Raw genomic sequence first — 57,671 nt, 5'->3', positions numbered from 1 at the left:
GCGCTGGTCTTGAAACGGTTCTGTGCGCGCGGCTTCTCGACCTTTTTACCGGGCTGGATGTCCAATTGCCTTCGCTACCCGACAGGCTTGAAGATCTGCCGCAACTCGTTCAACACTTCACCGTCGAAGCCAAAGGAGATTCCAGCGCCCAGACGCTCACGATAGAAAACTCTGCATTCCTTGCGCTCGCCGGGCACGATTGGCCAGGCAATTTGCGCGAGTTGCGGCAGGTCGTGAACCAGCTCGTGACCTTGCCATCAAGTCACATCACCGGTGAGGTGCTAAAGCCGTTGTTGGAGCCACCTTTTGGCGCACGGCCCGCGGCCTCGCTGTCCGAGCGAGACTGGATCATCGAGGGCTTGAAGAGAAACCGGCTTCACCGCGGCAAGACTGCTCGCTCTCTCGGGCTTTCGCGCAAAACCCTCTACAATAAAATCAAGAAACTGCGGATCCTCGAATAAGGCCTCATGCCCGTCGTAGCGGCTGCTTGGCCGTGGCGGCCTGCTCCAGGGAGAACCTCGGTACCGACGACGATCCATGAGAGCCAAGGCTTACGAGCCCGATATCCGATCCAATCGGCAGCGCAAGCGCCTCGGGTCGCAGATAGACGGCCCCATCCAGCTGCGAACCAAGCCGTTGCTCCGCTGCTGTCATCTTTGCCTCGTCCGCCGCGATAAACAGGACTTTGAACCCGCGCCTTGCAAACCACTCCATACGGCGAAGCTCGAGCTCCTGACCGCGATCGAGCGGCACTCCTGCCGATGTCCGTTCAATCATGCAGGCTGGCGGAAAATTCGTCACTCCGGTCATCTTTGCATCCTGTAACAGATCTCCGAGATCTTCCCAGCAGGCAAAGGGATCGATCATGACGACGGCCGCATAGCAGCAAGGGGGCGCCTTGGGGCTCGCGTGCAAGTCCCGCACGAGGCAGTCGTTCCAGTCGATGACAGGAAGTGTAGCCATGACGAGCATGGCATTCTGCGGAAGAGTCCGCAGTGACGGCGCATAGATCGTTATCTGATCACCGCGAGGCGAGGGGAGACTTGCGGCAAGGCGACCAAAGACATTGGCTCTCACGGTTCTACCCAATCCTACCCATTTGAACCTTTCGCCGATCTTACACGCCATTCCATCGAGGTCTAGACCACCACTCGTCGATCTTTGGGGGAGCAATGTCATGTCTTTCTTCGGCGGGGGAGCCGGGCTCGGCTGGATGCGATGAACGCTAACGCCGTCATAGCCGTTCTTGCTTGAGTAGCCTCTCCGCGCCTTGCTGTGAGCCGGATACGATTTGCCGATGCTGCCCGAGTTCGGCTCGTTCTGAAAAAGGGCCCGTGAAGCGTCTCGGGTAGAAAATTCCGGGCGAGCTATCGCTGCGTCCTACGGATCCGCTAGCAGACCGGCTCGTCTGCTTCCTCCCTGACTCGCGCCGCTGCTGGAAGATTCCGGCAGCGGCATCTTTTTGTCTCGGAGCGCGCCGACGATGCGGGCGGCCCAAACCACAAAGCTCCGCCAGCTGACGCTCGCCTCCTTGCAAAGGGGAGAGGCGGCTTCCCTCGTCACGGTGGCGCTCAGGATGAAGCGGCTGCTGCTATGGCCGCTTGGCAGCTACCCAACTTTACCCAATCGCGCTCGTATCCGGGCTTATGGGCCATTTCACTCCGATCTAGACCTCCAGGTGTCCAGAAGCGTCCAGGAGGAAGATCGTGTCTCACCATTACGCGGACGACGAAAGGTCGATCCGGGATGGTCAGCGGTGCGATCCTGCGGGCATGGCCGCGATCGTCGCAACCCTGGACACAAAGGGCCGCGAAACCGCTTATCTCGCGCGCGTCATCGAACAGTGGGGCCGCAAGACTCTTACGATTGATGTAGGCACATCAAACCGGAGGAACAGCAGCGATGCACGCGTGGTTTCACCCGCCGAGGTCTTGCGGGAAATAGCTGCAAGCGCGCGTGAAGAGGTCAAGGAGCTCCTCCGATCAGGTGCGATCGACGCCATCGTCGGCGTGGCGGGCGGCAAAGGCAGCGCGGTCTTCGGTGAAGTTGTATCGGATTTGCCGTATGGATTCCCGAAGCTACTGGTGAGCAGCGCGAGGCCAGCCCTCCTGGCCGAATTGGCCCTCCACAACGACATCATCCTCTATCCGACCCTGGTCGATCTTTTCGGGATCAACGCGTTCACCGAACGCGTTCTGGACAATGCGGGGCGGGCCATTGCGGCGATGCGCTATGTGCCCGCTCAGGATCGGCGGAAGAAGAAGACGGTTGCGATCACGGCCTTTGGGGTCACGACGCCGGCGGCAAATCGCTGTGTCGCGCGGCTGGCAGAGGCAGGCATCGACGCGATTGTCTTTCCGGCCAATGGCGCCGGGGGCCGCAAGATGGAGCAGCTCGTGTCCGCCGGCGAGTTCGATGCGGTGCTCGATCTGACCACAACCGAGCTCGCTGACGAGCTTGTCGGCGGCACCGCTAGTGCGGGTCCGGGTCGGCTCAAAGCAGCATCTCGCCGCATGATTCCGCAGCTCATCGCCCCGGGGGCCGTCGATATGGTAAATTTTGGCCCTCCCTCGAGCGTGCCTGCCGAGTTCAAGGAGCGCCAATTCTATTCGCATACCCCCTTCACGACGCTCATGCGTACGACCGTCTCGGAGAATGAGCGCATAGGCAGGCTCACAGCCGAGCGCCTTTCGCAAGCAAAGGCGCCCGCCCTCGTTCTGTGGCCGGTCAAGGGGGTCTCTGACTATGACCGGGACGGCGGCATCTTTCGAAACCCTGAAGCCGATAGGGCCTGGTTCGACGCGGTCAGGCGACATCTGCCGCGATCGATCATCGCCCGCGAGCTGGATTGTCACATCAATGATCCGGAATTTGCGGAGGCGGCCGCATCGTGGATCGTCGAACAATTGACACCAGGAGGTTCATCAGTTGCGGATGTTTGATCGGGCCGAAATACTCGCAAAGATCACAGCTCAAGTTGAGGCTGGAAAGGCAGTGCTTGCCGCGGCGAGCAGTTGCGGCCTCGTCGCAAAATGCGCAGCTCTCGGCGGCGCCGACATGCTCGTGGTCTACAGCACCGGGCTGTCGCGGTTGATGGGGCTGCCGACGAGCCGGATCGGCGATTCCAATGCGCGCACGCTCGAGCTCGCGGCGGAGATCCGCAACGTCGTCTCCTCGGTTCCTGTTATAGGCGGTGTCGAGGCCTGGGATCCCCTCCGGCTCGAGCTCGATGATCTCTTGGACAAGTTCTGGGCTGCCGGATTCTCCGGCGTGATCAATTACCCGACCATTTCAACGATGGGTGAGAAATGGCGCGAGCGTCGTGGCCGCGTCGGGCTCGGCTTCGAGCGTGAGGTCGAGCTGATCGCGGCGGCCCGCAAGAAGAACATCTTCTCCCTCGCCTATGTCGCAAGCCCGCACGATGCCAAGGCGATGGCAGCCGCGGGAGCCGACTGCATTGTCCCACATGTCGGCGCAACGCGCGGCGGGCTTGTGGGTCATGAGGCGGGACAGTCGATCGAAGAGGCCATCAGGCGCATCAACGAGATCAATGCTGCCGCTCAAGCCGTTCGGCCGGAAGTCATCCTTCTCTGCCATGGCGGGGCAATCGCCGAGCCCCAGGATACCTCGGAAGTCTACCGGTCTACCGGATGTGTCGGTTTCGTTGGCGCCTCCTCCATCGAACGGATTCCGATCGAGCGGGCGGTGAAAGCTGCAGCCGAAGAATTCAAAGCCGTTCCGCTCCCGCGAAAGCGTCAGCAATCAATGCAGAAATCTGCACCGAGGCACGAATGAACAACCCGATCACCAAATTGAAACCTAGTACCGCTTCCTCCTCCAAAGCGAACAAGCCGACGCACGATTGGGAGACGGACGTGCTCGTGATCGGCAGCGGCGCTGCCGGGCTGTCCGCGGCGCTCTATGCGGCAAAAGCCGGACTTCGCGTGACGGTATGCGAGAAGTCTGGCCGGCTCGGTGGCACGACCGCCCTCTCGAACGGCATGATCTGGGTTCCATGCTCAATGCAGGCTCGAGCGGCGAAAATCGATGATTCGATTGCGAATGCGAAGATCTATCTGCAACACGAACTTGGCGATTACTATCGTCCCGACTTCGTGGATGCCTATCTTGAAGACGGCCCAACGGCGCTCGCCAGCTTGGAGAATGGGGGTGAAGTCAAGTTCACACTGGCCTCCGCTCCGGATTATCATTCGAGCCAGATCGGCGGGATCGACATGGGCCGGACGCTGAGCCCCGCACCTTACGACGGACGGCTTCTCGGCAAGGATTTCGACCTGATAGGTGATCCGATTCGCGTCGTGCTCGGCGGCATGATGATTTCGTCCGGCGAGGTCAGAAGCTTTCTCAATCCCTTCCAGTCGGCTGCCTCGCTCAAGCACGTCCTTCGCCGGGTCAGCCGCTACGCAGGCGACCGGCTGCGCTACAGGAGGGGCACTGAACTCAGTGGCGGCAATGCTCTGATCGCGCGGTTATTGGCAAGCCTTCGCAGATACGACACTGAAATCTGGCCAAGCTGCCCAGCGGTTGATCTGATGAGGGAGGGAGGGAGAGTTACTGGCGCACTCCTCAAGCGGGATCGCACGGATCTCCGCGTCCGAGCCTCGCACGGAGTAATCCTGGCAACCGGTGGCTTTGCGCGGAACGGTAAATTGCGAGCCCAGCTCAGCCGAGCCCACCAGCACAATGATACGCTGGCCCACAGCGATGTCACAGGAGACGGCATTGCGCTCGCAGGCAGGCTCGGAGCTGCGATCGATAATGACGTTGCATCGAGTGGATTCTGGACGCCCGTGTCGATCCTCAGGAACGGCCGCTCCTCGCAAGTGGTCCCGTACGGCTGGCTCGATCGTGGCCGTCCAGGTGTCATCGCGGTGGGGCCAAATGCTAAGCGCTTCGTCAATGAATCCAATTCGTACCATGACATCTGTCTTGCCATGTTCAATAGCGGCTATCCGGCGGACAAGCGGTTCTATTTCATCTGCGACAAGGAATTCGTCCGCCTCAGAGGCATGGGACACCTGCTCCCCTGGCCCTGGACTTTGAGTATCAAGAAGTATGCCCGCTTGGGTTACATCGAGATTGGCCGGACGATTGCGGAGCTTGCGGCGGAATTGGGCCTCGACCCGCAAGAGCTCCAAAAGACCGTTGAAAAACATAATGCCCACGCAGCTGAAGGGCGCGATCCGCTTTTCAAACGCGGTGAATCGGCTTTCAACCGAACCCTGGGAGATCCCGCGGTCGGAAAGAAAAACCCGAACCTTGGAGCTATCAAGAACGGGCCATTCATTGCGCTCCCGATTGTCCCGGCGACCCTTGGAACTGCGACCGGCCTGTCAACGGATCCTGGCGGAAGGGTCCTAAATGGAAACGGCGTGCCGATCGCAGGTCTTTATGCCTGCGGCAACGACATGACTTCACCGATGCGTGGGATCTACCCTGGGGCCGGCATTACGATCGGACCAGCCATCGTGTTCGCCTACCGCGCGGTGAACAGCATCGTACAATCCACCCATCAGGGACAGACGGCGGCGGCATCCGGTGCATAAGTGCAGTGTTTTCACCTCTTGGTCCAGCAACGACGGACGGTGGAGAGAGCGAAAGTGCGCAACGTCGGCCAGCTCGCTTTGAATACCTTGTGAGCGGCCCTATCTCGTTTGATGCTGAACTTATCTTCTGAACTAGAGGGGCACGATGCGCCGCTCACGCCATGCCAAGATTGTCGCAACCGTTGGGCCGGCAACCGCATCACCTGAAAAGCTTTGTGCGCTCTATCTTTCGGGGGCTGATACTTTCACGCTGAACTTCAGCCGCGGGGACCCATGACGATCACGCCCGTGTGCTCGTCTCGATCCGTGCGCTGGAGCTGGAATTCAATCGGCCGATCGGCGTGCTGCAGGATCCGCAAGGCCCGAAGATCCGCAATGGCCGGCTCGATGAAGGCAAGCTCGCGCTGGATGCCGGGGAGACGGTCTGCTTCGCGCTAAGAGACAGGCGGGAAGCAGTCAATCCCGCGGCCTCATCCAGAAATATTCGCAGCCGCTTATCCCGGTCAGGCCCTGCTCATTGACGATGGGCGTTCGTCTAGCTAGTCGTCGAAAAGCTCGGTTCTGAACGGAGAATGGCGTGCGTTGTGATCGGCGGCGTCATCCGTGATCACAAGGGCGCCAGCCTTCCAGGCGCGCTGCTCAAGATCTCGCCTCTAACCAAGAAGGATCGAGTCTTGCGTTCGGCCTCGAGCTTGGCGTCGACTGGGTTGCTGTCCTTTGTTCAGAAACCATCTGACCTGGTCGAGGCACGAGCTTTGATCGGTGAGGCCGCCGGTGGCGTTGCCAAGATCGAGACCCCGATGGCGCTTGATCGTATTGGGATATGATCCACTTGTCAGACGCCATCATGGTCGCGCGAGGCGACCTCGGGGTTGAAATCCCCCTGAGGAGGTGCCGGGCCGGCAAAAGGAGTTCGTCAGGGCCTGCCGGCTTGTTGCCAAGCCCGTCATCGTCGCAACCCAGATGCTGGACTCGATGGTCACTGCGCCGACAGCGACCTTATCGTTGCCATCGATGCACGCTGTACCGCTCGGCAACAACTATGGCGGTGTAAGGGAGTGGCTCGGCGTGTGGATCGACGCGCATTACGATATACTCGCAAGGGAGCGGAGAGCCGCACGGGGATGCTGAACTGGTCGGTGAAGCAGTTGGCCGAGCGAAGCGGGTTATCGTGCGCCGTCATCAGGCGGCTCGAAGAGTACAATGACACGCCTCCCGCATCCGACGATCTGCTGCAGACTCTGTGGATCACGTTTGCGGGTGCGGGAATTGAATTCACATTTCCGCTGGTCGGCAAGCCAGGTGTTCGGCCACAATGACTTGATGCCTTCTCGGTGCTGAACTCACGGCCTGCGGCCATCGCAAATGGTGCGTCAGCTCTTCTGGTTTCCTCCGATAGTTCGATAAGCGCTAACGACGCGCGCGTTTGCGAGAGCCTGCGGTGAGGGCATGCGGATAGCTCTCTATCGCTTTTGGCTGCATCGAAATTGGGCTGGCGAGAACGGCCGGCGACCCGCCGTAGGACCTCTTTAACGTGTCCGCAATGTCGGTAGCCTGGCCAACATTACCCAACATTACTCAAAACTTCCTACGTTGATCTAGGCAATCTCGCGCCGCATGTCGTGAATGAAGCGCCGAGAGGCGGGCCGCCCAAGAAGCCCACCATCGCCTGCAACTCCCATTGCCGGGATGACCTTCCAGGAGCGCTCTCGTGCCAGCAGCCCTTCGCATTCCAACGTGCAGCTCAGGCCTTCGCGCGGTCGGCGTGAAGATGATTTACCCGCAAGCCCAAGGAATGTGACGCAGCAGCATGGATACGCTACTTATCGCGACCTTCGAGATTTTGAGCTTCGGTGCCATTGTTGTGCTGGTCGTGCTCGGTCTCGGGATCATTGCCAGCATGATGGGCATCTTCAACTTCGCCCAAGGCGAGTTCGTCCTGCTCGGCGCTTACGTCACTTATCTCATGCACAGCGTCGGTTTGCCGGTCCCGCTCGGCATGCTTGCCGCGCCCGTCGCGGTCGGCACGCTTGGTTTCGTCCTGGAAAAACTCGTGGTGCGCCGATTCTATGCCGCTCCAATCGTCGCCATGCTTGGCACCTATGCGCTGGGGCTGATCATTCGCGAAGCCGTGCGCGGCCTGACCGGGGGACTGTATCTCTCGGTGCCGGAGCCAATCAGTGGCTCTATCACGATCGGCAGTCTGCATTTCGCGGCCTGGCGCGGCGTCATCGTCATCATCACTTTGCTGGTCATGGCCGCGAGCCATGCACTGCTCGCCTACACCTCGTTCGGCCTGCGAGTCCGCGCCTCGCTGGAGAACCCACAGCTGGCGCGTGCCTCGGGCATCTCCACGGGCATGATCTACAGCGTCACCTTTGCATTTGGTGCGGCACTCGCGGGTCTCGCCGGCGCGCTGATCGTGCCGGTCTTTTCATTGTTCGCCGATCTCGGCATCCGCTTTCTTATCCAGGGTTTCGTTGCCGTGATGGTCGGTGGCGTCGGGTCCTTCGCCGGCCCAGTCGCTGGCGCCAGCGTCATCGGCACGTTCAGTGCCTGGCTGCCTTGGCTGATGTCACCGGTTATCGCCGACGTTCTGGTGTTCGTGCTTGCCATCATTTTCATCAAGTTCCGGCCGCAAGGCCTTGTTTCGGGAAGAGGGGTCAACCGATGATCAACGCCAGCCGTCAACTGAGCCGCCGCCGCTTTCTCGGCAATTTCGCCTTCGCCTCCGCCGCCATCGCGGCGGGTCCGGGCAGCTGGATAATTCGCCCGGATTGGGCAAATGCTGCGGAAGGCCCGATCAGGCTTGGCATTGCGACCGATCTTACCGGGTCACTTGGCTTTGCCGGCAACACCGACGCCAATGTCGCTCGCATGCTGGTCAAGGAGATCAACGACTCCGGCGGCTTGTTGGGACGCCCGATCGAACTCCTGATTGAGGATACTGCCTCCGACGAATCCGTCGCCGTGGGGAATGTGCGAAAGCTGATCCAGCGAGACAAGGTCGACTTGGTGATTGGCGGTATCTCGAGCTCGATGCGCAATGCGATCAAGGACGTCATTATCTCTCGCGGCAAGACGCTCTATATCTATCCGGAAGGTTACGAAGGTAAAGAGTGCACGCCCTATCTGTTCTGCACGGGACCGGTACCGGCACAGAATTGTGACCAGTTCATTCCCTGGTTGATCAAAAATGGTGGTAAGCGTTTTGCCCTGCCTGGCTCCAATTATGTTTGGCCGCAAACAATCAACGCCTATGCACGCAAGGTGATCGAGAGCAGCGGTGGCGAAGTCGTCTTTGAAGAATACTACCCGCTCGACCAGATTGACTTTTCCTCCACAGTTAGCCGGATCATATCCAACAAAGTCGACGTGGTTTTCAACGCCATTGTCCCGCCCGGCGTCAGCCCGTTCTTTAAACAGCTCTATCAAGCCGGCTTCTCCAAAAACGGCGGGCGGCTGGGGTGCGTCTATTACGACGAAAATTTCCTGGAAATGAACCAGGCCCAAGAGATTGAAGGGCTCGCGAGCAGCCTCGACTACTACAAGGTGCTTGCGGCGGAGGATCCGGTAAGCGCCAGGATTCAATCGGCCTACGACAAACAATTTCCAGCCAAGTTCCGGTTCTCGGCAGGCAGCGCCGCGACCGGCACCTATCGAGGATTAAAGCTGTGGGAGGCTGCAGTGAAGGAGGCCGGCACAATTGACCGCGACGCGGTAGCCGCCGCCCTCGACCACGCGAAGATTGCGGAAGGGCCGGGCGGGCCTGCCGAAATGGCGCCCGGCAAGCGCCACTGCAGGATGAACATGTACATTGGAGTGGCGAAGGGCGGCCAGTACGAGATTGTCGCGCGTAGCGCCGGCCTGGTCGATCCGAAGGAGTGCTGATGTCATCGACCGGCACTGGCACACAGCCCCCGCCACACGTGATTGAAGCTGCTCGTTCGCCCGTCATGGCATCTGCCATCGCAGGGCGAACGAAGGTGCTTCCAATTCTCGAACTGGCATTGCTGATTGCCGCTTCGATCGCACCGCTCGTCCTGCGGGATTACATCACTGTCTATGCAACGCGAGTGCTCATCCTGTGCCTCTTCGCGTTGTCGTTCGACCTGGTGTGGGGCTATGCCGGGATCTTGAGCTTGGGTCAGTCGTTGTTCTTCGGCACGGCCGGCTACGGTGTGGCGCTGCTTTCACGCGATTTCGGGGTCGCATCGATTTTTGCCGTTCTTCCGGCCGGAACCTTGATCGGTTTTGTAGCGGCATTGTTGCTGGCAGGTTTCCTGCTGCTTGGCCGTCACCCCTCCAGTGTGGTCTTCGTTTCGCTTGGTACTATGACCGGAGCTTATGCAGCCGATCGGCTCGCTCGGGGTTCTCATTATCTTGGCGGCCAGAACGGTATCCCTTCGATCCCGCCGATGACAATCGGCTCGCACGAATTGAGCGAGGGACCAGGATTTTACTATCTGGTTCTCGCCATTCTGGTTCTGATCTACCTTCTGTCGCGCTTTTTGCTGCGGTCGCAGTTCGGTCTGGCACTGGCGGGATTGCGAGAGAATGAACAGCGCATCGCCTTCTTCGGCTACAATGTGCAGCATTTGAAGGCCATCATATTCGCAATCAGCGGCGCGATCGCAGGTGCTTCCGGCAGCCTCTATGCGTTTCACGAGGGCTTCGTCTGGACGAACATGCTGGGCGTGGTCATGTCTACTCAGGTCGTGCTCTACGTCTTGTTCGGCGGCTCCGGGACATTGATCGGTGCGGTCATCGGCACCGCGATTGTTGAGGGCCTCAGCTTCTGGCTCTCCGACAATTATCGCGATATCTGGCCGATCATTCTCGGCGTTTTGCTGTTGCTCGTCATTCTGTTCCGCCCCCTCGGCTTGATCAGCCTCGTGCTGGGCGAGCGGGAACGTGTAGGTCATTTCGGCCCGAGCCTGAAGGAGAAGCGCAATGCCGCTCCTTGAAGCCGCCGGCATCTCCAAGGTCTTTGGCAAACTCACCGCGCTGGACGGAGCGGCGCTCAGCGTCGGCGAGAGAGAGTTTCATGGCCTGATCGGGCCGAACGGCTCGGGCAAGAGCACGCTGATGAAGTGTCTTGCAGGTGCGCTAGTGCCGACGCGAGGCAAGGTGACATTCATCAATACTGACGTCACCTCGTTGACGCCGCCAGAGCGTGCGCGAGCGGGCATGAGCCTGAAATTCCAGATCACCGCCGTGCTACCGACCCTCACGCTATACGACAACATCCTGCTCGCGCTGCAGGCCCGGTCCTCACTGCTGGATCTGGCGTTCTCGCGCAGTCGGGGACGACTGCACGAGGAGGTCATGACGTTGCTCCTCCAGTTCCGGCTCGCCGATCGCGCGTTTGATGCTGCGGCGACCCTTTCTCACGGTCAGCAGCAATGGCTGGAGATCGCGATGGCGCTCGCATGCCGGCCGCGCCTTCTGCTCTTGGACGAGCCGACCGGTGGCATGAGCCTTGAGGAGCGCCGCGTCACGGGCGAGTTGCTGCAGCCGATCAAGCAGCATTGCTCGCTTGTCATCGTGGAGCACGACCTGGATTTCATCCGAGACATCTGCGACCGGCTAACCGTGCTCGATCAGGGCAAGGTTCTGGCGTCGGGGACGGTTGCCGAGATCCAGGCCAACAGAAGCGTCCAGGAGATCTATTTGCGCCGTGCCTGAATTCCTCAATCTCAAGCATCTCGACGCCGGCTACGGACGCAGCCAGGTGCTGTTCGGTGTCAATATGACCGTCCCACCGCGGGGCGGTGTGGCCGTCCTCGGCCGTAACGGCGCCGGAAAGAGCACGCTCATGAAGGCGATCGTGGGCGAACTGCCGGCATGGAGGGGCGGCGTGCAATTCAACGGCCAAGATATCGATCGCCGCCGAACCGAAGAGCGGGTGCGGGCCGGCATTGGATATGTGCCGCAAGAGCATTCAGTGTTCGGGCGCCTGTCGGTGCGCGACAATCTCGCCGTCGGATCGCTTTTGCACCGCGATAGATCGGCAGTGGACCGGGTCATGATGATGTTTCCAAAACTCGGCCAGCGTCTGGATCAGCCGGCCGGAACGTTGTCCGGTGGCGAGCGCAAGATGCTCGCAATCGCCCGCGCGATGCTCGGAAACCCCAAACTCCTCCTGCTGGATGAGCCGACCGAGGGTGTCTGGATCGGCGTCATCGAGGAGATCACCGAGCGCTTGATCGAACTAGCCAGAGAGATCGCGATCATCATCGTCGAGCAACATCTCGATCTCGCAATGCGCGTCGCGGAGCAGGCCTATGTGGTCGATCGCGGCCGTGTCGCGCTGTCGGGCCCGTCGCAACAGCTGCGCGACGACCCGCGGCTCTTGACGTATCTGGCGCCGTAGAGGCGTCCCGGCTGCCATCCCACGCCCGAAAGATGGCGCGTTGAAGTTCCTTGCGATGACTGAACAGAGAGGGACGATGTCCAAAACCATGAGCGATTTTGTGAATGCGTGCCAGGTCGTCGATGTCCATGAACATCACATGTCCGAGGTCGCACATAGCCGGGACGTGAATCTTTTGAAACTGTTCCAGCAGAGCTATGCGGCTTGGACAAGCCACGTCCTGCCATCCGAGCCCAAGGCGACTGGCGATATGTTATCTACCGCTACCGAGCCAACCACCTGGGAGGCCCTTGCTCCGTTCCTGGAGAGGAGCGGCTCAAATGCATTCGTTCGTAACCTCGCCGGCGGTGTCGCCGAGCTTTACGGCGTCGCCGAAACCGGAATCACGCGCGACAACTGGGAGGCAGTAGACGCTTTGGTGCGCTTGCGCCACAGGGAGGCGACATGGCCAAGTGAAGTCATTGGGCGCGCCGCCATCGGAAGGATCGTAACGGACCCTTTTCTCGATCCGTTGATGGATCCGCGGCCGGTCCTAGGGCAAAGTTACGATGCGGTCCTGCGGATCAATGCATTCGCCCTCGGCTGGCACCCGGAATCTCGCGATCACAATGGAAATTGCGGCCATACGTTGCTGCGGCGCCTCGGCATGGAGGTGAAAACCTTCGACGATTATTGCGACGCAATCCGGGAGCTCGTAGCCGGCTGCGCCCGGCGCAATCACGTTGCGCTCAAAAACGCGCTCGCCTATGACCGGGATCTAAGCTTTGACGAACCGAACGAGGACCTCGCTCGGCAGGCCTGGGGACAAAGGTCTCCATCCCCTGCGGCGCGCAAGGCTTTCTGTGACTTTGTCGTCGATTTGTTTTGTCAGCTCGCAGGCGAAGCCGGCCTGCCAGTCCAAACTCACCTTGGAACGGCAATCATAAGCGGCTCCCACCCGCTACGCATGACCGGGTTGATTGAGCGTCATCCTCGGACCCGTTTTCTGCTGATGCATTTGGCCTATCCCTGGAGCCGGGACTTGTTGGGAATGGCTTTTGTGTACCGCAATGTTTGGCTCGATTTGTGCTGGTCCTTCCTGTTGAGCCCGTCCCATTTCAAGCTGGCCCTGCACGAGGCTATTGAAGTCTTGCCGGATGAATCGCGAATGATGATCGGAGGAGATTGTCTTCACGTTGAGGAGACATTTGCCGCGATACAGGGCGCACGCCGGCTCATCGGCGAGGTTCTGAAAGAAAAAGTTGCGAGCGGCTACTTTCGCCCCCGAGACGCAGAGCGCTTGGCGGTCAGGATCCTTGGCGAGAACGCGAGGGAGCTTTTCAGACTGTCCTGATTGCTGCACTTCGTTCGCGATTTTAAAAAGTTGATCCGAAGAGCCGACTTGAAACCGAAAAATGACGGATAGCGTTCCGGTTACCGCGCCCCCCAGGAAAGAGCAGGGCGCGTGGATTAAGGCCATGAGCCAAGGGGAGGTCAGTTCCATGTTGAATGATCACCGGCAACTCAGCCGCCGCCGCTTTCTCGGCAATTTCGCCTTTGTGTCTGCGGCCATTGCGGCCGGCCCGGGCAGCTGGGTGATCCGTCCTGACTGGGCCAACGCCGCTGAAGGCCCGATCAGGATTGGCATTGCCACCGACCTTACGGGGGCACTCGGCTTTGCCGGGAATACCGACGCCAATGTCGCGCGCATGGTCGCGAGCGAGATCAACGAGAACGGTGGTCTCTTGGGGCGCCCGATCGACCTCCTGATCGAAGACACCGCGTCCAACGAGTCCGTCGCTGTTGGCAATGTCCGCAAGCTGATTCAACGAGACAAGGTCGACCTGGTACTCGGCGGCATTGCGAGCTCGATGCGCAACGCCATCAAGGACATCATCATCTCTCGTGGCAAGACGCTCTACATCTATCCACAGGCCTACGAAGGCAGGGAGTGCACGCCCTATCTGTTTTGCACCGGGCCGGTACCGGCGCAGAATTGCGGAGTTGAAGACGACACCGGCTGCCTTCGATGCGTCCAATCATATCGTGGAGCAGCTCGAAGCCACTTCGCGTGATGGCACGTCAATTCCCTATTTTCTGGTGCGGCCGAAGAACGCAAGGTTTGACGGGACGATCCCGACACTTCTTTATGGCTATGGCGGTTTCCAGGCTTCGCTTCTGCCCTCTTATCTGGGACCGGTGGGACGGCTCTGGCTCGAACAGGGCAATGCCTATGTCGTGGCGAACCTGCGTGGGGGCGGCGAGTTTGGCCCACAATGGCATCAAGCGGCCCAGACGGCAACGAAGCAGACGACATGGGATGATTTCATTGCCGTTGCCGAGGACCTGATCCGCCGGAAGATCACAAGTCCGAGCCGGCTCGGAATCATTGGCGGCAGCCAGGGCGGCCTGCTCGTTGGCGCCGCAATCACCCAACGTCCCGAACTCTTCAACGCGGCCATCATCAAGGTGCCGCTGTTTGACATGCTTCGATACACCAAACTGGGCGCAGGCGCCTCCTGGATCGGCGAGTACGGTGACCCTGCCATTGCCGAGCAGCGTGCGTGGATCGAAGGCTACTCGCCCTACCAGAAGCTGATGGCGGGCAAGACTTATCCCGCTCCCCTAATTCTTACCTCCACCAAGGACGACCGCGTGCATCCAGCGCACGGCCGCAAAGCTGCCGCGAAGCTCGCCGCGCTGGGCCAGCCTTACTTCTATTACGAGAACATCGACGGGGGGCACAGCGCCGCCGCCAACCTCAGGGAATATGCGCGTCAACTGGCCCTTGAATACACCTATGCATCGAGGCGGCTTTGTTCTGAGTAAAAACTCGGTCAGCGGGCTGAGACCATTGGTTATCTCAACGTCTTCACGGTGCTCAGCTGAATTCATCCAACCCAAGGCGAGAGAGCTGATGAGCCGCCGGCAGACGCGATGAAGGTCGTCAGATGCGCAAGTTACCGGTTTGAACAGCCTCCACCGCTGGCGAGCGGGTTTTCTGGCGTCCAACCACAACATGACGAGCGGGCGGTAAGTTGCCAGATGCGCTTCCTTGAGGATTGTCTCGCAGACCCCTGTTCGTCCGACATGGCCGGCGTGCGGCTAATATCTAAACGCGAACAGCTAAAGCGCAGCTCTGGGACTGTCTTCGTGCTTGAGAAAGCATGTCACGTAGCTCAATGCAGGCATGGCGCGGATTGATTATCCTGATCCAGGCTGCGCGAAGGAGTTCACGGCCGCCCTGTTGTTCAACGACGATCAATCCCATTCGCTTTAGCTCGGCTCCGGATGAGCGCGGCGTGTTCGAGGCTCTGCAACTCTTCTGTAAGCCGCTAGCGCGCGACGAGTGAAGCGAAGGTCAAAACGTCATCCGGATGCTGAAGCCTTGAAGCGAAGTGTGGTCGACGTCACGGCGCTTTCTGTCGTTTGCACAATGCGGCCGCAGATAGACCATGCGATAAAAAAGCGGGCACGTGACCAGCGCAGCGACGCTGGCGTCTTGCCGACCATCTTGATGGCCGGCAGACTCTTCGCTAGATCACAACGGTTCACTATGGAGATGCCGCCGTGGCAATGGGTATTGTGAAGTGGTTCAACTCGACCAAAGGTTATGGGTTCATCAGGCCTGAGGACGGAGGTCCCGATGTCTTCGTGCACATCGGTGCCGTCGAAAGGGCCGGTTACACCACTCTCGAAGAGGGGGCTCGGGTAAGTTATCAGCTCAAGGCCGGGCGTTCGGGCAAGATGTCAGCTGAGGATCTTCGGGTTGGCTGATCCGACTCGCCTCCGGAAACTGCTCTCTGCAAAGCGTGTTCTCGCACCTGTCCGGCGATGCCTTGTCAGGGCGCGCCGTGCGTTTGGCTTTTCGACGGTCTCTTCCAGCCATGAGGCCGTCTCGCAAACCGCATGACAGCGTCGATCTCCCGAGGCCGTCCACCGATCACTGCCGTCAGAGTTACAAGAGTTGCGAGCGGATCGCAGTGTGGGCGTGGCAAGATATTCCTGCGCCCCGAACCGTACGCTCGTGACCGACGCGCCGGGAAGTGCACGCCGCCGGGCTGGTGCTCCCCTGTCCAGGCGTGATGCATGTAGCTCATGAAGGTGCTCGCACAACCGGGTTCGTCCGTTATGGACCATACTGGCCGGCTGCGCTGAGGCAACAGCACGCCCGCAGCAGCTTCTCCGGCAGGATCGCAATCGGCGAATAGAGCGCGGCAAACTCGCGCTCCAGCGTCGACAGCGCCTCGTTCACGATCGTCCGGATCGCTCGCAGCGGATGGTCACGCCGCACCCGAGCCTCGAGATCGACGTGGCTGAACAGCTCGCCCGTTCGATTGTCGCCGCCGCGCACGCATCATTTCCGAATCTCGTCGGAGCCAATGAATCACGGTCGCTGGTCGGCGGCGAGCACGTTTTTCAACGGCCTGCTAGAGGCGTACCTCGCCTAAAGACTTTCGAGGATGAACGTTACGCGCGTGAATTGTATTGGGATTGGTCAAACCATCCACTTCGATAGACAGATTGGAGTAAGCGCCAAAGTCACCGCTGCGCGGCCAGTTGCTCCACCAGCTTGTCGCGTGGCCCTGCCGGGCCCGCCCTTGGACGCCTCCGGCTCGGCCTCTCGTGACTGGAAATGGGGCTCCTCATCCTCGGATGAACCCGCGCGCCACCGTACGCCACCCTCGTAGCCGAGCGACACGGACGCGCCGCCCGCCGCCATATGTGCCGGGTCGAGACCCGTTGTCCCTTCAAGGCGTCCATCTCCGCCTCCAATTGGTTCAAGCGAGCCAGCATCGCCTTGAAGGCGCCAGGGCGGCCCCTTAGTTGTTTCGTACGAGGCGGAACGCGTGCGGCTTCGATCCAAATGCATAGCACGCTGTGGAAATGTCGTTTGAGGCTTCGTTCTTAATTGTGGGACGGCAATAACTCGATCGTTGAGCGATATCATCTCGGACATGCTGCAGTCGCGGTTTCTGCAGGTGCTGCGTCACGCATGAAGGCAACAGCCAGCCCGATGCCGATGAGACCAATCAGAATCGATGCCGCAGCCAGAGACGGGACGCCGCTAGTCTCGACAAGGATGCCGCCGAGAAAAGCGCTAATGGCGATCCCCGCGAAGGTGGTCGAGCTGTTCATCGCCAGTACCAGCTTCGACCTATCTCCGGCCAGACCGAGAAGACGGTGCTGGATCGGGACGAGATACATGTAGCTCACGTTACCCCAAAAGAAGGCGATGAGCACGGTGAGGGCACCATGCTGTCTGAACGCAACCAAACCTACGAGCAGGATGAGTTGCGCGCCTACAACCGCAATGAGAACTTTATACGGGCCAAAACGGTCAGTCAGAACGCCGCACGCAACGTTTCCCGTCACGGCTCCGAAGCCGTAGGCAAAGAGTGCGGCTGAGAGCAGCGGCACCCCGGCAAGCAGAGAACCGATGATGAATACGCTCACATAGGAGTAAACGATGAACTCGGAAACGACGACGAATAACGTCACGGAAAGGATACCGTAGGTGGCCTTGGAGAGGCCTTTTGAGATCGGGCTGTTTCCGCGCTCCGGCGCCTTGGTAGCTATTCCGGACATCATCGGAGCGAAGATTTTCAATGCGAGAAGCCCGGCAATGACGACGAAACCGAATGAGAAGCGCCAGCCGATAGCATCCGCGATCCAGCTTGTGGCAGGAACGCCGGCAACCTGTGAAACAGTCATGCCGCCAAAGATGAGAGACAACGCGAACCCTTTGCGGGCTGGCGGCAGGAGTTCCACGGCCAGCGCGGTAGCCGACGGGGTGAACATCGCCGCGCCGTAGGCCGAAATGACGCGGCCTGCAGCAAGGGTGAGGAAGTTCGGAGCGATCGCGCAGATCAGGTTACCGATGATGAAGATCGAAACGGACAGAATCTGAACATTATGGCCGCTCATGGCCTTGAACATCCAGGCATTCAGCGGCGCGAAGACTGTCATTCGGCCCTTTAATTGCGGATTGTTGTCAATCACCTTTTAAACTTTCCGACGGCACGACGGTAGCGCTCGCGCTGTCGGAGCTGGTCAGGGTTGCGGAGACGGCGCGAGCGCGGCTGATGCGTACTTTGCCGGCCAGGCATTGGATCGCCCGGGCTGGTTATGTCTTCACTGGGGTCACGGTCCTTTCCGAGGTCGCGCAGCGCCTCATGATGATGTCCGGGTCGGACGCCTCAACGTTTGCAGCGGAGTACGGTCGAGCCGCCACCAGCCGAATGAACGAGGTCGCCTCAACACCGTCCCAGCGGGACATCGCCAGTCCGGCAGACCGGACCAGGAACTTGCGAGCAAATATCAGACTGGCTGCGGCTGCCCCCAGTCGAAGGATGTGCCATCGACCCAGATGCAGTGAAGGATGACTGCGATCTTTCGGGCGACAGCGACCTTTGCCTTCCTCATACCGATCCGCTTGGCGAGCTTCATGCCCCAGGCCTTGAGGGAAGACCACTTCTTTGTCCGATAGAGAAGTACGGTGGCGGCCTCAAACAAGTAGGTTCGGAGAAGCCGGTCGCCCCATCGAGATATCTTGCCGTTGATGTCAGTTTCGCCAGATTGGTTGCGCCGAGGTGTAAGGCCGAGGTAGGCGCCGACTGTCAACGCCGACAATGGGTCATCGATCGTATGGCGGAAAGTCAAGGCGGTCACCACGCCGACACCGGGAACGGTCATTAGGCGGCGCGTCGTCTCGTCCGCCTTCGCCAACTGGCGAACTTCGTCGTCGAACTTGTTCTGCTGCTGACAGATATGCTCATGGATCAACAGGAGCGGCGAGATCACGCTAAGGAGTGGATGATTATCGCCCAATAGCTCGCTGACCAGGTTGCGGAACTGCTGGCCGATTGCGCGCGGGAACAGCAAGCCGTATTCTTTGATCAAGCTCCGGACCTGGTTCTCGATGTCTCGGCGCATGGACACGAGCCGGGATCTCGCGACGAGTATCGCGCGGATCTTCTGACTTTCCTCGCTCTTGACCTTGACTTCTCGATACCAATCAACCCGCACCAGTTCGGCCAGACCTCGAGCATCATTCTGATCGCTCTTGTTCATGCGTACGGACAAAGCCGCGTGGGCATGCCGCGCGTCGATGCAAACCACTGGGAGATCGACCCTACGAAGTTCATGCCATAGCCAGCTCGCCATCGCCCCGGTCTCAAATCCGATGCGCTCCGCTTGTGGCGCCCGCTTGCGAAGCAATGCCGCGAGCGCCCCGGGGGCGGACTTTGCCTTTCCTTCGAACAAGATCTGACCCACTTCGTCGACCACACATACCGACGTTTCTTTTTGCGAGACATCCAGCCCAACATATTGCTTCATGGCCCCCTCCGATTCGTGAGATTGCGGGAAGGCTTGAAGATAGCGGACCTTTTTGAGCCGCGGGCGCCGACCGCAATTACGTCATCGTCTGCAAAATTGGCTCTGACGCAGTTTTGGTGCAGCTGGGTTTATTCTGCGCCGATTAGTCTGGCTTGAAGCAGATCGATTTTGCCACGGCCGTACATTTGGCGTCTGACGAGCTTGAGGCGCGTGATCTGCCCCTCAGTCTGTCCGTTGGACCAGGGCGAGGTGATCGCCGCCCGAACCGCCGCTTCATCGTTCGTTACGCCGCGGGCGAACGATGCAACAAGACTGGCGCGAGCGCGCTCGATCCATGGGACGAGGCCCGCCTCGGTCTTGCGTCGGATCATCAGGTGGAATTCGGCGATGATCTCGCGTGCCTCGACCAGGGGTGGCACGCCAGCTTCTACCGCAGCGACGGTCACCGTCTCTGCCTTCGATAGCGTATCCCGTCCGACGGTCATGAGACGAGCGATCGTTCTGGCCGATGGAATCCGATGAAGGGTTTCGACATCAGTCTTTTCGGCCCGCCGTCTACGAGTCGTCCACTCGCCGACAACACGAAGGGAGCCTCGGAAACCGCGCGCCCGTAAGCGGCGCCAAAGTTCAGCGCCGTTTCGGCAACCGGCTGCCCATTGGTCGTCGAGCCATGGCAGGTGCTGATCGAGAGAGCTCTCCCGGGTCCGGAAGACATCATGGCGTTCGCCGCGGATCACCTGTCGCACCAGCCCCCTGCTGTGGCCCGTCTGGCGCACTATCTGCTTGATCGGCGTCCCACCTTTCGACAGGCTCAAGATGGTCGCGTTAGCCTCCTCGCGCCGGAGATAGCCCTCATATTGGAGACGCTCCGCAGCTGTTAGCAGCTCGGGATTGATCGTAGTTGCTCCGATTGCGCTGCGGATCTGGCGCATCGATTTTCGGACGGCATCGAGGTAGGCCCGGCTGGCGTTCTCCATCAAATGCCAACGATCTGCGACCTGTACCGCGTGCGGCAGGGCCTTTGCTGCGGCTTCGCCATATCCTCCGCCGCGGTCGCGGGCGACGATCGCGATCGTGGGATGGGCGGCGAGCCAGGCTTGGGCGGTCGAGGGCTCACGGTCCGGCAGCAGGGTGACCACCCGGCGCCTTTCCAGGTTGCAGATGATGCTGGCGTATCGGTGATTGCGCCGCCAGGCCCAATCATCAATGCCGATAATCCTGAGCGGGTCAGCCGGCGGACGGCTACGGCGTCGAACCACGCGAAGGAGCGTATCCTTGCTCACCGGCAGCATCAGCCGTTTTGCGAAGCCTGCCGCCGGTCGTCCGCCAAGAGCCAGACCGAGGTGATGGACAATGGAGTCCAGCCTCGCCGTGCGTCGCGCTGATGGAGCCGGCACCCCTTCGTCGAAGCGCTCAGTAAAGATTTGGCGCCCGCACAGGACGGCGTCGCAGCGGAAGCGGCGGGCGACCACCAGGAGCTGTACGATCCGCCCCGAAAGCGGGAGGTCAGTCACGCGTCGCCGATACCGGCTATGGACACGCCGAGAAACTGTTCCGCACAAGGGACACAGACCGACGCTTCCGGACGCCCGGATCTCAATCACGGCCTTATCACCTTCGTAGTACGCACTCTCTACAACAAACCCACGCGGCACCAGACTGGAGCGGTGGAGTGCTTGCTGCATGGCGTTGATTCTCCTCCAATCAAAGCGCCACGCATCCCCCAAACTGCATCAAAAGTGAATCAGAGCCAAATTTACAGGCCGATTGACACTTTGCTGTCCCGACGAATGGCCGAGCGCTCAATGCGTTTCGGTTCTATCTGACCGATCTCTGGAGGCGGACGCTTCGGCGGCGCAGTCAGCGGACCTGTCTGACCTGGGATCGCATAACGCAGATCACCGATGACTGGCTCCCCAAGGCTCGCATCCTTCATCCATGGCCGAAGCTGCGCTTCGCCGTCAAACACCCGAGGTAGGAGCCCGGTGCCTTAATTGGGCTCGCCGGGATCTGCGCGGGGGGCGCCCAGTGATGGGTGTCCCTACCGCGAACAGAATGCGTTTGCGCCACTGTTTTTCAAGGATTTGCTTTCGGCAATATGGGCACTGCTGAGACGGCGGCCGAAGGATGAGATCGACGATGGCGAAACGTACGGCGGGCATGGTTGGTTGAGGCGGAGGCCCGTTGATTCTCTTTTTTTTGCCCCGCGTATGCGAGGCGATGATGTTGCAGGAAGGCGTAGGCAATCATTGTCATCAGGGCGTGGCGATGAAGACCTTGCCATGATCGCCCTTCGAAGTGATCAAGTCCAAGCTCCTCCTTCAACTGCTGATGCGCCTGCTCACAAATCCACCGTGCCTTAATGGTCTCATCGACGCTGAGGACAATGGCTCGGTTCGGGTAAAGCCAGACAATATCGCGCACCTTATCGACGAATAGCGGATCGCTCGACAGTTTAAATGTCTGGCTGCGGTGCGGCTGCAGGCCGAACGCCGTCCACTTTCGGCCGATCGTGGTGTGAGAAAAGCCAGTTTCCGCAGCCATCGAGCGGATCGACCAGTGCGTCCGTCGCGCGGCGTCGTACGCAATGTCCGCTCGATTACCACAGCAACCTGATCGTCGTCGATGGTTCGAGGGCGCCCAGGACGGGCTTCGTCAAGCAGGCCATCACAGCAATCCTTCAAGAATCGGCGCCGCCACTTGCCAACGGTGTGTTCATGGATGCCAAGTTTGGCAGCCACCGACTTGCTTGGCAGACTATCTGCACACCGCAGGATCGCGCGGCAGCGCTCAGATAGCGATTCGGCAACGCGATGACGACGAGCCTCTCCAAGTACGCCCGCTCCTGCGGACTAAGCACCAGCGGCGCGATCGGCCGGCCTCGCACACCCGCATTCGCCACGAGCACTCTCCTCTGTCGAGATTCGAGCTATCAACTAATGTGACGAACTTGCGTTCCAGAGGACTAGCACTACTTTGGGTGCGCCGGGAGACCGGCAAGGAGGAGATGGTGAAAGTCCATTGCGATGAAGGTGTAGCGAACCACATCGGCCCCGAGCCGTGCGCAGGCGTCCGCGAGGGTGTCGGCGAAGCGTCGGTAGGGGAGCATGCAGGCCAGCCATTGAGCCGCGAAACAGTGTTATCTCGGGAGCCGACGCTGTCCAAAGAGCGGAAGGCAACATGGATGAGTGCGCAATTGCGAGCACCCGTCCAACCCGGCGTGGTCGTAGACCCTGGCATGCATGGAAGCTCCTTGTACGGGAACCGGGATATCTCCGGGTCGGCCATCTTCCTCCTCGGAGGAGGTGGTCCGCAGCGGGAAGGCGAGGAGCCGTAGCCGCTGATGCATGACACGGAGAAGTCTGACTCTGGCATAGTAGCTGAGAAGCCGACGAACAAAGCTGGATTACTGGCGGCGGAGTGGGCGGAGCCAAGGCCGGGGACCAAGGGAAACGCGGAACAGCAGCGCATGCACCGGACACAGGGCCGGGCTCGCATGACCCAGTCGCTGGACCGCGTACGGACAGCCGCAAGGCTGAGGAAGAAGGACCGGTTCACCGCGCTCTTTCACCACATCAATGTCGATACACTGCGGGCGGCGTTCTTTGCGCTCAGGCGTAGGGCTGCTCCCGGAGTGGATGGCATGACGTGGCAGGACTACGAGGAAGATCTCGAGCCCCGGCTCGCCGATCTGCACAAACGGGTCCAACGAGGAACGTACCGCCCGCAACCGTCTCGCCGGACGTACATACCAAAAGCAGACGGCAAGCAGCGTCCGTTAGCGATCGCGGCTCTCGAAGACAAAATCGTCCAGGGGGCCACCGTCATCGTGCTCAACGCCATCTACGAAGGAGACTTCTGTGGCTTTTCCTACGGGTTTCGGCCCGGCAGAGGACCACATGATGCGTTGGACGCGCTCTGCACAGCGATCGAGACGCGGCAGGTGAACTGGATCATTGACGCCGACATCCAAAATTTCTTTGGCGCAGTCAGTCAACCTTGGCTGGTTCGCTTCTTGGAACATAGGATCGGCGACAAGCGCATCATCCGCCTCATTCAGAAATGGCTGAAGGCGGGTATTCTCGAAGACGGCGTCGTAACCGCTGATGACAGGGGAACGGGTCAAGGTTCGGTGATTTCACCGCTCCTTGGCAACATCTACCTGCACTACGCTCTCGACCTGTGGGCCAAACGCTGGCGACAGCGCGAGGTCTCCGGCGGCATGATCATCGTGCGTTACGCGGACGATGTAGTAGTCGGCTTTGAGCGCGAGGATGACGCACGTCGTTTCCTTGACGCGATGCGCGCGAGACTGGAGGAGTTCGAGCTGACGCTCCATCCGGCCAAGACCCGCCTGATTGAGTTTGGTCGCCATGCGGCGGCTCAACGCAAGCAGCGCGGACTCGGAAAGCCGGAAACCTTTGCGTTCATGGGGTTCACGTTTATCTGCGGCAAATCACGCCGAGGGCGCTTCCAGCTTCAACGGAAGACCCGTGGCGACCGCATGCGAACCAAACTCCGCGAAATCAAGGAGGAGCTGAGGCGCCGAATGCACTGGCCGATCCCTGCACAGGGGAGATGGCTGAGGCAGGTCTTGACCGGCCACTTTGCGTACTTTGCTGTTCCGACGAATGGCCGAGCGCTCAATGCGTTTCGGTTCTACCTGACCGATCTCTGGAGGCGTACGCTTCGGCGGCGCAGTCAGCGGACCTGTCTGACCTGGGATCGCATAACGCAGATCACCGACGACTGGCTTCCCAAGGCTCGCATCCTTCATCCATGGCCGAAGCTGCGCTTCGCCGTCAAACACCCGAGGTAGGAGCCCGGTGCCTTAATTGGGCTCGCCGGGATCTGCGCGGGGGGCGCCCAGTGATGGGTGTCCCTACCGCGAACAGATTTGTCGGTTTAGTGAGCCTGTCAGGATTCCCGAATCGATTTTTCAATGATTCATAGGGGGTCGGCTTTTGGAGGGCCGACCATGGGGAACGCAACGTCGGATTGGGAAGACCAGCTCGAGCGTTGGCTGAAGCCATTCCTGGATCGCCTGGGTCACAAGGCCCGGCGGCGAATGTGTCCGCGTTACATTGCGGGGCTGATCGGCCCCGGTGAGCGCAAGAGCATTCAACCGATGGCGGAGCGCTTTGCAGCGGGGGATTACGATCAGCTGCACCATTTCATCGCCGATGGCGTCTGGGATGCGACGCCGCTGGAGACAGAGCTGCTCAGGGAGGCCGACCGGCTCGTCGGCGGCGATGATGCGGTGCTGGTTATCGACGATACGGCGGTGCCGAAGAAGGGCGAACACTCGGTCGGTATCGCGGCTCAATATGCCTCGGCGCTTGGCAAAACGGCGAATTGCCAAACATTGGTGTCGCTGACGCTCGCGCGCGGTGAAGTGCCGGTGATGATCGCATTGCGTCTCTTCCTCCCCGGGAGCTGGACCAGCGATGTCGCCCGGTTGAAGCGCGCCGGCGTACCGGTCGACTACCGATCGCCACGGTCCAAGCCAGAGATCGCTTTGGCGGAGATCGATCGCGCGATGGCAGCCGGCGTGCGCTTCGGTTGTGTGCTGGCGGACGCGGGATACGGCCTCAGTGCGCCGTTTCGACAAGGGCTCACGGCACGCGGGCTGGCGTGGGCCGTTGGCATCCCGCGTCACCTCAAGGTGTACCCGGTCGGCGTCAAGCTTATCTGGCCGGTTGCGATGCGCGGGCGTCCCCGCAAGCGGTCCATTCCGGATATCCTGTCGCGCCCGTCCGAAGACATGCTCGCCGACGCCAAGTGGAAAAATGTGAGTTGGCGAACGGGGACCAAAGGCCGATTGAAAGCCCGTTTTGCTGCGGTTCGGGTGCGGATCGCCGATGGACCTCCCCAGCGGATCAAGGACAAAGGCCAGCAGCATCTTCCCGGCGAGGAGGCTTGGCTGATCGGCGAACACAGGACATCAGGGGAAAAGAAATACTATCTCGCCAACCTGCCCGCCGCGACAGATCTGCGCACATTAGCCGCCGCCATCAAGGCGCGATGGATATGCGAACAGGCGCATCAGCAGTTGAAAGAGGAGCTCGGGCTGGATCACTTTGAGGGGCGATCCTGGCAAGGCCTGCATCGTCACGCGCTGATGACCATGATCGCCTACGCCTTCCTACAACACCGTCGCCTCGCCCAGGCGGGGCGGAAAAAAAAGAATCAACGGACCGCCGCCGCAGCCAAGCTTGCCGGCGGTACGCCACGCCATCGTCGATCTCATCCTTCGACCGTCAGCTCAGCGATGCCCGCACTGTCGAAAACGAATCCGTGAAAAGCTGCAACTCAATCTGCCAAAGTAGTGCTAGGGTCCAGACTCAATTGAGCCAATATGCGACGAGAGCGGCGAGATGAACAGCGGCCAAAAAATTACGGGCGAGCTTGTCATATCGCGTGGCGATGCGCCGGAAGTCCTTGAGCCTGCAAAAGCAGCGTTCGATGACATTTCGTCCTTTGTAGGCGCGTTTGTTGAAGCGATGGATGACGACACGGTTAGATTTATTGGGGATTACGGGCTTGGCGCCACGACGAATGATTTCGCCGCGAAGCTTGTCGCCATCATACCCTTTGTCGGCGAGGAGCACGCTCATGGGTGGCGCGAGCGCCAGGACATCGGGAGCCGCAGCGATATCGGCATCCTGGCCTGGAGTCAGATGCAGGACGACCGGCCGGCAGAGCGGATCGCTCAGCGCATGGATTTTTGTCGTGCGGCCTCCGCGCGAGCGGCCGATTGCTTGATTGTGCTCCCCCCTTTTCCGCCGGAGGCACACCGGTGAGCTTTAATCGAGGTCGAGTCGAGCGACAGTACGACGCCGTCTTCGCCAGGCTTGGCCAGCGCTTCGAAGATTGCGCACCATCGTCCTCGCTTGGCCCAGCGATTGAAGCGATTGTAGATCGTCGTGTAAGGGCCGTATTCACGTGGACAATCACGCCATCGTGCACCCGATTGCAGCATGTGAATGATGCCGCTGACGGTGCGTCGGTCGTCGTCCCGATCCGGCCCCGTCAGTCCCCTCGGCAGATGCGGTTCGATACGCGCCCATTGCCTGTCGTTCAGCCAAAACAAACCAGCGCGCATTCTCTCGCCCCCGAATCAACACGTAGGCAAGAGAATCACGTGGCGCTATTTAGGTACAGACCCTAGTCCCATCAGTAGGACTCGGTGAAATTAAAATCAACGGCGACACAGCGCCGTAGTCGGGGAAGCGCAGAGGGCTTCCTGTTGACATCACACGGGCCGGGTCTGCACGCGCCACCGCGCGTACACATTCAGCGCGCGAGCGGGCCACTCTCGGGTAACGTGGCCCTTGTCGGTATCGAGAGCAACTTGGCGCCACACGCCGCGACGAAGTGCCTGCATAGCCTGCGAATTCACTTCGGCACGCGACTTGCTCTCTTTGCGGCATCACCACCAATCGCTTGCGATGATCCTCGGGGGCGGACTCGGTGCGCGTCGCTGTTAGCGTCTGGTCCGCCCCGACGGTTTGCTGCGGCGATAACTTAAGGGCGCTCGGTCGTGGGCCGAGACAATACAGGGAAGTGTTGGATGCGATCCGGAGTTCTTCTTTTAGGAGCCACGACAATTGCGCTCGTCGCAAACGGTGCAGCGAACGCGGCAGACCTTGAGCCAGAAGTGAAACTGCCGCCCGCGGTGTGGAACTGGTCGGGAGGCTATATTGGCGGGCACCTCGGCGGCGGCTACGGCCGAACCTCCTTCAGCAATCCCTACGGTCCGTCAATCTATGGCGATGTCGTCGATACCCCAGTGCTTCTCGCGGGTGGCCAGGTCGGCTACAATTGGCAGAAGAATGGCTGGGTGTTCGGCGTCGAACTCGATGCCAGCGGTGCTGTCTCCGACGGCACGAATACTTGCCTCGCCGCCTCCGGCTTTGTCGTGAGTGCAAACTGCAAGGCAGGTCCCAACGTCTTTGCCACCGGGACTGGGCGCGTCGGTTACGCGTTTGGCGCGCTGGGCCGCACGTTGGCCTATCTTAAGGGAGGAGTGGCTTGGCAAAACAATCGAGGCGACGTCGTCAACAACTTTGAAGGCGGCGCGCCACAGGAGAAAACCCATTTCGACTATGGTCGCCTCGGTGGCGTCATCGGGCTAGGCGTCGAGCAAGCACTTACGTCTGCATGGTCGGTCAACGTCGAGTATGACTATCTCCATTTCGGCGGGCCGAGTGTCGCAACGCCTCCGACGGTGCAGAATCCGCCGTTCGCCATTCTTCCGGCGAACATAACCAGCCTCTCCAGCAGCTATCACATCGGAAAGATCGGGTTGAACTACCATTTTGGCGCCGACCCGTGGGTGGTGCGTTGGCCCGATGCGCCGCTCTACGCAAAAGCGCCCGCCGGCGCGGCGCCGATTGCTTACACGGCCGGTTGGTCGTTCGAAGGCGGATCGCGACTCTGGCTCAGCCGGGGTCGATTCCAATGGGACCGCAGCGCAGTGGCCTCCGGCGGCCTTGAAGACCCCAGCATGCTAATATCGAGGCTCACCTATCACGGACTTGACGGACTTTCCGGGGAGCTATTTGGCCATCTCGACAGCCCGTGGGGGGTGTTCCTGAAGGGCAACATTGGCCTTGGGCGCTTCGACAAAGGACACATGAACGACGAAGATTGGGGCCTCCCCCCGAACCTCTCCTAGGTCAACACGATATCAGGCCAGGCCAACGGGAGGTACACCTACTACACGGCCGACGTAGGTTATGATTTCCTCCGCGCCGCCAACTACAATGTCGGCGGCTTTATCGGCTGGACGTATTACGAACAGAGCTCCGACTCGAGGGGGTGTGTACAGATAGCTGCCCCACCTCCATGCTTGGCGCCGGACGACGACCAGGTCGTTGGCAGCCAGAATACTCAGTGGAATGCAGCTCGTGTCGGCCTAAGCGCCGAAACCATGCTCACCGAGCGTTGGCGTTTGAACGCTGACGTCGCTTACCTGCCCTGGACCGATTTCAAGGGGCGTGACCATCATCTCTTGCGCCCGACGACCATGTTTGATGAACAACGGAGCAATGGGGGCCGAGGCGTCCAGGTTGAAGGCGTCTTGTCCTACTTCGTCACCAGGAACTTCAGCGTCGGCGTCGGTGGCCGCTACTGGGCGATGTGGACCAACAGCCGAAGCGACTCATTGTGCAGCAGCAGCGGCTGCGTTGAACCGACCATGCTTGCGAAGTACAGCATGGAACGCTGGGGTACGTTCTTTCAGGCCTCCTATAAGCTCGATTGAAAAGATCGCACCAAAAGCCAAGAGCCAGGCTTTCGACGCCCCCTCAAGCTTTGGTAGTGACCATCCACCTCCGCGCCACCTGGACCGGCATGCGGATTATCCGAGCCGTTGTTGCAGGCGAGCGCAATCCCGACGTGTTGGCAACCTATCGGGACGTGCGTTGTCATTCTTCGACCGAGACAATCCGCGCGGCACTGGTGGGCAACGACCGGGAAGAACATGTCTTCGCCCTCCGTCAATCGCTGGAACTATACGACGTTTACCAGGCGAAGATGCTGGACTGCGACCGCAAGCTCGAAGCCTTGATCGCCGTATTGAGCAACAAAGGGGCAAAAGCGGGCGCAAAGTTATCAAAGCCACGCGTTAAGACCAAGCAGGTCAACACACCTACCTTCGATGTCAGGGCCGCGCTGTACGGAATGCTCGGCGTCGATTTGACTGAGATCCATGGGTTAGGTCCGTCCCTCTCGCTGAAGCTCATCGGCGAGTGCGGCACGGATCTGAGGGCATGGCCGAGCGCCAAGCACTTCACCTCGTGGCGCTGCCTTGCACCGGGCAACAAAATCTCCGGCGGCAAGGTGCTGTCTTCACGCACACGAAGATCGTCCAGTCGGGCAGCCGCACTGTTGCGATTGGCGGCCACTACTGTCGGACGGAGCGATACGGCGCTCGGCGCATTCTATCGCCGGCTATCCTCACGTGCAGGCAAATCAAAGGCGGTGACGGCGACCGCCCGCAAGATCGCAGTTCTATGCTACAACACCCTGCGGCACGGCATGCCCTACAGAGATCCGGGTGCAGACCAATATGAGCGACAATATCGCAGCCGTGTGCTCGCCAACCTTCAGCGCCGAGCCAAATCACTGGGCTTCGTGTTACAGGCTCTTCCGGGGGACGCCAATCCGGCTGTTTCTTAGGAAGGCCGCAGCCTACTTCGCGAAGGAAGCGACATGAAGTTCGCCTTCGTCGCGAAGCACCGGACGATCTGGCCGGCGGCATGGCTATGCGATGCGCTGGGAGTGTCGCGGTCGGGCTTCCATGCCTGGCTCAACCGCTCTCCCAGCGCCAGATCCCGCAGCGACCAGGAGCTCGGCGGCAAGGTCAAGGCCAGCTTCGTCGCCAGCGACCGCACCTATGGCGCACGCCGGGTGTGGCGTGACCTGCTCGCCGACGGGGCGGATTGCGGCCTGCACCGGATTGAGCGGCTGATGCGCCTGCAAGGCTTGCGGGCGCGGCCGCGACGTCGGCGCTTGCCGAAGGATGACGGCGATCGACAGCTCGAGACCGTACCGGCGAACCTCCTTGACCGGCAGTTCGCCGCCGAGCGTCCCAGTACACCAGCGAGCAGTTCCAGCGCCTGATGGCCGACCACGGCATCGTTGCAGCATGAGCCGCTCCGGCAACGTCTGGGACAACGCGGCGATGGAGAGCCTCTTCTCCTCGCTCAAGACCGAGCGTACGGCCAACAAGATTTATCGAACCAGAGACGAGGCACGCGCCGATGTGTTCGACTACATCGAACGATTTTACAACACGACCCGCAGGCACTCGACCATCGGCTATCTCAGCCCGGTTGCGTTCGAGCGCAAGGTGGGATTAGCTTAACCGGGTGTCCATCAAACCGGCAGCAGCTCAAGTGAAAAGAACTAGCTGCAGTTGCCTTTTTGATTGGCCGCGATCCGACATCGCGCTAACCCAGTAGGCCGTAAGCGTGGCGCAAGCTTGCGAAAGATGCGCAGTTCGGTCGATCGTCGGAAAGCTGGACGCTGATCAACTACAGCCTGTTTTGGAGGGCATCGAAGAGGCCGTCGCGGCTCTCGAAGCAGCCGAGGATCACGCCAATCCAAGAACCTGCGAGAAGCGAACTGCCGAGCGCAGAGCCAACCGCGGTCAGCTGCCGGAGTATTTGCCGCGCATCGTCGAGACCCTGATGCCCACTGCAACCTGCCGCCCGTGCTGCGCAGGCGTCCTTTTTGAAATTGGGAGCGATGAGAGCCAGAGGCTCGACGTCGTACCGGCGCAGTATCGCGTAATCGTCACTCGCCGGCCCAAACTGGCCTGCCGCGCTTGTCATGGCGTCGTCCTCCAGCATGCCGGGCCCGAACACTGCCCACGGAGCGGCTGGTCAGCGCATGTGATCGATGCCAAGTATCATTGGCATTTGCCGCTTTATCGCCAGGCGCAGATGTTGGCGACGCACGGCATCGCCATCGACCGTCGGCCAAGCCGGTAGTCTGATCACGTCCGCAAGCGTGGTCGGCTTGGAGTGAGCACGTCTGCATAGTCCTCGAGAGCCAACCTTCTTTCCTCGCTGATCGCGTCGGCGGCATGAAACTCGAGACCTGCGACAAGTTTCGCGGATACCGATACCGCGGCGGCGTGCTGCACCGAAAGCTCGCGGTGACGCTCAATCACATCAAAAATCGTATCAAATTCAGTCGCCATGGCGCATTTGCCCCAGGCCTATAGCGCGACGATCTGGGTCGGAAGAGCGCGGCGATCAGGATGGCGAGTCAGTGTCGCGGCGCGATGATGATCGCCGCGATGATTGTCGCGCGCAAGAGCGCATTGCCTCGCCTTAATTGTTACCGGATCCTAAGCCGTTGCCTCACGTAAATTGCTCCCCTGGACCGGGAACGAGCGAGGGGCGGAGATGGGGTGGCTAAGCATGGCAACGCGGAAGGAACTGACGGCGGCGGCAGGCGTGCGCTATCGGCGGTCGGATCGCGCGAAGAAGGCGCGGATATTGGACGAGTTCGTCGACATCACCGGATTCCATCGGAAGCATGCGATGCGTCTACTTCGAAACCAGGAAGGCGTACATCCGGGCCGACGGGCGCGACGTCGGATATATAATGAAGCAGAACACACCGCACTCGTGCTGCTTTGGGAGGCGTCAGACCGCATCTGCGGGAAGCGACTGAAAGCATTAATGCCCGCGCTGATTGAGGCGATGGAACGGTACGGGCACCTCGACCTTGCCCCTGAGATTCGCACCAAACTTTTGGCGATGAGCGCTGCGACGATCGACCGCGCCTTGGTGCGGGTTCGAGAAAAATTGGGTCGCAAGCGCCGGCGGCACGCGGGGCATTCCCTGCGTCGCAGTATTCCAATACGGACTTCGGCAGATTGGAATGATCCGGCGCCGGGATTCGTCGAGGCCGACCTTGTAGCGCATAGCGGTCCATCTGCGCGCGGCAGCTTCATCCAGACCCTCGTGCTCACCGACATTGCTACCGGCTGGACAGAGTGCGCACCTCTGATCGTGCGCGAACAGACGCTGGTGAGCACGGTGCTGACGGAATTGCGCAAGCAATTGCCTTTTGCGCTGCTCGGCTTCGACACGGACAATGACACCGTGTTCATGAATGAGACGTTGAAGGCCTACTGCGAGGCGGCCAACATTGTCTTCACGCGTTGCCGTCCCTACCGGAAGAATGACCAGGCGTTCGTCGAGCAAAAGAACGGCGCCGTCGTGCGCAGGATGGTCGGCTATCGTAGGTTCGAAGGCCTGGAGGCGGCCAAGCTACTGGCGGAACTCTATCGGTCAGCGCGGCTGTTCGTAAACTTCTTCCAACCTTCGTTCAAACTGTTAGCCAAGCAGCGCGACGGTGCTCGTGTACGTAAGACATACAGCGCGCCGGCAACACCCCACCAGCGCCTGTCAGCGGACGCCCGCACGCCTGATGCGGTCCGCCACCATCTCCAGGAAATCTATACCGCTCTCGATCCGGTCACGTTGTTGCGCGACATCCGCGACGTGCAGGAGCGCCTCGCGGCGCTCGCGGATATCCAACCATCCGCCCATCCTGCTGCGGCATCACAATCGATTGATCGCTTCCTGGCAAGCCTGCGAACGGCCTGGAAGGACGGCGCCACGCGCCCGACGGATCGGCCAATCGTGAAGGCTAAAAGGGGCCGGCGTCGTCCCGATCCGCTTATCCGGGCAACGTCAGATTTGAGAAAATGGTTTGAAGCCGAGCCTTGGCGGACCGGCAGCGAACTGCTCTCGCGCCTGCAGGTGGAATATCCTGGAGACTATCCGAACAAGCTTCTTCGAACCCTTCAACGTCGGTTGAAATCCTGGCGCAGCGAGCAAGCGAATGCGCTGCTGTTTGCTTCAGAAAAAATGCCGCCAGGGCATGAGGTCACAACACCCCAATGACGTGCGAGGTGCCAGCGGAGGAGGCCGGGCGCTCCGAAACCCCGGCCATCTCCGCACCCGGCCTCCTCCTCAACTCAGGCCAGGAGCAAAATAAATGAGGCAACTGATCGCGCCCGGGAGCATCGATATGTGAGGCAATACGCACTTCCATCCTGTTCGCCGCGCGGCACAGGCCACATTAGATCGGCACCAACCAATCCTGGTAGGTGCTTCCAGTCCTTCTCAGCGATACTGCTTGGTAGCACCCTTGGGAATTGAGCCTCTCGGGGGGCCGCGGTGGTCGGTCTCGCTTATCCAAGGGCGAAGGCTGGCCACCGAAGTTTGCAGCGCGTGGTAGGGATAAGCGCTTCCGGAGGCGTGAGCGCCGAGTCACCGCCGCCAACTTCACTGGCCGCGCGGGCGCGGTAGGGACAGCGTCGGGTTCTCACTCCCGACGGCGCCGAGTCATGTCCGCGTGCCTCCAAGTCCGCGTGTGCGCCGCGGAGTGGAGCAACCATGATGCCAAATTTATTGCCTCGTACGATCTAAAAGAGGCAAGGTCGGACCCGCACGAGCGCTTTCTTACAAATGCGATCGAGTGCGGCTGGTCTCCCGGGAGTTTGGACCATGACGACATTCTATTTGGAGGGTTCATTTGTCGATCAAACGCAAACGGTCGCAGCACTCAACCATCAATCCAGCCTTCGACTCCAACGAGAAAGAGAGACTTGCTAGCAGCTAGGCCACATCTACGACGATTGAAGCTGCTACGTTCCGGTTCTCGTGAATAAGGGAAACTAAGGCGCGGCAGTTGGTCTCCGCGGGTACAGCAAACAGGCCAGCCTACAAGGCGCTGCTCCTTGGAGCCCACCAAATCCGGTAGTTGAGGCGACCGCGGCAGATTTGCAGAGTACGACCCCGTTTATCGATCCCAGGGGCGATGCCGGAGCAAGCTTATGGCAAGCGTTCAGTACTTCGTCACGCGCCATAAAGGCCAGTGGATGGTTGCGCTCAATTGCGAGTACTCCGGCCCCTACGCCACTGAGGAAGAGGCGATCCGCGTCGCGGTCGACGCTGCCCACAAGGAGGGAAAGGTAGGACGCGACGCTCAGGTTCTAGTTCAGGGCCATGACCACAGGTTCAGACACGAGTGGACATATGGCCAGGACCCATACCCACCGTCCGGCTAAATCGGGCTGGCGCTGGCCTTCTGGGCCGATCTCGGACACGGCCCTCAGGTGGTCACCCCGTAGTTTTGCAGCAGCGCCTTCTCGATCGCGGGCAAACAACTTGGCTTTGGCGCGCTGTCGACCAGAAAATGGCTTCGTTCTCGACGTCTTGATCCAGCGCCGAACGCGCTGCGCAGCGGCTCATGAAGAAGCTGTTGAAATACGCCGGCACGCCGCCGCGCGTGATGATCACGGACAAGCTCCGTTCGTACGGCCCTGTGAGGGCGAAGATGGGCTTTCACGTCGAACATCGCCAGCACAAAGCTCTTAACAATCGGGCCGAGATTTCTCATCAGCCGACGCGGCGACGCAAGCCGATCATGAAGGGTTTCAAATCGTCCGATCAGGCTCAACGGTTTCTGTCAGTTCACGATCAATCAGGTCGCGAACCTTTTCCACATCCCCTATCCCGGAGCCGTCACCGCCGACTTCCGTCGTGCTTCGCGCGAGCGAGCCTTTGCGACTTGGCGCGAAATCTCCGCGACAAGCCGAATCTCGAACTGAGAAGCGCCTCCTTCGGCTCGGCGGTCGATTAAGTTGACGATGCCCGACGGTCTCCTGTAATCCAAGAGGCCACAGATGCTCGGACCTCTCGTTTTTCCCCCGACCCAAGCTGTTCTTTCTCTCGGCGATCGTTTGGACCGCACTGACGATGCTGGTCTGGTATGGCTTCGCGAGCAATCTGTTCGAAGCGCCGCAAAAGGCAGGTCGGGTTGGCGACGTTCTCGTCGGCGCCGGCTCTCTGGTTCGACCTCTATTTCGCCGCGTGCGCCGCGATATTTGCGGCTGGCTGGATGTTGGTTGCGCCGCACCCCTGGGCGACGTGGTCGATTCTTGGCTCCGCGCTAATACTGTTCACCTCCTACTTTCAGGTCCAGGTCAGCGTCGCCATCAACAGCTGGTATGGGCCATTCTATGACCTTGTCCAGGCCGCGCTTTCGAAATCGGCGCAAGTGATGGTCCAGCAGTTCTACAGCGAGTTGTCGACTTTTGCCGGCATTGCTCTTGTTGCGGTCGTGTCGGTGTGATGACGCGTTTCTTCGTCAGTCACTACATCTTCCGCTGGCGGACGGCGATGAACGATATCTATGTTGCAAGCTGGCCGCGGCTGCGCGCCATCGAAGGCGCCTCGCAGCGCGTTCAGCAGGACCCCATGCGCTTTGCGAGCGGTCGGATATTCCTTCCAGGCTGCGTTCCGCCACCGCTTCCGCGGCGCGACCAGAGCCTTCGGATGATCCAGCCATCCAGCTGATGGAAGGTATCCCTCCATTGAGGCCGCCTTGTTTGACGGACGCGAGCGCTGCAGGTCCTAGGGGTAATCCTAGCATTACAGTTGCCTTTTTAGGAGATGTCTGAATCTATGGACACCATGATTCGGAGGTCGTGGACGCCAGCAGCGTCGATCGAGGAGACGCTTGCGTTGTGGGCGGCGTCGCTTCCAGAGATCAAGAAATGGATACGTCCGTTGTTCACGCAAGAGAGATGGCGTCACCTTGGCTGGCTGCTGGTCACACAGCCGGCGCAAGTTCTATGAGCTGCATGTTGCAGGAAGCTTGAAAGTGGCAACGGCGACGGTCGAGCGGATGGCGAAGCTCTGGCAGGTCGAGAAGACCATACGCGGTCAAAGCCCCGACGTAGGCGTTGCCGCGCGCCAGCAAGCCTCCACAGCGGTCGTCGCAGATCTCTTCGATCTCTGGCAGCAGACATTGCGGCGGATTTCCGGAAAATCAAAACTGGCTGAGGCAATCCGCTATGCCGTCTCGCGCCGTGCCATCTTCGAACGCTTCCAGACTGATGGTTCGCATCGAGCTCGACTCCAACATCGTTGAACGCGCCATCTGACCACAAACAATTACGAGAAAGAATAGCCTCTTTGCCGGTAGCGACGGCGGCGGACGAACCTGGGCGAACCATCGCAACACTGCTGCAGACAGCAAAGATGAATAACGTCGATCCGTGCGCCTGGCTCAGCCTAACGCCTCAGCGTATCGCCAACGGCTGGCCGAGCGGCGAAATCGACGCGCTTATGCCATGGAACCACGCCGCCTGACGGCCGCAGCTTGCCGCTTACCCTTCGACCGAGTACGTGGCAACGAAGAGTGGCAGACGCTCCGAACGCGTAAGCGCTGGCGGTGCCCATGCCAAGGCAATGGGGGCCAAGCTGGTCTTTGCGAAGCTTGACCGGTTCAACCTCAAACCGGGCTTGCTTCGGTCACCGCTGGCAACCGGCGACCCGGGGTTCTGCAGCGACATTCGTCAGCTTATCGACAGGTAGGCCTGCTAAGGGCAGAACGCTGCCACGTTGACGGCCCTCCGGGACTTATCTGGTCAACGAAATGGCAGGAAGCCTCGCAGCAGTATCGATCCATTTGCGCGTTTGGGCTCGTGTGAACAATGATCATGACACCCGGCCTGCTTCGCGACCTTGAGGAGCGGGGGTATTCTTGTTTTGGCGATGGAGATATTGATGAACACAGGACAGGCTCAGTGGAGTGCAGGTTCTTCCTCGGCCGCTTCTGAAGAGGGGGAGCAGGAAAGTTACCTCAGCGGCTTCAGCCGAGCCGTGGCGGATTTGCTCGAAGCCATGACAGGATATCGGACCCCGGCCTCCGCGCGCGCGCAGTTGCTGGACAACTGGGCGGCCGAAGAGGGGCAGGGCGAAGCCGAGAATCGGCGACAGGGACGCGCACGAATTAGGGGGGCGGACAACACTGGCTCGCACTCGCTGGATTTGTCCTCCCTCTCCCTGACCGCTTTGCCCGCCGCCCTGCCGCCAAGATTGCTGGAACTGCGCGCCAGGCACAACGAGCTAAGCAGCCTGCCCGCTAGCTTCCCACCCGGTCTTCAGCATCTTCTCATTAGCCATAACCGGTTGATCAGTTTGCCGGACGCTCTTCCGGCGACCCTCTCTCGGCTGGAGGTGGCCGATAACAGCTTGACCAGTCTGCCGGCCAACCTTCCGGCTGGGCTCGAGATCCTGAACGCAAGCGACAACCGACTAACTAGCCTGCCGGACGCTCTCCCGAGCAGGCTCACCTCGCTCGCGGTTAGTGGCAATCAGCTGACCGACCTCCCCGACTACCTCCCATCGGGGCTCATTGAACTCGATGTCAGCAGCAATCAATTGGCCGACCTCCCCGCCCCCCTTCCGAGCACCCTCCAATCGCTCAATCTCAGCGGTAACCGGCTGACCAGCCTGCCTGAGGATCTTCTTGAGGGGCGTGTACCGAATCTTAGTCTCAGCTACCCGCATTTGGAGAACCTCGAGTTCGGGGATAACCCGCTGCCGGACGACGTCCTCGCTAATCTGGCGACGGCTGGAGCGCCACCGCAGCTTGCGCAGCAATCTCTATATGAGGCTGCCGCGCAATGGCTCGCAGACGACCCGGCGACGCTGGCCAAATGGCAGCACTTTGCGGATGAGCCAGGCGCCCAGGACTACGCGCAGTTCCTGGAGAGGCTACGAGAGACCGTGAACTACGGCAATGACGAGTTTCGGCAGGCAGTGGCTGATGATCTGCAGCAGGCGGCCGCCAATCCGACATTGCGCGAGCAGTTCTTTGCGCAGGCGTCCGAGGCCAACGCGAGCTGCGAGGATCGTGTCACCTTGCACTGGAATGGTATGCAGACCGCGCGCCTCAACGCTGACGTCGAGGACGGGGTATATGACGATCGGCTTGGCGATCTGATCCAGCGCGGCCGTGTCGCCTTCCGCTTGGAGGCGTTGGACGAGATCGCGCGCGACAGGATCAACTCGCTCGCCAGCGGCAACCCGAACGTAGACGACATCGAAGTCTACCTGGCCTATCAACATCGGCTGCGCGAGCCGCTGGAGCTCAGTCACGTCGCCCCTGACATGCGCTTCCTGGCGGTCTCTCACGTAAGCGAGGATGATGCGACGGAGGCGCTCGACCTGGTCCGGGAGCGGGAAGCAAGCCAGTTCACCGACTTCATGGCAAGCCGCTGGCAACCCTGGGAGACGGTGCTGAGGCGCATCGCTCCAGACGAACATGCAGCGATGCAAGACCGGCTCGTCGAAGCCATGGGCGAAGAGTTCCAAAGCCGTCTGGATCAGCGACTGGCCGAACATGGTCTGGTGGGCGACGTCGATGCCGAGCGGGTGCTCGGAGCCCAAGTCCGAAACCAAATCGCAGGCGAGATCAAAGGCGAGGTCATGCACCGGCTGCTCGCAGAGCGCGGCCTAGAACAATAAGACTTCCCAACAGTCCCGCGGGGATATTCTTCGTTGCTCTGTGGCGCTGCCTCAAGATGGATCCTGCAATCGACATCATCTTTGAGCTGACGATTGCCGATTGGCGCTCGAGCGAGGAGGCTGAGGCGCGGCCCGTTGAGGCAGCACGCATCTACCGCCGTGAAGATCGCACGGTGTGCGGCAGCATGAAATGGTCGGCGCGCAGCCTCATTGCCGATTCCTTGTAAGACGGGATGCCCGGGCCTTCTACCGGGCTGCGGAATGCTCCGCCGGAATTCTGTCGTGACCGCGCGCCGCCTTTGCTTCGTACTCGTCCTCGGGCGAGCGAAATCGACGCGTCAACAACCGGCTTTGATCATCGCGATTGTCGCGGTCGGTCAAGTGCATGCTCTCAGTCGTTTGAACGAGCGGGAGCGCGCGAGCGGATCCATCGGAGAACGCATTGCCGAAGTTTTCGTCTTACTGGCGCACGATTTCATAGGTCACGCCAATGCCACGCGCCGCCAGCACTTCAGCACGTCCTCGACCATGCGCAAGCTTGAGAGGAAGCCGGAAATACAACCAAGCGGCATAGCTGATTACTTCCGGTGGGAAGCGATGGCGGCGATAAAGAGGGGTCCGGGCGGTCGGCGTGCTGGTCGTCACCACCCCCTCGGCGGCTCCAATTCGTTAACTTAACGCCATCCAGAGTCTTCCGAAGCCGTCGACCAGATGTGTCTCGATCAGTCTGCTGTCTTCCTCATTTAGACGGCCCGGCTTGTCGAACAGCGTCAGCGGAATGGTAGCTTCCCGACATCATGGAGCATCGCCGCGAGCCCGAGTCGCCCCAATACTTGCTGGCGAAATAATCAGCGCCGCCGCAGACAATACGTAAGCAGTGCTGAAAGGTGGCCCTCGTGAGCCAATGCGAACACAGGCTTTGAATTTCGCTTTATTTGGCTGCTCGCAACATTGGCGTGAGCGGCGGCGAAGAACCATGTTGTATTTTGCCAATGACCTCGAAGCCGTGGCTTTGATAAAAGGGGATGTGATCGGGATTCGAGCTTTCCAGATAGGCGGTAATGCCCTGCTCATCGCATCGTTGAAGAGCGTATTTCATCAACAATGTGCCAAGTCCTTGTCCGACCCAGTTCGGATCGGCCGCGATGAGAGGCAGGTACCAATGCGGCTCGGACGGATGATGTTCGGCCATTTCCTGCCGCAGGAGCGCCATATCTTCGGTGATCGCCGGGTTCAGGGACAGCGCCATTATTTCGTCTAACGCGGACTCGTCTTGCTGCACGCCAGGCGGCAGCCACAGGGCTGCGGCGCGGATCCCTTCCGTGACGTATGCTGTGCCGTGCTCGAATGCTGGTCCACCAGAGGCGTTAACGAACCGAGGCATGCTCCGAAGATATTGGCCTGCGTCAGGCCAACTCCACCGCATCAATGGATCGGCGGCAAAGCCGAGCACAATTGTCCAGACGGTGCTTGTTCGAATGTTTGCATTCGCACATTTGATATCCGACTCCGCCGGCATAATGTGGGTTCCAAATTTTCTGTCTACCTGTCAGAGTTACGTGGCACGACATAAAGAAGACGTGGCCGATCACCAGATTCCTGATATCGACCGGCTGCACCTGGGTTCTGCCCGCTGATGGTCATGTTCCGTAACGACTCAGAATAGATCCATCGCCCGGCACCGGCTCGCCGTGCTCAGCTTCCGGAGCGCTTTTTCATCACTGCAATCCCTGTGCCATACTGAATGTCGAGCGACGGCATCGTCAACTTAACCGACCGCTGAGCTGAAGGAGGCGCTTCTCAAAGGTTCGAGATTCGGCGATAGCGCTTGTCATGGAGATCTCGCGCCAAGTCGCAAAGGCTCGCTCGTGCCAAGCACGACGGAAGTCGGCAGTCAGGGCTCCGGGATAGGGGATGTGGAAAAGGTTCGAGACCTGATCGTGAACTGACAGAAATCGGTGGGCCTGGAGGAGTTGAAACGCATCATGATCCGCTCGCGTCGTCGCGTCGGCTGATGAGAATTCTCGGCCCGATTGTTGAGAACTTTGTGCTGGCGATGTTCGACCCAAAGGCCCGTCTTTGCCCTCGCAGCGCCGTACGAACGAAGCTTGTCCGTGATCATCACGCGCGGCGGCGTGCCGGCGGATTTCAAGAGCTTCTTCCTGAGCCGCTGCGCAGCGCGCGAGTCTCTTCCGCGCTGGATCAAGACGTCGAGAACGAAGCCATTCTGGTCGACAGCGCGCCAGAGCTAATGTTGTTCGCCCGCGATCGAGATAACGATCTCGTCCAGATGCCATTTGTCACCGCGAGCGGGAGCGCGCTCGCGGACCGATCGGAGAACGCCTTGCCGAATTTCGGTCCCCACTGGCGCACGGCTTCATAGGTCAACAGTGCCACGCGCCTCCAGCATTTCCTCGACTATGCGCAAGCTTAAGGGAAACGGGAACTACAACCAAACGGCATATTGACGCCGCCCCGGTGGGCTGCGCCGACAGACTTTCAGCGGTTGCGCAAAAGTACGGTGCACTGCGTGAGCGGGCTGGTGAGCTCGAAATGACGCTGCAACGGAGCCGGACGGCGCGGTCGCGGCCATCTCGTTTGAGCATTCACGGTCGCAAATCGACGCAGAGCGCGGCCCAACCCAAACAACGTCGACTGGTAGAGAAGCGTTCGCCTGAGCTGAACTTCTTGACGGTGGGGCGACCGCGAGTCACCGGACCCGGATTAACGAAGGTCGTCGAACGGCCCACGAAACCCTCGCCAAGGCGTGGGAGGCGAAATCCGCTGCTGCTGGCGCGTTCCAGTCGGCGAGCGCTCGCTGCGAGGAAGCTGCCGCGGGAATGGAGGCCGCGAAGAATCGCCGCGCTTCAGCCGAAGGGGCCTTCAATATGGCCTGTCAGGATATCGCCCGGTCGCAGGGGCAGGTGTTCCCGCTGATTGCCACCGACCCGGCTGTGTCCAGAGCGCTACGAACACGAACTCAAGAGCTCGACCGAACCGTAAATGATACGGACGCCGCCGTCCTGATGCGTCGGGACGACCTGGAGAGATCGCTGGAAGGGCTGACGCGGAGGCATCGACTGACGCCGTTGCAACCCTGACAACGGAAATCGATGCTCAACGAGCTGCCGATTGGCGTGATGCATGTCCCGGGCGCGGGAATTCAGGACAATCTGGGCGACAAGGCGAAGAAGCTCGGCATCCCGGTCTGAAAATTCGGCGGCGCGTGAGCGCCGCAAATTTCTACTACCCGACTTGAGCGACGAAATCGCGCAACTTTCGCTCCGCTTCCTCCGCCGCCTTCTCTACGGCAGGAAAGATCGTGGCCCACACCTCAGCCAACTCCGGAAACTCCATTCGCGCCTCGGCCGGGTTTCAGCGGTAGGGAAATTTGTCGTACCACGTCACTCTTTCGACGCTTGAGGGTCAGAAGCGCTACGCTTCCGCTTTTCAGTTCAACAGCAGCAGCTGTGAGCGCCAGAACCTCTGAGACACGGCCGCCACTTTGCAATAGCACCGTATAGGAAAGTCGGCGTGCAGGATCGAGCCCTTGTGCCGCGCGACGGAAGCGACGGCGCTCCGGTAGTGTCAGGTATTGTCGAATACCCGATGTCGAAAAATAGAGCGAGCTCTCCGCACAAGGGAGCCGGGGGGCTCGCGGTCGAGCGGACGATTGATTTCACAGATGGTAGATGGACTGCCGCTGTCCTTAAATGAGGAGGGGAAATGTCGCGTCCCGGTAGGATTGATTGCAGTCTGCTCCTTCTTTCTTTGCCACCATAGACCGCAGCACAGGGACAGCTGTGCGATCCGTGCCTACGCTCAGGTGAGAAATGCTGCGGTCTGCGGCCGTCTGGTTCGGCGCGCGTTCAATGTAGCGTCGGTTATGGATACGAGCGCACCGGCGCCGAACGTCGCTGTCGCCAGAACCAGCGGAAGTGTTCTCGCCACTGACAGAGCGACAATACACTCCTGACGTGGTGCCTTGGAAAAAGATGCCCCATGAAAATGGGAGCGCAGTCCCCTGCGCTCCGGTCGTTCTTACCATATACGGAAACGGTCACGCTGCCCGTTGCATCACAGCTGTAGCTCTGATCATCGCTAAAGTTCTGATGACAATATTTGGACTATGGACCGGGATGCCACCCCTTCTTGCGCAGCGTGTTGTCAGAACTTTAACAGAGTCGATTGTCAGCTCTGAAACAATGTCTGACTTCCGACGCTACAAACATTCGTAGAAGACGCAGAGCAGCTGCGATTTTCATCGACACGTCCCTTGCTTGGTTCGCGGACGAACATCTCGGATCGCTTTTCCAGGGGGGGTGCTGAAGGTTGCCTTCTCGCGTGTCGCCACGAGCGCCGTGGTCGTCAGCTTACTCTGAGGCAACATGAAACTAGGCTTCAAGCAATAAGGTCGCGTTGGCTTGGCGTCTCCGCCCTCAGCGGTCGGACTTATCAGACGTGATGCCGACGGCCATTTGTTCTTAGGACATCGAGATTGTCGATCTGCTCAGCAAGGGGTTTATACCCGGACGTCGTTTGGCGAACGCAAGTGACAAGCGTCCGCAAACAACAGGGGCCTTTGGCATGAATGTGGCATCAGGGCTCAGTGCAGGGCGGACATCGGTTAGCATGTGATGCCCCATAACATCGGGGTGAAGGAACTTCTGATGAGGGCCGTATCGATTGAGTTCACTAGTACCCACTTTTCTTGGAACGTGAGTCGTGATTCAAGGTCGGGATGATACCCGAAGCAAGAGAAGTCCACCTTTCGAGGAAAGATCGCAAGGTGCTTGAGGCGTGCTGTCGCTCACCGGTGACGTTGCAGCGCGATTTGAAGCGGGCGCGGATAGTTCTGTTGGCGGCGGATGGGCGCAGCACCCGGTCGATCGCCAAGGAAGTTGGGGTCCAGCCGCGGATTGTCAGCCTTTGGCGGCATCGCTATGCCGACCATGGCCTTGAAGGGCTGCAAGACAAGCCGCGGCCTGGCAAGCAGCCGATCTATACGAAGACGACCGACAAGCGGATTCTGAAGCTGCTGGATAAGCCGCCACCGCAAGGGTTTGCGCGCTGGACCGGCCCCCTGCTGGCCGAGGCGCTGGGCGATGTCGATGTCCAATATGTCTGGCGGTTCCTGCGCAGCCACAAGATTGACCTGGTGGCTCGCAAGTCCTGGTGCGAGAGCAACGACCCGAACTTTACGGCCAAAGCCGCCGATGTTGTCGGCCTCTATGTCGCGCCGCCGGCGAAGGCCATTGTGCTGTGCGTGGACGAGAAGCCCTCGATCCAGGCTTTGGAGCGAGCGCAGGGTTATCTGAAGTTGCCCAATGGCCGCGCCTTAACCGGCCAAAGCCACGATTACAAGCGGCATGGCACCACAACATTGTTTGCGGCGCTCGAAGTCGCCACCGGAAAGATCATCGCGACCCATTCAAAACGCCGGCGCCGCGTCGAGTTTCTCGATTTCATGAACAGCGTCACCGCGGCTTTTCCGAACCGCAAGCTTCACGACATCCTCGACAACCTCAACACCCATAAAAAGAACGAGGACTGGCTCAAGGCCCACCCCAACGTGCAATTTCATTTCACGCCGACAAGTGCGTCATGGCTCAATCAGGTCGAAGTATGGTTTTCCATCTTGCAGGGGCAGTCGCTCAGCGGCACCTCCTTCACGAGCCTCAAGCAGCTTCAGGAACACATCGATGCCTACGTCAACGCATACAACGACAGAGCCGAGCCCTTCGTCTGGACCAAGAAAAAGGTCCGTCAACGCCGTTTCAAAGGCCGCCGTATCACTCAGCTCTGATTCCGGGTACTAGGCTGGTGTTTTTGTACTTCGTGAGCGTGCTTGCGGCCTTGCTTTTGCTGGTGGTGAGCAACCGCGGAGCCATGGCAAAACGCTCCGGCTATCGGAGTGATTGTGCCGGGATGCTGATTGTTTCTTCCATCCTACTTGTTGATAATTTTCAGTCGGAATGCCAAGCCCTCCATCTTTTCAGTGACAACCAGCCCATACGAGGGGAGCTCTTTGAGCGGGGTGCGGATCTGTTCAGCTTCAATGGGGCTAATGCGGGTGCACCGTGCAACGCTGTATTGGCTCCTGTGATTCTTCCAGCGCCCTCGCGTCTGCGCTATCGATCGATGACGCTGAGCAGTGACGAGCCGTCAAATTATCCCGACGAAGACGTTCTAAAGAGGAGAGCAGACAAAGGGCCTCGAGTGGCGTCGTTCGCTCCTGCAGGATCGTTCCGGCAGAATGGTCCGGCTCTCCGTGCGGAGGCGCCTGTCGGTTCGATGCTGATGCAGAGGCTAGTTTCTTTGGCATCTCATAGTTTTACGACCTCGGCCGGGGTCAAAATTAGCTTCACGTTGATTATGGCGTCAAACCCGAGCGGTACTGCTTTTGGTCCACAGGTCTTAATGGATGCCGACAGTAAAGCTTTGGTCTGCGAGATCTCGCCCATGGATGCGGAAAGCATCTCTGCGTTTCGGCACTCGCTGGCGCAAGCCTTTGTTCAACAAGCGGCGAATCCCGGTGGGGGGCTCCCGAGCAAGGATGTCGATGATTTGTTTGCGAACAACTGGGCTGCTAATGCAACAAATGGCATTATGGGCGGTTGCCTGCTCGGGAATAATAATGAAAGCGGAAGGATAGTGTAGCGCAGCACATGGGTTGTCACGAACTCCACGAACGAGTCCGGGCCGCCAGATTCGGAATGTCCCTCTTCAACTCCTGTAACAGGAGGGCGTAATTCGCCCGATATGCTCGTCGCCCAGCCATTCCATGTCGTCGAGCACCGCCCGCTGGCCGTGGAGCGAGCCGAATTGAAAAGTGCAGTGCCTGCCGTCGCTTGATAATCGTGTGGACGCGTCGGGTTGCGGGCCATTAGCGGACAACTGGCAGGCAGCTCTTCATAGCTTAGGCGTCGGCGATCGACCATCTGGTCCGTCCCATCGAACACAGGCGGCGCGCCCTCATCAATTGCCATCTGGGCTGACGAGCGCTTGCGCGCACTAGGGTCTGTACCTAAATAGCGCCACGTGATTCTCTTGCCTACGTGTTGATTCGGGGGCGAGAGAATGCGCGCTGGTTTGTTTTGGCTGAACGACAGGCAATGGGCGCGTATCGAACCGCATCTGCCGAGGGGACTGACGGGGCCGGATCGGGACGACGACCGACGCACCGTCAGCGGCATCATTCACATGCTGCAATCGGGTGCACGATGGCGTGATTGTCCACGTGAATACGGCCCTTACACGACGATCTACAATCGCTTCAATCGCTGGGCCAAGCGAGGACGATGGTGCGCAATCTTCGAAGCGCTGGCCAAGCCTGGCGAAGACGGCGTCGTACTGTCGCTCGACTCGACCTCGATTAAAGCTCACCGGTGTGCCTCCGGCGGAAAAGGGGGGAGCACAATCAAGCAATCGGCCGCTCGCGCGGAGGCCGCACGACAAAAATCCATGCGCTGAGCGATCCGCTCTGCCGGCCGGTCGTCCTGCATCTGACTCCAGGCCAGGATGCCGATATCGCTGCGGCTCCCGATGTCCTGGCGCTCGCGCCACCCATGAGCGTGCTCCTCGCCAAGGGTATGATGGCGACAAGCTTCGCGGCGCAATCATTCGTCGTGGCGCCAAGCCCGTAATCCCCAATAAATCTAACCGTGTCGTCATCCATCGCTTCAACAAACGCGCCTACAAAGGACGAAATGTCATCGAACGCTGCTTTTGCAGGCTCAAGGACTTCCGGCGCATCGCCACGCGATATGACAAGCTCGCCCGTAATTTTTTGGCCGCTGTTCATCTCGCCGCTCTCGTCGCATATTGGCTCAATTGAGTCTGGACCCTAGCACTACTTTGGGTGCGCCGGGAGACCGGCAAGGAGGAGATGGTGAAAGTCCATTGCGATGAAGGTGTAGCGAACCACATCGGCCCCGAGCCGTGCGCAGGCGTCCGCGAGGGTGTCGGCGAAGCGTCGGTAGGGGAGCATGCAGGCCAGCCATTGAGCCGCGAAACAGTGTTATCTCGGGAGCCGACGCTGTCCAAAGAGCGGAAGGCAACATGGATGAGTGCGCAATTGCGAGCACCCGTCCAACCCGGCGTGGTCGTAGACCCTGGCATGCATGGAAGCTCCTTGTACGGGAACCGGGATATCTCCGGGTCGGCCATCTTCCTCCTCGGAGGAGGTGGTCCGCAGCGGGAAGGCGAGGAGCCGTAGCCGCTGATGCATGACACGGAGAAGTCTGACTCTGGCATAGTAGCTGAGAAGCCGACGAACAAAGCTGGATTACTGGCGGCGGAGTGGGCGGAGCCAAGGCCGGGGACCAAGGGAAACGCGGAACAGCAGCGCATGCACCGGACACAGGGCCGGGCTCGCATGACCCAGTCGCTGGACCGCGTACGGACAGCCGCAAGGCTGAGGAAGAAGGACCGGTTCACCGCGCTCTTTCACCACATCAATGTCGATACACTGCGGGCGGCGTTCTTTGCGCTCAGGCGTAGGGCTGCTCCCGGAGTGGATGGCATGACGTGGCAGGACTACGAGGAAGATCTCGAGCCCCGGCTCGCCGATCTGCACAAACGGGTCCAACGAGGAACGTACCGCCCGCAACCGTCTCGCCGGACGTACATACCAAAAGCAGACGGCAAGCAGCGTCCGTTAGCGATCGCGGCTCTCGAAGACAAAATCGTCCAGGGGGCCACCGTCATCGTGCTCAACGCCATCTACGAAGGAGACTTCTGTGGCTTTTCCTACGGGTTTCGGCCCGGCAGAGGACCACATGATGCGTTGGACGCGCTCTGCACAGCGATCGAGACGCGGCAGGTGAACTGGATCATTGACGCCGACATCCAAAATTTCTTTGGCGCAGTCAGTCAACCTTGGCTGGTTCGCTTCTTGGAACATAGGATCGGCGACAAGCGCATCATCCGCCTCATTCAGAAATGGCTGAAGGCGGGTATTCTCGAAGACGGCGTCGTAACCGCTGATGACAGGGGAACGGGTCAAGGTTCGGTGATTTCACCGCTCCTTGGCAACATCTACCTGCACTACGCTCTCGACCTGTGGGCCAAACGCTGGCGACAGCGCGAGGTCTCCGGCGGCATGATCATCGTGCGTTACGCGGACGATGTAGTAGTCGGCTTTGAGCGCGAGGATGACGCACGTCGTTTCCTTGACGCGATGCGCGCGAGACTGGAGGAGTTCGAGCTGACGCTCCATCCGGCCAAGACCCGCCTGATTGAGTTTGGTCGCCATGCGGCGGCTCAACGCAAGCAGCGCGGACTCGGAAAGCCGGAAACCTTTGCGTTCATGGGGTTCACGTTTATCTGCGGCAAATCACGCCGAGGGCGCTTCCAGCTTCAACGGAAGACCCGTGGCGACCGCATGCGAACCAAACTCCGCGAAATCAAGGAGGAGCTGAGGCGCCGAATGCACTGGCCGATCCCTGCACAGGGGAGATGGCTGAGGCAGGTCTTGACCGGCCACTTTGCGTACTTTGCTGTTCCGACGAATGGCCGAGCGCTCAATGCGTTTCGGTTCTACCTGACCGATCTCTGGAGGCGTACGCTTCGGCGGCGCAGTCAGCGGACCTGTCTGACCTGGGATCGCATAACGCAGATCACCGACGACTGGCTTCCCAAGGCTCGCATCCTTCATCCATGGCCGAAGCTGCGCTTCGCCGTCAAACACCCGAGGTAGGAGCCCGGTGCCTTAATTGGGCTCGCCGGGATCTGCGCGGGGGGCGCCCAGTGATGGGTGTCCCTACCGCGAACAGATTGTTGATTTTGCCGCGTTTTATAGGATTCCCGAATCAATTTTTCAATGATTCATGGGTGGTCGGCTCTTGGAGGGCTGACCATGCCGGGATGGGAAGACGAACTCGAACGCTGGCTGATGCCGTTCTTGGACCGGCTGGGTCATAAGACCCGGCAGCGGATGTGTCCTCTGTATGTTGCGGGATTGATCGGTCCTGGCGATCGCAAGAGCGTTCAGCCGATGGCGGAACGCCTTGCCACGAGCAACTACGACCAGTTGCACCATTTCATTGCGGACGGTGTCTGGGACGCGACGCCGCTGGAGACAGAACTGCTCAATCAGGCGGACCGACTTGTCGGCGGCAGGGATGCGGTGCTGGTTATTGATGACACCTCACTGCCGAAGAAGGGTGAGCGATCGGTCGGTGTTGCGGCGCAATACGCATCGGCTCTCGGTAAAACTGCAAATTGCCAAACGCTGGTGTCTTTAACGCTTGCGCGCGGCGAAGTGCCAGTGATGGTCGCGTTACGTCTCTTTCTGCCTGACAGCTGGACAAGCGACATGCCCCGTTTGAAGCGCGCTCGCGTGCCAGTCGAACACCGAACGCCACGGTCCAAGCCGGAGATCGCTTTGGCCGAGATTGACCGCGCGATGGCAGCCAACATGCGCTTTGGATGTGTGCTGGCGGATGCAGGATACGGCCTCAGCGCACCGTTTCGACAAGGGCTAACAGAGCGCGGGCTGGCCTGGGCGGTCGGTATCCCTCGGCACCAGAAAGTGTATCCCGTCGATGTGAAGCTCATTTGGCCGATCACCAAAGTCCGTGGCAAACCACGAAAGCACCACGTGCCCGATATCTTATCGATTGCGGCAGAACAAATGCTGGCCAGCGCCAAATGGAAAACCGTGAGTTGGCGTAGCGGGACGAAAGGTCGGCTCAAAGCCCGATTTGCTGCTCTCCGTGTCCGCACCGCCGACGGCCCTCCGCAGCGGATATGGGATAAAGGTCAGCAGCATCTCCCAGGCGACGAAGCCTGGCTCATTGGCGAGCAACGTGCCTCCGGGGAGAGGAAATACTATCTCGCCAATCTTCCGGCGACGACGGATCTGCGCACGCTGGCCGCCACCATCAAGGCACGGTGGATTTGTGAGCAGGCGCATCAACAGTTGAAGGAGGAGCTTGGACTTGATCACTTCGAAGGGCGATCATGGCAAGGTCTTCATCGCCACGCCCTTATGACAATGATTGCCTACGCCTTCCTGCAACATCGTCGCCTCGCATACGCGGGGCGGAAAAAAAAGAATCAACGGGCCTCCGCCTCAACCAACCATGCCCGCCGTACGCCACGCCATCGTCGATCTCCATCCTTCGGCCGCCGCCTCAGCAATGCCCATATTGCCGAAAGCAAATCCTTGAAAAGCAGCGGCCAAAACACATTCTGCCAAAGTAGTGCTAGGTGCGATGCGCGCGAAGATCCGCGTCCCTTTTCCCAGTTGGACATTCCGGCGCCGCTCTTCCATTGCATTGTTGCGAAATTCGAGCTTCTTCTCAGCCGCCGGCCAAATGGTCGGATCGCTACTGCTCGACGGTTGCCAGGAAATTGGGGGTGGTGGTGCCTTTACCGGAGCCTGCTCAGCCAGGATGGGCAGGATGCAGCTCTTCAGCACCTCCGCGAAGCGCCTCTGCTCGGCCTTGATCTCCTCCTTCGTGGCTCCATCCTTGAGGGTGTAGACCTTCGCGCCGCTTCGGTGACGCCAGTCAAAGGGAAGCGCCACGGGACCGGGATAATGCGCGCCGTTCGCTACGAGAATGATGCGGCCCTGTGAGAGCGCATGCTCGGCGTAGCCGAGTTCGGACATGATGTTCGGGTTCTGGAGGTATTTGGGCTCGGAACGCTTTTCGGCAGGTATGTTGGGCTGAAGTGCTGCAGGGGCGGTCATGCCCACCGGGGTCATGTCCGCGACAAAGACGTTCGCGCCGGCGATCTTCTCCAGGATGGTCTTCGTGATGTCCGGGGTTCCAGCGACATTCTTGGTATCGTGATCGACCTCGGGACGCTCCGCCTCCTCATAGTCGGGATCGATGGCGATGAGCTTGCAGGCGTCCTTCAGCGCATCGCGCACAAAGTAGTGATGCAACTTCGGATCGCGATCACTCTGCCATGACCAAAATATCTTCATTGGCAAACATCACCTTCTACTGTCAGCGAGCTTTGTCCCGAGCGCTCGCATTGTGTTTAATCAGGAATACCGGCAGCCATGCAAAGTGCTCTGGCGTGGCGCCGCTCAATACGAGCAAGCCGTCAAGAGGGAGCAGTATCCTCCCAGCGGACAGCTCGCAGAAACTCATCGCGGGTCAGGGCGCAGAGAGCGAATTCGCCGCGCTTCAAGGGGCCTCCAAGACGAGACGCTACGCCGGGGCCTGCAAGGTAGAAGATGTAAGGCCCTGCATTGAAGAAGACGTGGGCTACCGCACGCTTCCACTTCTCGATGAACTGCTTGTTCGGGCCCACCCAGCGCATGATCGCGAATTCCTTGCCGTCGAGATTTACGACCCGTGATCCGAAATCGAGCGACATATTGAAGTACGTCCCAAGGAACGAGCTTTCGCTGTGAATGTGGACCAGCCAGAACATCCGGTGCCCGCGCCGATAGAAGGCCTCCCGCGCGTTTCGCTCATCCTCGCTGATCGAGGAGTGCTGCAGCTCAAGGACGGTCGCGCGCGGGGTGCCGCTGCCGACGAGGACGTCGGCGCGGTGCAGCTCTCCTGTCGTCGGGTCGCGTAGAGCGATCTCGCGGCAGGACATGTCGAAGAGTTCTTTCCAGCCGAGGTGCCAGGCTCCCTCCGGCTCGCTCCAGGGATCGCAATCACCCGCCTTGTGCCGCCAGTGGGACGTGTTCTCGACGGGCATGACGGCGGTGAGCAAGCCGCCGCAGTCGCGACACGTGGTCCGTTCTCCCTTCGCGACGGGGGCGCGCTTCTGGTCGCCGACCCAGGCATAGAGCACGTTTATTGCTCCCCTTTACGCATCGCTAAACCCAACAAGCACGACAATGGCGCTGCCGCCAGCCGGTCGGCCGAGCCTTTGGTCAAAATGCATCCTCCCCCAGCAGACATCCTACCTCGCCGTCATTAGTCGACAGGCGAGCTCCTGCTCGCCCCAACGCGCAGCGAAAGTATCGGATACCTCGAACCAACTGCCGTCATTTCCGGCGCCGTGATAGAGGCCCATGCAGGAGCACTGGCACTCATGCCCAGTCGCATTCTGGCACGCAGGAGAGCATTTCTCCTGCTCACGGTAGGGCTGAATAACGTAGACCTTGCCATATTCGGCCAACGAGCGTTCAATGAAATCGTTGAACCAAGCTTTCGGCAGTTCCCAGTATTTCTTGCCGGCAATCCAAATAGGCGACGTTCGTCTATCATTCTGAAGCCACTGGCGATTCGCTTCTGCGAAGGGAAGTCGAACGCGCAAGCGCTGCCCTCTTCCCGTCCGCCGCAGTACGACCGGTATCCGCTCCCAGACATAGTTCAGCGTCAGTTTGTCCATATTCTATCGAATTTGTTTGACCGCCGCATGACGCTCTCGGCTGTCGTCAAGCTAAGCCCCATGTCGAGGCAAAGTTTAAAGAACTCTTCTGGTGCATCCGTCTTGTCCAGACGATATTGGCGGGTGAGATCCCGAGCATCCTTACCGATCGGAATGACATCACTAGAGGAAACCCACTGTGGGTTACCGACTTTCTCCTCAAATGCTGCAATGACGTCGTCGGGAAGATCGGCACCAAACAGAAAATATCGAAGATAACGGATAAAATGTGGATGCGTGTAAATGTCGGTACCTCTGCAACCATTCTCTCGAATAGACCCTTACGCGACGCTTTGATCCTCCCCTGATGGTATCGGGGGTCATTCCAGTAATTCAGTCTTTCTTGGGGAATTGCGGATCTATCGCTCAGAGATTGGAGCAAGGTAAGGATCGGCTGCGCATTGGCTTTATAAGCTGCGTGGCCCTCATCATGATTGCGATGAGATTCCCAGAGATCGACCTTCGCGAGTATCGCGGCCTCGCTCTCAGTCAGCTTGATATGATACTTCTCCATGTATCTCCTCTTCCGGCCTGAACACTCCGAGGTCGCTTCTCCTGATATTATTGTGCGCTACTCGTCGTAGGCCATGCGGCTCCCATGCTATTAGATACTCTAATTTCGGATCGGCCCGCACCGCGCTTTTCCACGCGCACCTGCACGGCAATCCGCTCGATCATGGCAGCGACATGTGTGATGACGCCAACCTTCTGACCTCTGCCCTGTAAGGTCTCCAGCGCATCTACTGCTAAGTCGAGCGTCTCCGCATCGAGCGATCCAAAGCCTTCATCGATAAACAGCGTGTCGACAAAGGACGATCGACCCTCAAGACCTGACAGCGCCAACGCCAGCGCAAGGGAGACGAGGAAGCGTTCACCGCCTGACAGGCTTCGGGTGCCGCGGACCTCGTCGCCCATGTCGCGATCAATAATATGCAGCGTGAGATCGGACGCAGCCCCTCGCGCGAGCCTATAGCGGGGTGTTAATGCGTGGAGATGATCATTCGCCAATTGCACCATGTGGTCGAGCGTAATGCCCTGCACAAAGCGACGGAAACGATCACCGCTGGCCGAGCCGATAGCATCGTCGACTGCATGCCAGATTACGAGTTCCGCTTTCGCAGTTTCGATTTGAGCGGATAGATTTGCGGCGGCGCGGCGCGCCTCGTCGTCTCGCGCGAGCGTAGCGGCAAGTCCACCTGTCAGTTGTTGCATGTCTCCGATTTCGGTTCCCAACGTCGCGACGACTGCGGCCAATTCCTCGACATCGGTGGTCTCGTTGAACCCTTCCAGCGCCCGGTTTAGGTCATTCTGACGCGTCAGCACTGCGGTGCCCGCATCGTTCACGCCTCGATCGATCTCCCGAATTCGGACCCGTAACGCTCCACTCAATGCTGGGTCGGTTGCGATCAGCGCCGCAACCTGATCCGGCGGGCGAGCAATATCCATGCAGGCGGCGTTGAATGCCTTTTCGGCTAACGCGTTACGGCCTTTGGCGGTCTCCAATCCAGCGGCGGCCTCGTCGCAGCGAGCGCCGGCCGCCTGGAACGCTGCATCTGTGGTCGATTTTGTCTCGCGCGCACGAGCAAGAGCTTCACGGGTGGTCTGGCAAGCCTCGGTGATCCGAGCCCGGTGACTTGCTGTCGCCTCGCCATCGAGGAGTTCTGCTCTGGCACGCGCCTTCTCTCCCTCGGCCAGGCGACGCTGATCGAGAAGAAGAGCCGCCGCCGTTACCTGGGCCTGCGCGTGCCGAAGCGAGGCGTCCGCCGCCGCACGCTCGGGCGCCAGGCGCTGGAGCGTCATTTCAAGCTGGCCAACTTGCTCGCGCAGGGCGGCGTACTCCGTCGCAACCGTTGACAGCGTGAGGCTAACACCGGCGGGATCGACATCGAGGTGGTCGACGGCCAGACCTGCGGCAGCAAGAAACGGCGTGATTTCACGGCTGATGGAAATGAGGCGCTCAGCAAGGCCCGCCGCCTGGACCGTGTACTCAGTTGCCTTTAATTGCGCAGCGTGGAAATTAGAACGTCTTTGGTCGATGGAGCGCGCGGTCGTCTCGATCACCTCACCGAGCGCGTCATGCTTCCGCTGCAAACTGTCGATCTCTGTCCGAAGACGCCGGGCGCTTGCGAGCGGAGACGCAATGGCGGATCGTTCTGCGATCGCGACTGAGATGAGGGCCGCCAGTTTCGACGCAGCCTGGTCATCGAGAACGGGAGGTGCGTTCCCCTCGATCCCAGCCTTCGTGCAGAGATCGTTCAACGACGACCACTGTTCGCCAAAAGCGCTGTTGGCAGCCAGAACTTGTCCACGTGCCACATCGATGCCGCGATTTGTCTCCGCCTGGCGCGCTTCTCCAGCGGAAAGCGCGCGCGTTGCAGCGTCCAAACGTTGGCCCGTCGCGGTCAACGCGGTATCAAGTTCTTCGCGCCGACGGCGAAGCCTAGCAGCTATTTCGTTCAGCGTGCTTGGATGCGCAAGATGGGGATGGTCGGTGCTGCCGCACACCGGGCAGGCCAAATTTGGAGCCAGCAGGCTGCGCAGATGAATGGCCTCAGATGAGACCGCCTCGTCGGCGAGCTCTGCGATCGGAACAATTTCCGCACGCGCGGTCCGATCGCGGAGCTGGTCCGCTTCAGCTTCAACGATCTGGCTTTTTGCTGTGCTTACCGCCTGAGCCGCCAGCGTGTGTTCCGATTCCCGCCGTGTTAGATCTGCCGATGCCCGAGTATACTGGTCGCAGACGGTGCTGGCCTCGCGCAGAGCCTCAAGCGCGCGTTGCAGGTTGACGTCTCGTTCGTGGAGCGTCGCCTCATCGATGCCGGCGAGACTAGCTCTACGATCACCGATTTCACGACTTAAGCCATCCTTTCGCTCGCGATCCTCGGTGAGCTTCTCCAGCAGCGCAGTTATTTCATTTTGCGACAGCGTAGCTGTTTCTTCCGCTCCAGCGGCCGTCACCCTAGCTGCAGCGTGCTCCTGTTGGAGCGCTCCCCGCTTCGCTAACAAGTCCATCGCATCGCCAAGACGATCAGCAAGAAGAACGCGATCCGATCGGCTTTTTAATTGCGCCGCAGTGGTGCGGTACGATTCTGATGTCTGACCGAGAGTCTCATCAATCGTTGCCAGCGCATCGGCCTTCTCGCGCAGTGTCGCTTCCGCCTGCTGCGATTTTTCCAGCGTATCATTAAACTCGGTCCGAGCTGCCGCCAGCTCGGCGTCGAGCCTTTCGGCTTCGTTCCAAAGGGGACCAAAATTCTTGAGGACCTCTTCTGCCGCTCCGTTGGCGGTTACCGCGTCCGCCAGTTGCGTTGTAGATTCCGAGTGTAGTTTCTGCGCTTCCTCGCGTGCAATAAGCAAACCGTCGAGACGGGTTTGGGCCTTCGCTGCCGTCCGCCGTGCATTTTGCAAATCGCCTGCTAGCGGACGAAGCGGCTCGCCAAGATCGAGTTCGGCAAGAGATTGATACTCATCAGCGGCTGCCTCGCGCGCCGCGTGCGCTGCGACCGCTTGAGCCTCAGCCCGCGCGAGGTCGCTGCGGGCGGCGGCCACGCGCTTGAAGTGATCTAACCGCTCGTTGTGTTGATCGCGCTCCGCGCCTTTCTGTGCAATGGTTGAAGCAAGCTGACTCTGCTCGTCCAACAGCGCCTGCCTGGCTTCGTCATCAAGAAGCCCGATGTCGTCTCGACGCCGCTCCAATTGCTCGACACTTCTTCGTCGAGCGTCCGTGCCGTCGTGAACGCGGACCGAGATCGCTGCGTAGATTTCAGTACCGGTGATCTTCTCCAGCAATTCTGCGCGCTCGCTCTCGGCGGCGAGCAGGAAAGCGTCGAACTCGCCCTGTGCGAGGAGCACCGTTCGCCGGAACTGGTCGAATGTGAGGTCGGTTCTCCTCCCCACCGCCTCACGGACCTGAGTCTTGCCAGTCGCCACCGCGCTGCCGTCGTCGAGTCGATACAACGAACGCTGCTCATTCTGCAGCCGCCCATTTGCTCGCCCTCGCGCCCGATTGGCCTCCCAGCGGACGCGATAGCGCTCGCCATCCTGCCCAACGAAATCCACCTCGGCATATCCGCTGCCGGCGCCTCGGCGCAGGATCGCTCGGCCATCATGAATTGAAATCGCCTCCCCACTGGGATCGGGCGCATTCTCCCGTCGACCGACAGAGACGCGTGGATACTCGCCATAGAGCGCGAGGCAGAGCGCGTCGAGGATGGTCGATTTCCCGGCGCCGGTCTCGCCAGTGATGGCAAAGAGGCCGGAACCTGCAAGAGGTTCTGCGGCAAGATCGATCTCGAAAGGAGCACCAAGACTTGCCAGACTCTCGCCGCGGATAGCCAAGATCCGCATGGCTATGTCTCCGCCTGTGCGCGGTGGAAGACATCGAGATGCGTGGCATCCGGGGCTACGCCGAAGGTGCGTTCAAATGCGAGCTTGAACAGATCCTCCGGATCTCTTTCCGCAAGGCGGATCATAGGATCGGCGGAAGTCACGTCGTTTGACGCCTCGGGTATTGCCGCGACACGGGTGTCGACGATGCGCGCCGGAAAGCTCTCCGCAATGCGGTCGACCTCCTCTCTGAACCCGGGCGATAACCCTTCCCGGGCAAGCCTGATCTGGACGAATGGCCGTTTATGAAGCGGCAGGTCCGATGAGAGGTTCATTGCCGTCAGATGATCACCAAGTTCGTTCAAGCGCATATCTCCCGCCTCAGGAAGGCGGACGAAGGCAACTGGCCGGTCGATCGGGATATGTTCGGATAGAACCGTTGTTCCGTCGAGGCTCACAAGAGTGACCCCGTGCGCGTAAGGCATCTCCGTCGCCGACAAGGGAATCAGTGAACCAGAATAGCGGATGGTATCACGACCGATGGCCTGAGCCTTATGCAAGTGGCCAAGCGCCACGTAGCTCGCTTCCGCCGGGAACACGTCGTGCGGCACAGCATGCTGGCCACCAACTAGAATTCTGCGCTCCGCGCCTTCCGACTCAATACCGCCCGCGACATGGAGGTGTCCCGTTAGGACGAACGGTAGACCATCCATCGGTCCCCGTAACGTGTCGACCAATTCAGCATAGAGGCTCCGCACGCCAGCGATGACGGGCGAGTCTAAGAGCTGGCCCCGCAAATTCGGACAGTAGCTTGAGTGGATTTTCTGCCTGACAGCGGCGAGGATTCTTGCTGCGAATCAGGAGCGAAGATGACGAAGAAGAGCCGCCGGACGCATTCTCCGGCATTCAAGGCGAAGGTTGCTTTGGCTGCGGTCAAAGGAGACAAGACACTGGCGGAGCTGGCGCAACTGTTTGATGTTCATCCGAACCAGATCACGATCTGGAAAAACCAGCTCCTGGAAGGCGCCGCCGGCGTGTTTGGGCATGACAAGACATCGGCCGAGACGCCGGTCGATTTGAAGGCGTTGCATGCCAAGATCGGCGAGCTGGCGTTGGAAAACGATTTTTTGTCCGGCGCGCTCACCAAGGCGGGCCTGCTGAGCGCAAAGCGATGATCGACCGCGGTCATGATCTTTCTATCGTGCGCCAGGCGAAGGTCCTGAAGCTGGCTCGCAGCACGGTCTACTATGAACCTCGGCCAGTTTCGGCCGAGGACCTTGCCTTGATGCGTCGGCTCGATGAGCTGCATCTCGATTATCCCTTCGCGGGAGCGCGTATGCTGCGATCGTTGCTGCGGCGGGAGGGGGTATACGCCGGTCGCCGCCACATCGCGACGCTGATGAAGCGCATGGGGATCGAGGCGGTCTATCGTCGCCCGAACACGAGCAAGCCGGCTCCGGGTCACAAGATCTACCCGTACCTGTTGCGCGGATTGAAGATCGAGCGGCCCGACCATGCGTGGGCAATGGACATCACCTACATTCCGATGCGGCGTGGCTTCGTCTATCTCGCGGCGGTCGTCGATGTGTTCAGCCGACGGGTCCTGGCCCATCGCGTCTCGATCACAATGGAGGCGGCCTTCTGCGTCGAAGCGGTCCAGGAGGCGTTGGCGAAGCACGGCAGGCCCGCGATTTTCAACACGGACCAGGGCAGCCAGTTCACCAGCCTCGAGTTCACCGATGTGCTGCTGGACGCGAAGATCGCCATCAGCATGGATGGCAAGGGCGCCTGGCGCGACAACGTGTTTGTCGAGCGGCTCTGGCGCACGGTCAAATACGAAGAAGTTTATCTCCGCGCCTACGACAGCGTGTCCGAGGCGCG

Annotated in this window: 37 protein-coding genes and 15 pseudogenes (2 of these 52 running past the window's edge); 36 read left to right on the top strand and 16 right to left on the bottom strand. The window is 60.0% G+C overall.

The window, feature by feature from the left end:
- Positions 1-461, top strand: the 3' end of a protein-coding gene (locus tag AAFG50_RS36055; RefSeq protein ID WP_231166590.1) for a phosphoenolpyruvate hydrolase family protein. It extends 1,219 nt beyond the left edge of the window; the window shows 461 of its 1,680 coding nt (coding positions 1,220-1,680); the start codon falls outside the window, past its left edge; its stop codon occupies positions 459-461.
- 4 nt (positions 462-465) lie between these two features.
- On the opposite strand, the gene AAFG50_RS36050 is transcribed toward AAFG50_RS36055, so the two are convergent.
- Positions 466-972 carry a hypothetical protein gene (locus AAFG50_RS36050; RefSeq protein ID WP_018645264.1) on the bottom strand — a complete coding sequence of 169 codons (507 nt, stop codon included), beginning with the start codon at positions 970-972 and terminating at the stop codon, positions 466-468.
- 800 nt (positions 973-1,772) lie between these two features.
- On the opposite strand from AAFG50_RS36050, the gene AAFG50_RS36045 reads away from it, so the two are divergent.
- The 14 genes and pseudogenes from AAFG50_RS36045 to AAFG50_RS35980 all read left to right on the top strand — a co-directional run bounded on the left by AAFG50_RS36045 (position 1,773) and on the right by AAFG50_RS35980 (position 15,699).
- Positions 1,773-2,942 carry a Tm-1-like ATP-binding domain-containing protein gene (locus tag AAFG50_RS36045; protein WP_018645263.1) on the top strand — a complete coding sequence of 390 codons (1,170 nt, stop codon included), beginning with the start codon at positions 1,773-1,775 and terminating at the stop codon, positions 2,940-2,942.
- A gap of 52 nt (positions 2,943-2,994) precedes the next feature.
- Positions 2,995-3,795: a phosphoenolpyruvate hydrolase family protein gene (locus AAFG50_RS36040; RefSeq protein ID WP_018645262.1), complete on the top strand. Its 801-nt coding sequence runs from the start codon at positions 2,995-2,997 to the stop codon at positions 3,793-3,795.
- Positions 3,792-5,567 carry an FAD-dependent oxidoreductase gene (locus tag AAFG50_RS36035; RefSeq protein WP_018645261.1) on the top strand — a complete coding sequence of 592 codons (1,776 nt, stop codon included), beginning with the start codon at positions 3,792-3,794 and terminating at the stop codon, positions 5,565-5,567. Before AAFG50_RS36040 ends, AAFG50_RS36035 begins: the two co-directional genes overlap by 4 nt.
- Positions 5,568-5,712: 145 nt before the next feature.
- Positions 5,713-6,557 (top strand): annotated as a pseudogene (locus AAFG50_RS36030) (pyruvate kinase); the annotation flags it as partial.
- A gap of 134 nt (positions 6,558-6,691) precedes the next feature.
- Positions 6,692-6,886 carry a hypothetical protein gene (locus AAFG50_RS36025; protein ID WP_020607990.1) on the top strand — a complete coding sequence of 65 codons (195 nt, stop codon included), beginning with the start codon at positions 6,692-6,694 and terminating at the stop codon, positions 6,884-6,886.
- 491 nt (positions 6,887-7,377) lie between these two features.
- Positions 7,378-8,241, top strand: coding sequence for a branched-chain amino acid ABC transporter permease (locus AAFG50_RS36020; protein WP_018645260.1), 864 nt, complete (start codon positions 7,378-7,380; stop codon positions 8,239-8,241).
- Positions 8,238-9,458, top strand: coding sequence for a substrate-binding protein (locus AAFG50_RS36015; protein ID WP_018645259.1), 1,221 nt, complete (start codon positions 8,238-8,240; stop codon positions 9,456-9,458). The genes AAFG50_RS36020 and AAFG50_RS36015 overlap by 4 nt, the downstream gene beginning before the upstream one ends.
- A 65-nt stretch (positions 9,459-9,523) precedes the next feature.
- A complete protein-coding gene (locus tag AAFG50_RS36010) occupies positions 9,524-10,534 on the top strand; it encodes a branched-chain amino acid ABC transporter permease (protein ID WP_018645258.1) in 1,011 nt (336 codons plus the stop codon).
- Positions 10,521-11,255: an ABC transporter ATP-binding protein gene (locus AAFG50_RS36005; RefSeq protein ID WP_018645257.1), complete on the top strand. Its 735-nt coding sequence runs from the start codon at positions 10,521-10,523 to the stop codon at positions 11,253-11,255. Before AAFG50_RS36010 ends, AAFG50_RS36005 begins: the two co-directional genes overlap by 14 nt.
- Positions 11,248-11,943, top strand: a complete 696-nt coding sequence (locus AAFG50_RS36000) for an ABC transporter ATP-binding protein (RefSeq protein ID WP_018645256.1) — start codon at positions 11,248-11,250, stop codon at positions 11,941-11,943. Before AAFG50_RS36005 ends, AAFG50_RS36000 begins: the two co-directional genes overlap by 8 nt.
- Positions 11,944-12,019: 76 nt before the next feature.
- Positions 12,020-13,276: an amidohydrolase family protein gene (locus AAFG50_RS35995; protein ID WP_157158159.1), complete on the top strand. Its 1,257-nt coding sequence runs from the start codon at positions 12,020-12,022 to the stop codon at positions 13,274-13,276.
- A 148-nt stretch (positions 13,277-13,424) separates the two neighbouring features.
- A pseudogene (locus AAFG50_RS35990) lies at positions 13,425-13,916 on the top strand (ABC transporter substrate-binding protein); the annotation flags it as partial.
- On the top strand, positions 13,828-14,751 hold the full coding sequence (locus AAFG50_RS35985) for a prolyl oligopeptidase family serine peptidase (protein ID WP_231166587.1): 924 nt from the start codon (positions 13,828-13,830) through the stop codon (positions 14,749-14,751). The pseudogene AAFG50_RS35990 and the gene AAFG50_RS35985, both read left to right, overlap by 89 nt.
- A gap of 741 nt (positions 14,752-15,492) precedes the next feature.
- Positions 15,493-15,699, top strand: coding sequence for a cold-shock protein (locus tag AAFG50_RS35980; protein WP_018645234.1), 207 nt, complete (start codon positions 15,493-15,495; stop codon positions 15,697-15,699).
- Between the two features lie 391 nt (positions 15,700-16,090).
- On the opposite strand, the pseudogene AAFG50_RS35975 reads toward AAFG50_RS35980, so the two are convergent.
- The 6 genes and pseudogenes from AAFG50_RS35975 to AAFG50_RS35950 form a co-directional block, all read right to left on the bottom strand.
- Positions 16,091-16,276 (bottom strand): annotated as a pseudogene (locus tag AAFG50_RS35975) (IS5/IS1182 family transposase); the annotation flags it as partial.
- A 593-nt stretch (positions 16,277-16,869) separates the two neighbouring features.
- The gene (locus AAFG50_RS35970) at positions 16,870-17,925 is read right to left on the bottom strand and encodes an MFS transporter (protein WP_231166586.1); all 1,056 of its coding nucleotides are present in this window, start codon (positions 17,923-17,925) and stop codon (positions 16,870-16,872) included.
- Between the two features lie 318 nt (positions 17,926-18,243).
- Positions 18,244-19,263: an IS110 family transposase gene (locus AAFG50_RS35965; protein ID WP_018645230.1), complete on the bottom strand. Its 1,020-nt coding sequence runs from the start codon at positions 19,261-19,263 to the stop codon at positions 18,244-18,246.
- Between the two features lie 128 nt (positions 19,264-19,391).
- Positions 19,392-20,948 carry an ISL3 family transposase gene (locus AAFG50_RS35960; protein ID WP_018645229.1) on the bottom strand — a complete coding sequence of 519 codons (1,557 nt, stop codon included), beginning with the start codon at positions 20,946-20,948 and terminating at the stop codon, positions 19,392-19,394.
- Between the two features lie 391 nt (positions 20,949-21,339).
- Positions 21,340-21,630 (bottom strand): annotated as a pseudogene (locus tag AAFG50_RS35955) (IS701 family transposase); the annotation flags it as partial.
- Positions 21,631-22,165 (bottom strand): annotated as a pseudogene (locus AAFG50_RS35950) (helix-turn-helix domain-containing protein); the annotation flags it as partial.
- 594 nt (positions 22,166-22,759) lie between these two features.
- Between AAFG50_RS35950 and ltrA (AAFG50_RS35945) the strand changes: the two are divergent.
- Together ltrA (AAFG50_RS35945) and AAFG50_RS35940 are read left to right on the top strand one after the other, a co-directional pair.
- Positions 22,760-24,082, top strand: a complete 1,323-nt coding sequence (ltrA, locus tag AAFG50_RS35945; RefSeq protein ID WP_342714084.1) for a group II intron reverse transcriptase/maturase — start codon at positions 22,760-22,762, stop codon at positions 24,080-24,082.
- 123 nt (positions 24,083-24,205) lie between these two features.
- Positions 24,206-25,564, top strand: a complete 1,359-nt coding sequence (locus AAFG50_RS35940) for an IS701 family transposase (protein ID WP_018642936.1) — start codon at positions 24,206-24,208, stop codon at positions 25,562-25,564.
- A gap of 43 nt (positions 25,565-25,607) precedes the next feature.
- Here AAFG50_RS35940 and AAFG50_RS35935 read toward each other — a convergent pair.
- Positions 25,608-26,390: pseudogene (locus AAFG50_RS35935) on the bottom strand (IS5-like element ISBj2 family transposase).
- Between the two features lie 446 nt (positions 26,391-26,836).
- Between AAFG50_RS35935 and AAFG50_RS35930 the strand changes: the two are divergent.
- The 5 genes and pseudogenes from AAFG50_RS35930 to AAFG50_RS35910 form a co-directional block, all read left to right on the top strand.
- Positions 26,837-27,943: an outer membrane beta-barrel protein gene (locus AAFG50_RS35930; RefSeq protein ID WP_231166585.1), complete on the top strand. Its 1,107-nt coding sequence runs from the start codon at positions 26,837-26,839 to the stop codon at positions 27,941-27,943.
- Positions 27,944-27,952: 9 nt separating this feature from the next.
- The gene (locus AAFG50_RS35925) at positions 27,953-28,531 is read left to right on the top strand and encodes an omptin family outer membrane protease (RefSeq protein ID WP_257787581.1); all 579 of its coding nucleotides are present in this window, start codon (positions 27,953-27,955) and stop codon (positions 28,529-28,531) included.
- Between the two features lie 83 nt (positions 28,532-28,614).
- Positions 28,615-29,448 (top strand): annotated as a pseudogene (locus AAFG50_RS35920) (transposase); the annotation flags it as partial.
- A pseudogene (locus tag AAFG50_RS35915) lies at positions 29,449-30,136 on the top strand (IS3 family transposase); the annotation flags it as partial. It abuts the pseudogene before it with no gap.
- A gap of 113 nt (positions 30,137-30,249) precedes the next feature.
- Positions 30,250-30,749: pseudogene (locus AAFG50_RS35910) on the top strand (IS66 family transposase zinc-finger binding domain-containing protein); the annotation flags it as partial.
- Between the two features lie 20 nt (positions 30,750-30,769).
- Here AAFG50_RS35910 and AAFG50_RS35905 read toward each other — a convergent pair.
- Complete coding sequence (locus tag AAFG50_RS35905) at positions 30,770-30,976, bottom strand: hypothetical protein (RefSeq protein ID WP_223153709.1); 207 nt, start codon at positions 30,974-30,976, stop codon at positions 30,770-30,772.
- A gap of 208 nt (positions 30,977-31,184) precedes the next feature.
- On the opposite strand from AAFG50_RS35905, the gene AAFG50_RS35900 reads away from it, so the two are divergent.
- The 7 genes and pseudogenes from AAFG50_RS35900 (at position 31,185) to AAFG50_RS35870 (ending at position 38,344) form a co-directional block, all read left to right on the top strand.
- Positions 31,185-32,696: an ISNCY-like element ISBj12 family transposase gene (locus AAFG50_RS35900; RefSeq protein WP_011084703.1), complete on the top strand. Its 1,512-nt coding sequence runs from the start codon at positions 31,185-31,187 to the stop codon at positions 32,694-32,696.
- A 1,258-nt stretch (positions 32,697-33,954) separates the two neighbouring features.
- Positions 33,955-34,440, top strand: a pseudogene (locus AAFG50_RS35895) (DDE-type integrase/transposase/recombinase); the annotation flags it as partial.
- A 177-nt stretch (positions 34,441-34,617) separates the two neighbouring features.
- Positions 34,618-34,932: an SbmA/BacA-like family transporter gene (locus AAFG50_RS35890; RefSeq protein WP_231088524.1), complete on the top strand. Its 315-nt coding sequence runs from the start codon at positions 34,618-34,620 to the stop codon at positions 34,930-34,932.
- Positions 34,932-35,156 carry an SbmA/BacA-like family transporter gene (locus AAFG50_RS35885; protein ID WP_026312870.1) on the top strand — a complete coding sequence of 75 codons (225 nt, stop codon included), beginning with the start codon at positions 34,932-34,934 and terminating at the stop codon, positions 35,154-35,156. The genes AAFG50_RS35890 and AAFG50_RS35885 overlap by 1 nt, the downstream gene beginning before the upstream one ends.
- Positions 35,157-35,385: 229 nt before the next feature.
- Positions 35,386-35,954 (top strand): annotated as a pseudogene (locus AAFG50_RS35880) (transposase); the annotation flags it as partial.
- Between the two features lie 417 nt (positions 35,955-36,371).
- Positions 36,372-38,117 carry an NEL-type E3 ubiquitin ligase domain-containing protein gene (locus tag AAFG50_RS35875; protein ID WP_028176053.1) on the top strand — a complete coding sequence of 582 codons (1,746 nt, stop codon included), beginning with the start codon at positions 36,372-36,374 and terminating at the stop codon, positions 38,115-38,117.
- A 56-nt stretch (positions 38,118-38,173) separates the two neighbouring features.
- Complete coding sequence (locus AAFG50_RS35870; RefSeq protein WP_018648285.1) at positions 38,174-38,344, top strand: hypothetical protein; 171 nt, start codon at positions 38,174-38,176, stop codon at positions 38,342-38,344.
- Between the two features lie 235 nt (positions 38,345-38,579).
- Here AAFG50_RS35870 and AAFG50_RS35865 read toward each other — a convergent pair.
- The 3 genes and pseudogenes from AAFG50_RS35865 to AAFG50_RS35855 all read right to left on the bottom strand — a co-directional run.
- Positions 38,580-38,762, bottom strand: a pseudogene (locus tag AAFG50_RS35865) (IS6 family transposase); the annotation flags it as partial.
- A 286-nt stretch (positions 38,763-39,048) separates the two neighbouring features.
- Positions 39,049-39,636 (bottom strand): GNAT family N-acetyltransferase, encoded by a 588-nt coding sequence (locus AAFG50_RS35860; RefSeq protein ID WP_018648286.1) that lies wholly within the window; start codon positions 39,634-39,636, stop codon positions 39,049-39,051.
- A gap of 249 nt (positions 39,637-39,885) precedes the next feature.
- Positions 39,886-40,545: pseudogene (locus AAFG50_RS35855) on the bottom strand (IS6 family transposase).
- A 2,313-nt stretch (positions 40,546-42,858) separates the two neighbouring features.
- On the opposite strand from AAFG50_RS35855, the gene AAFG50_RS35850 reads away from it, so the two are divergent.
- The 6 genes and pseudogenes from AAFG50_RS35850 (at position 42,859) to AAFG50_RS35825 (ending at position 50,040) form a co-directional block, all read left to right on the top strand.
- A complete protein-coding gene (locus AAFG50_RS35850) occupies positions 42,859-43,923 on the top strand; it encodes an IS630-like element ISRj1 family transposase (protein ID WP_253574549.1) in 1,065 nt (354 codons plus the stop codon).
- Positions 43,924-43,940: 17 nt separating this feature from the next.
- Entirely contained in the window at positions 43,941-44,777 is an 837-nt protein-coding gene (locus AAFG50_RS35845) for a hypothetical protein (protein ID WP_011084715.1), read from the top strand.
- Between the two features lie 398 nt (positions 44,778-45,175).
- A pseudogene (locus tag AAFG50_RS35840) lies at positions 45,176-45,954 on the top strand (IS5-like element ISBj2 family transposase).
- A 540-nt stretch (positions 45,955-46,494) separates the two neighbouring features.
- A complete protein-coding gene (ltrA, locus tag AAFG50_RS35835; protein WP_342714084.1) occupies positions 46,495-47,817 on the top strand; it encodes a group II intron reverse transcriptase/maturase in 1,323 nt (440 codons plus the stop codon).
- Between the two features lie 123 nt (positions 47,818-47,940).
- A pseudogene (locus AAFG50_RS35830) lies at positions 47,941-49,291 on the top strand (IS701-like element ISBj6 family transposase).
- A 416-nt stretch (positions 49,292-49,707) separates the two neighbouring features.
- Positions 49,708-50,040, top strand: coding sequence for a hypothetical protein (locus tag AAFG50_RS35825; RefSeq protein ID WP_080668322.1), 333 nt, complete (start codon positions 49,708-49,710; stop codon positions 50,038-50,040).
- Positions 50,041-50,177: 137 nt separating this feature from the next.
- Here AAFG50_RS35825 and AAFG50_RS35820 read toward each other — a convergent pair whose 3' ends face one another.
- The 4 genes from AAFG50_RS35820 to AAFG50_RS35805 all read right to left on the bottom strand — a co-directional run bounded on the left by AAFG50_RS35820 (position 50,178) and on the right by AAFG50_RS35805 (position 56,503).
- On the bottom strand, positions 50,178-50,882 hold the full coding sequence (locus AAFG50_RS35820) for a hypothetical protein (RefSeq protein ID WP_011084720.1): 705 nt from the start codon (positions 50,880-50,882) through the stop codon (positions 50,178-50,180).
- Between the two features lie 111 nt (positions 50,883-50,993).
- Positions 50,994-51,425 (bottom strand): hypothetical protein, encoded by a 432-nt coding sequence (locus tag AAFG50_RS35815; protein ID WP_018648597.1) that lies wholly within the window; start codon positions 51,423-51,425, stop codon positions 50,994-50,996.
- 600 nt (positions 51,426-52,025) lie between these two features.
- Complete coding sequence (locus AAFG50_RS35810) at positions 52,026-55,811, bottom strand: AAA family ATPase (RefSeq protein ID WP_018648595.1); 3,786 nt, start codon at positions 55,809-55,811, stop codon at positions 52,026-52,028.
- A gap of 2 nt (positions 55,812-55,813) precedes the next feature.
- The gene (locus AAFG50_RS35805; RefSeq protein ID WP_018648594.1) at positions 55,814-56,503 is read right to left on the bottom strand and encodes an exonuclease SbcCD subunit D C-terminal domain-containing protein; all 690 of its coding nucleotides are present in this window, start codon (positions 56,501-56,503) and stop codon (positions 55,814-55,816) included.
- A gap of 156 nt (positions 56,504-56,659) precedes the next feature.
- On the opposite strand from AAFG50_RS35805, the gene AAFG50_RS35800 reads away from it, so the two are divergent.
- Positions 56,660-57,671 (top strand): IS3-like element ISRj2 family transposase gene (locus AAFG50_RS35800; protein WP_109866565.1). Its coding sequence is split into 2 segments (ribosomal slippage): positions 56,660-56,912 and positions 56,912-57,671, totalling 1,131 coding nucleotides (it continues 118 nt past the right edge of the window); the frame shifts between segments, so codons are not numbered across the junction.

Source organism: Bradyrhizobium sp. B039, assembly GCF_038965675.1.
Taxonomy (GTDB): domain Bacteria; phylum Pseudomonadota; class Alphaproteobacteria; order Rhizobiales; family Xanthobacteraceae; genus Bradyrhizobium; species Bradyrhizobium diazoefficiens.
This window is presented reverse-complemented; position numbering and strand designations above follow the sequence as displayed.

Coding starts and splice junctions, on each gene's coding strand:
- AAFG50_RS35885 (WP_026312870.1), top strand. CDS start 34,932: ATGACGCGTTTCTTCGTCAGTCACTACATCTTCCGCTGGCGGACGGCG.
- AAFG50_RS35930 (WP_231166585.1), top strand. CDS start 26,837: ATGCGATCCGGAGTTCTTCTTTTAGGAGCCACGACAATTGCGCTCGTC.
- AAFG50_RS35805 (WP_018648594.1), bottom strand. CDS start 56,503: ATGGATGGTCTACCGTTCGTCCTAACGGGACACCTCCATGTCGCGGGC.
- AAFG50_RS35850 (WP_253574549.1), top strand. CDS start 42,859: ATGATACCCGAAGCAAGAGAAGTCCACCTTTCGAGGAAAGATCGCAAG.
- AAFG50_RS36020 (WP_018645260.1), top strand. CDS start 7,378: ATGGATACGCTACTTATCGCGACCTTCGAGATTTTGAGCTTCGGTGCC.
- AAFG50_RS35870 (WP_018648285.1), top strand. CDS start 38,174: ATGGATCCTGCAATCGACATCATCTTTGAGCTGACGATTGCCGATTGG.
- ltrA (WP_342714084.1), top strand. CDS start 22,760: ATGACCCAGTCGCTGGACCGCGTACGGACAGCCGCAAGGCTGAGGAAG.
- AAFG50_RS36035 (WP_018645261.1), top strand. CDS start 3,792: ATGAACAACCCGATCACCAAATTGAAACCTAGTACCGCTTCCTCCTCC.
- AAFG50_RS36005 (WP_018645257.1), top strand. CDS start 10,521: ATGCCGCTCCTTGAAGCCGCCGGCATCTCCAAGGTCTTTGGCAAACTC.
- AAFG50_RS35940 (WP_018642936.1), top strand. CDS start 24,206: ATGATTCATAGGGGGTCGGCTTTTGGAGGGCCGACCATGGGGAACGCA.
- AAFG50_RS36050 (WP_018645264.1), bottom strand. CDS start 972: ATGCTCGTCATGGCTACACTTCCTGTCATCGACTGGAACGACTGCCTC.
- AAFG50_RS35960 (WP_018645229.1), bottom strand. CDS start 20,948: ATGCAGCAAGCACTCCACCGCTCCAGTCTGGTGCCGCGTGGGTTTGTT.
- AAFG50_RS35825 (WP_080668322.1), top strand. CDS start 49,708: ATGCTCGGCGTAGCCGAGTTCGGACATGATGTTCGGGTTCTGGAGGTA.
- AAFG50_RS35965 (WP_018645230.1), bottom strand. CDS start 19,263: ATGAAGCAATATGTTGGGCTGGATGTCTCGCAAAAAGAAACGTCGGTA.
- AAFG50_RS35815 (WP_018648597.1), bottom strand. CDS start 51,425: ATGGACAAACTGACGCTGAACTATGTCTGGGAGCGGATACCGGTCGTA.
- AAFG50_RS36045 (WP_018645263.1), top strand. CDS start 1,773: ATGGCCGCGATCGTCGCAACCCTGGACACAAAGGGCCGCGAAACCGCT.
- AAFG50_RS35905 (WP_223153709.1), bottom strand. CDS start 30,976: ATGGCGACTGAATTTGATACGATTTTTGATGTGATTGAGCGTCACCGC.
- AAFG50_RS35810 (WP_018648595.1), bottom strand. CDS start 55,811: ATGCGGATCTTGGCTATCCGCGGCGAGAGTCTGGCAAGTCTTGGTGCT.
- AAFG50_RS36010 (WP_018645258.1), top strand. CDS start 9,524: ATGGCATCTGCCATCGCAGGGCGAACGAAGGTGCTTCCAATTCTCGAA.
- ltrA (WP_342714084.1), top strand. CDS start 46,495: ATGACCCAGTCGCTGGACCGCGTACGGACAGCCGCAAGGCTGAGGAAG.
- AAFG50_RS36015 (WP_018645259.1), top strand. CDS start 8,238: ATGATCAACGCCAGCCGTCAACTGAGCCGCCGCCGCTTTCTCGGCAAT.
- AAFG50_RS35860 (WP_018648286.1), bottom strand. CDS start 39,636: ATGCCGGCGGAGTCGGATATCAAATGTGCGAATGCAAACATTCGAACA.
- AAFG50_RS35875 (WP_028176053.1), top strand. CDS start 36,372: ATGAACACAGGACAGGCTCAGTGGAGTGCAGGTTCTTCCTCGGCCGCT.
- AAFG50_RS36025 (WP_020607990.1), top strand. CDS start 6,692: ATGCTGAACTGGTCGGTGAAGCAGTTGGCCGAGCGAAGCGGGTTATCG.
- AAFG50_RS35900 (WP_011084703.1), top strand. CDS start 31,185: ATGGGGTGGCTAAGCATGGCAACGCGGAAGGAACTGACGGCGGCGGCA.
- AAFG50_RS35995 (WP_157158159.1), top strand. CDS start 12,020: ATGTCCAAAACCATGAGCGATTTTGTGAATGCGTGCCAGGTCGTCGAT.